51 protein-coding genes (1 of these 51 only partly in view) are annotated in these 56,250 nt (G+C 69.4%); 19 read left to right on the forward strand and 32 right to left on the reverse strand.

Annotated features, from left to right (window positions below):
- The first annotated feature begins 233 nt into the window (after nt 1–233).
- The gene (locus GZ64_RS0110870; RefSeq protein WP_029266530.1) at nt 234–1,673 is read left to right on the forward strand and encodes an aldehyde dehydrogenase family protein; all 1,440 of its coding nucleotides are present in this window, start codon (nt 234–236) and stop codon (nt 1,671–1,673) included.
- Between the two features lie 3 nt (nt 1,674–1,676).
- Nucleotides 1,677–3,140: a GMC family oxidoreductase gene (locus tag GZ64_RS0110875; protein WP_029266532.1), complete on the forward strand. Its 1,464-nt coding sequence runs from the start codon at nt 1,677–1,679 to the stop codon at nt 3,138–3,140.
- 76 nt (nt 3,141–3,216) lie between these two features.
- Here the strand turns inward: GZ64_RS0110875 and GZ64_RS0110880 are convergent, their stop codons facing one another.
- From GZ64_RS0110880 to GZ64_RS0110890, 3 genes are read right to left on the reverse strand one after another with little or no spacing between them, the layout of a single operon-like run.
- The gene (locus GZ64_RS0110880) at nt 3,217–4,860 is read right to left on the reverse strand and encodes an amidohydrolase (protein ID WP_029266534.1); all 1,644 of its coding nucleotides are present in this window, start codon (nt 4,858–4,860) and stop codon (nt 3,217–3,219) included.
- A gap of 1 nt (nt 4,861) precedes the next feature.
- Entirely contained in the window at nt 4,862–5,701 is an 840-nt protein-coding gene (locus GZ64_RS0110885) for a molybdenum cofactor biosynthesis F family protein (protein WP_029266536.1), read from the reverse strand.
- Nucleotides 5,702–5,738: 37 nt separating this feature from the next.
- Nucleotides 5,739–7,193, reverse strand: coding sequence for an APC family permease (locus tag GZ64_RS0110890; protein ID WP_029266538.1), 1,455 nt, complete (start codon nt 7,191–7,193; stop codon nt 5,739–5,741).
- 243 nt (nt 7,194–7,436) lie between these two features.
- Between GZ64_RS0110890 and GZ64_RS0110895 the strand changes: the two genes are divergently transcribed.
- Both GZ64_RS0110895 and GZ64_RS0110900 read left to right on the forward strand, forming a co-directional pair.
- Nucleotides 7,437–8,183, forward strand: coding sequence for an SDR family NAD(P)-dependent oxidoreductase (locus GZ64_RS0110895; RefSeq protein WP_029266541.1), 747 nt, complete (start codon nt 7,437–7,439; stop codon nt 8,181–8,183).
- 55 nt (nt 8,184–8,238) lie between these two features.
- Nucleotides 8,239–9,054, forward strand: coding sequence for an SDR family NAD(P)-dependent oxidoreductase (locus GZ64_RS0110900; protein ID WP_021200037.1), 816 nt, complete (start codon nt 8,239–8,241; stop codon nt 9,052–9,054).
- 19 nt (nt 9,055–9,073) lie between these two features.
- Here GZ64_RS0110900 and GZ64_RS0110905 read toward each other — a convergent pair whose 3' ends face one another.
- The 9 genes from GZ64_RS0110905 to GZ64_RS0110945 form a co-directional block, all read right to left on the reverse strand.
- Nucleotides 9,074–9,766 carry an ABC transporter ATP-binding protein gene (locus GZ64_RS0110905; RefSeq protein WP_029266543.1) on the reverse strand — a complete coding sequence of 231 codons (693 nt, stop codon included), beginning with the start codon at nt 9,764–9,766 and terminating at the stop codon, nt 9,074–9,076.
- Nucleotides 9,763–11,535, reverse strand: coding sequence for a branched-chain amino acid ABC transporter ATP-binding protein/permease (locus GZ64_RS0110910; protein WP_021200353.1), 1,773 nt, complete (start codon nt 11,533–11,535; stop codon nt 9,763–9,765). The genes GZ64_RS0110905 and GZ64_RS0110910 overlap by 4 nt, the downstream gene beginning before the upstream one ends.
- Nucleotides 11,522–12,382 carry a branched-chain amino acid ABC transporter permease gene (locus GZ64_RS0110915; protein ID WP_029260457.1) on the reverse strand — a complete coding sequence of 287 codons (861 nt, stop codon included), beginning with the start codon at nt 12,380–12,382 and terminating at the stop codon, nt 11,522–11,524. The genes GZ64_RS0110910 and GZ64_RS0110915 overlap by 14 nt, the downstream gene beginning before the upstream one ends.
- A gap of 67 nt (nt 12,383–12,449) precedes the next feature.
- Complete coding sequence (locus GZ64_RS0110920; RefSeq protein WP_029260456.1) at nt 12,450–13,622, reverse strand: ABC transporter substrate-binding protein; 1,173 nt, start codon at nt 13,620–13,622, stop codon at nt 12,450–12,452.
- 98 nt (nt 13,623–13,720) lie between these two features.
- Entirely contained in the window at nt 13,721–14,110 is a 390-nt protein-coding gene (locus GZ64_RS0110925; RefSeq protein WP_029260455.1) for a nuclear transport factor 2 family protein, read from the reverse strand.
- Between the two features lie 33 nt (nt 14,111–14,143).
- Complete coding sequence (locus tag GZ64_RS0110930) at nt 14,144–14,932, reverse strand: MoaF C-terminal domain-containing protein (protein ID WP_029266545.1); 789 nt, start codon at nt 14,930–14,932, stop codon at nt 14,144–14,146.
- Between the two features lie 208 nt (nt 14,933–15,140).
- The gene (locus GZ64_RS0110935; protein WP_029260453.1) at nt 15,141–16,097 is read right to left on the reverse strand and encodes a helix-turn-helix domain-containing protein; all 957 of its coding nucleotides are present in this window, start codon (nt 16,095–16,097) and stop codon (nt 15,141–15,143) included.
- Nucleotides 16,098–16,193: 96 nt separating this feature from the next.
- A complete protein-coding gene (locus GZ64_RS0110940; RefSeq protein WP_029266547.1) occupies nt 16,194–18,179 on the reverse strand; it encodes a primary-amine oxidase in 1,986 nt (661 codons plus the stop codon).
- A 117-nt stretch (nt 18,180–18,296) separates the two neighbouring features.
- Nucleotides 18,297–18,881 carry a TetR/AcrR family transcriptional regulator gene (locus GZ64_RS0110945; protein ID WP_029266549.1) on the reverse strand — a complete coding sequence of 195 codons (585 nt, stop codon included), beginning with the start codon at nt 18,879–18,881 and terminating at the stop codon, nt 18,297–18,299.
- 66 nt (nt 18,882–18,947) lie between these two features.
- On the opposite strand from GZ64_RS0110945, the gene GZ64_RS0110950 reads away from it, so the two are divergent.
- Nucleotides 18,948–19,499, forward strand: coding sequence for a hypothetical protein (locus GZ64_RS0110950; protein ID WP_136025401.1), 552 nt, complete (start codon nt 18,948–18,950; stop codon nt 19,497–19,499).
- Between the two features lie 41 nt (nt 19,500–19,540).
- Here the strand turns inward: GZ64_RS0110950 and GZ64_RS0110955 are convergent, their stop codons facing one another.
- Genes GZ64_RS0110955 through GZ64_RS0110980 form a run of 6 tightly spaced genes read right to left on the reverse strand, consistent with a single transcriptional unit; the run spans nt 19,541 to nt 25,628 of the window.
- Nucleotides 19,541–20,761 (reverse strand): multidrug effflux MFS transporter, encoded by a 1,221-nt coding sequence (locus tag GZ64_RS0110955; RefSeq protein ID WP_231479873.1) that lies wholly within the window; start codon nt 20,759–20,761, stop codon nt 19,541–19,543.
- Entirely contained in the window at nt 20,758–21,741 is a 984-nt protein-coding gene (locus GZ64_RS0110960) for an alpha/beta hydrolase (protein WP_029266552.1), read from the reverse strand. Before GZ64_RS0110960 ends, GZ64_RS0110955 begins: the two co-directional genes overlap by 4 nt.
- On the reverse strand, nt 21,738–22,736 hold the full coding sequence (locus tag GZ64_RS0110965; protein WP_029266554.1) for an alpha/beta hydrolase: 999 nt from the start codon (nt 22,734–22,736) through the stop codon (nt 21,738–21,740). Before GZ64_RS0110965 ends, GZ64_RS0110960 begins: the two co-directional genes overlap by 4 nt.
- Nucleotides 22,737–22,766: 30 nt before the next feature.
- Nucleotides 22,767–23,729: an aldo/keto reductase gene (locus tag GZ64_RS0110970; protein WP_029266555.1), complete on the reverse strand. Its 963-nt coding sequence runs from the start codon at nt 23,727–23,729 to the stop codon at nt 22,767–22,769.
- A gap of 7 nt (nt 23,730–23,736) precedes the next feature.
- Complete coding sequence (locus GZ64_RS0110975; RefSeq protein WP_051667984.1) at nt 23,737–24,870, reverse strand: zinc-binding dehydrogenase; 1,134 nt, start codon at nt 24,868–24,870, stop codon at nt 23,737–23,739.
- Between the two features lie 23 nt (nt 24,871–24,893).
- Nucleotides 24,894–25,628, reverse strand: a complete 735-nt coding sequence (locus GZ64_RS0110980) for an SDR family NAD(P)-dependent oxidoreductase (RefSeq protein WP_029266559.1) — start codon at nt 25,626–25,628, stop codon at nt 24,894–24,896.
- 100 nt (nt 25,629–25,728) lie between these two features.
- Here GZ64_RS0110980 and GZ64_RS0110985 point away from each other — a divergent pair, with 100 nt between their 5' ends.
- Complete coding sequence (locus GZ64_RS0110985; RefSeq protein WP_029266561.1) at nt 25,729–26,691, forward strand: aldo/keto reductase; 963 nt, start codon at nt 25,729–25,731, stop codon at nt 26,689–26,691.
- 10 nt (nt 26,692–26,701) lie between these two features.
- Here the strand turns inward: GZ64_RS0110985 and GZ64_RS0110990 are convergent, their stop codons facing one another.
- Together GZ64_RS0110990 and GZ64_RS20190 are read right to left on the reverse strand one after the other, a co-directional pair.
- Nucleotides 26,702–27,082: a hypothetical protein gene (locus GZ64_RS0110990; RefSeq protein ID WP_029260442.1), complete on the reverse strand. Its 381-nt coding sequence runs from the start codon at nt 27,080–27,082 to the stop codon at nt 26,702–26,704.
- A 73-nt stretch (nt 27,083–27,155) separates the two neighbouring features.
- Entirely contained in the window at nt 27,156–27,482 is a 327-nt protein-coding gene (locus tag GZ64_RS20190; RefSeq protein ID WP_231479874.1) for a hypothetical protein, read from the reverse strand.
- A gap of 47 nt (nt 27,483–27,529) precedes the next feature.
- On the opposite strand from GZ64_RS20190, the gene GZ64_RS0111000 reads away from it, so the two are divergent.
- The 8 genes from GZ64_RS0111000 to GZ64_RS0111035 all read left to right on the forward strand — a co-directional run bounded on the left by GZ64_RS0111000 (nt 27,530) and on the right by GZ64_RS0111035 (nt 36,696).
- Nucleotides 27,530–28,870 carry an HNH endonuclease signature motif containing protein gene (locus GZ64_RS0111000; RefSeq protein ID WP_029266563.1) on the forward strand — a complete coding sequence of 447 codons (1,341 nt, stop codon included), beginning with the start codon at nt 27,530–27,532 and terminating at the stop codon, nt 28,868–28,870.
- A gap of 232 nt (nt 28,871–29,102) precedes the next feature.
- Nucleotides 29,103–30,629 carry an ABC transporter substrate-binding protein gene (locus GZ64_RS0111005; RefSeq protein ID WP_231479875.1) on the forward strand — a complete coding sequence of 509 codons (1,527 nt, stop codon included), beginning with the start codon at nt 29,103–29,105 and terminating at the stop codon, nt 30,627–30,629.
- Between the two features lie 76 nt (nt 30,630–30,705).
- Nucleotides 30,706–31,647 (forward strand): ABC transporter permease, encoded by a 942-nt coding sequence (locus tag GZ64_RS0111010; protein WP_021201014.1) that lies wholly within the window; start codon nt 30,706–30,708, stop codon nt 31,645–31,647.
- Nucleotides 31,644–33,434 (forward strand): dipeptide/oligopeptide/nickel ABC transporter permease/ATP-binding protein, encoded by a 1,791-nt coding sequence (locus GZ64_RS0111015; RefSeq protein WP_029260439.1) that lies wholly within the window; start codon nt 31,644–31,646, stop codon nt 33,432–33,434. The genes GZ64_RS0111010 and GZ64_RS0111015 overlap by 4 nt, the downstream gene beginning before the upstream one ends.
- The gene (locus GZ64_RS0111020) at nt 33,431–34,264 is read left to right on the forward strand and encodes an ATP-binding cassette domain-containing protein (protein ID WP_029266567.1); all 834 of its coding nucleotides are present in this window, start codon (nt 33,431–33,433) and stop codon (nt 34,262–34,264) included. Before GZ64_RS0111015 ends, GZ64_RS0111020 begins: the two co-directional genes overlap by 4 nt.
- 47 nt (nt 34,265–34,311) lie before the next feature.
- A complete protein-coding gene (locus GZ64_RS0111025; protein ID WP_021201017.1) occupies nt 34,312–34,899 on the forward strand; it encodes a TetR/AcrR family transcriptional regulator in 588 nt (195 codons plus the stop codon).
- A gap of 34 nt (nt 34,900–34,933) precedes the next feature.
- A complete protein-coding gene (locus tag GZ64_RS0111030) occupies nt 34,934–35,632 on the forward strand; it encodes an alpha/beta fold hydrolase (protein WP_029266569.1) in 699 nt (232 codons plus the stop codon).
- A 74-nt stretch (nt 35,633–35,706) separates the two neighbouring features.
- Entirely contained in the window at nt 35,707–36,696 is a 990-nt protein-coding gene (locus tag GZ64_RS0111035) for a methyltransferase family protein (RefSeq protein WP_029266571.1), read from the forward strand.
- Between the two features lie 112 nt (nt 36,697–36,808).
- On the opposite strand, the gene GZ64_RS0111040 is transcribed toward GZ64_RS0111035, so the two are convergent.
- On the reverse strand, nt 36,809–38,152 hold the full coding sequence (locus tag GZ64_RS0111040; protein ID WP_029266574.1) for an amidohydrolase: 1,344 nt from the start codon (nt 38,150–38,152) through the stop codon (nt 36,809–36,811).
- 160 nt (nt 38,153–38,312) lie between these two features.
- On the opposite strand from GZ64_RS0111040, the gene GZ64_RS0111045 reads away from it, so the two are divergent.
- Entirely contained in the window at nt 38,313–39,761 is a 1,449-nt protein-coding gene (locus tag GZ64_RS0111045) for a glyceraldehyde-3-phosphate dehydrogenase (RefSeq protein ID WP_021201029.1), read from the forward strand.
- A gap of 44 nt (nt 39,762–39,805) precedes the next feature.
- Nucleotides 39,806–40,912, forward strand: a complete 1,107-nt coding sequence (locus tag GZ64_RS0111050; protein ID WP_029266577.1) for a winged helix DNA-binding domain-containing protein — start codon at nt 39,806–39,808, stop codon at nt 40,910–40,912.
- 28 nt (nt 40,913–40,940) lie between these two features.
- Here the strand turns inward: GZ64_RS0111050 and GZ64_RS0111055 are convergent, their stop codons facing one another.
- Nucleotides 40,941–42,383: a helix-turn-helix transcriptional regulator gene (locus GZ64_RS0111055; RefSeq protein WP_021201031.1), complete on the reverse strand. Its 1,443-nt coding sequence runs from the start codon at nt 42,381–42,383 to the stop codon at nt 40,941–40,943.
- Between the two features lie 112 nt (nt 42,384–42,495).
- Here GZ64_RS0111055 and GZ64_RS0111060 point away from each other — a divergent pair, with 112 nt between their 5' ends.
- Nucleotides 42,496–44,358: a phosphoenolpyruvate carboxykinase (GTP) gene (locus GZ64_RS0111060; RefSeq protein ID WP_029266579.1), complete on the forward strand. Its 1,863-nt coding sequence runs from the start codon at nt 42,496–42,498 to the stop codon at nt 44,356–44,358.
- A 136-nt stretch (nt 44,359–44,494) separates the two neighbouring features.
- On the opposite strand, the gene GZ64_RS0111065 is transcribed toward GZ64_RS0111060, so the two are convergent.
- Nucleotides 44,495–46,381, reverse strand: a complete 1,887-nt coding sequence (locus GZ64_RS0111065; protein ID WP_029266581.1) for an ABC transporter ATP-binding protein — start codon at nt 46,379–46,381, stop codon at nt 44,495–44,497.
- An 88-nt stretch (nt 46,382–46,469) separates the two neighbouring features.
- A complete protein-coding gene (locus GZ64_RS0111070; RefSeq protein ID WP_046399014.1) occupies nt 46,470–46,676 on the reverse strand; it encodes a hypothetical protein in 207 nt (68 codons plus the stop codon).
- Nucleotides 46,677–46,750: 74 nt separating this feature from the next.
- Here GZ64_RS0111070 and GZ64_RS0111075 point away from each other — a divergent pair, with 74 nt between their 5' ends.
- Nucleotides 46,751–47,374: an HAD family hydrolase gene (locus GZ64_RS0111075; protein ID WP_231479876.1), complete on the forward strand. Its 624-nt coding sequence runs from the start codon at nt 46,751–46,753 to the stop codon at nt 47,372–47,374.
- 23 nt (nt 47,375–47,397) lie between these two features.
- On the opposite strand, the gene GZ64_RS0111080 is transcribed toward GZ64_RS0111075, so the two are convergent.
- From GZ64_RS0111080 to GZ64_RS0111100, 5 genes are all read right to left on the reverse strand, one after another.
- A complete protein-coding gene (locus GZ64_RS0111080) occupies nt 47,398–48,858 on the reverse strand; it encodes an MFS transporter (protein ID WP_029266585.1) in 1,461 nt (486 codons plus the stop codon).
- Nucleotides 48,859–49,098: 240 nt separating this feature from the next.
- Nucleotides 49,099–50,838, reverse strand: coding sequence for a glycoside hydrolase family 35 protein (locus GZ64_RS0111085; RefSeq protein WP_029266587.1), 1,740 nt, complete (start codon nt 50,836–50,838; stop codon nt 49,099–49,101).
- A gap of 69 nt (nt 50,839–50,907) precedes the next feature.
- Entirely contained in the window at nt 50,908–52,260 is a 1,353-nt protein-coding gene (locus GZ64_RS0111090) for an ABC transporter substrate-binding protein (RefSeq protein ID WP_029266589.1), read from the reverse strand.
- Nucleotides 52,261–52,327: 67 nt separating this feature from the next.
- Nucleotides 52,328–53,218, reverse strand: a complete 891-nt coding sequence (locus GZ64_RS0111095) for a carbohydrate ABC transporter permease (RefSeq protein WP_021201039.1) — start codon at nt 53,216–53,218, stop codon at nt 52,328–52,330.
- A gap of 1 nt (nt 53,219) precedes the next feature.
- Complete coding sequence (locus GZ64_RS0111100) at nt 53,220–54,137, reverse strand: carbohydrate ABC transporter permease (RefSeq protein WP_021201040.1); 918 nt, start codon at nt 54,135–54,137, stop codon at nt 53,220–53,222.
- Between the two features lie 159 nt (nt 54,138–54,296).
- Between GZ64_RS0111100 and GZ64_RS0111105 the strand changes: the two genes are divergently transcribed.
- Nucleotides 54,297–55,283 (forward strand): LacI family DNA-binding transcriptional regulator, encoded by a 987-nt coding sequence (locus GZ64_RS0111105; protein WP_029260426.1) that lies wholly within the window; start codon nt 54,297–54,299, stop codon nt 55,281–55,283.
- A gap of 4 nt (nt 55,284–55,287) precedes the next feature.
- Here the strand turns inward: GZ64_RS0111105 and GZ64_RS0111110 are convergent, their stop codons facing one another.
- The 3 genes in view from GZ64_RS0111110 to GZ64_RS0111120 are tightly spaced (at most 53 nt apart) and all read right to left on the reverse strand, a layout consistent with a single transcriptional unit that may run on beyond the window.
- Complete coding sequence (locus tag GZ64_RS0111110; RefSeq protein WP_029260425.1) at nt 55,288–55,641, reverse strand: hypothetical protein; 354 nt, start codon at nt 55,639–55,641, stop codon at nt 55,288–55,290.
- A gap of 53 nt (nt 55,642–55,694) precedes the next feature.
- Complete coding sequence (gene ribH, locus GZ64_RS0111115; protein WP_021201043.1) at nt 55,695–56,168, reverse strand: 6,7-dimethyl-8-ribityllumazine synthase; 474 nt, start codon at nt 56,166–56,168, stop codon at nt 55,695–55,697.
- Nucleotides 56,165–56,250, reverse strand: partial view of a bifunctional 3,4-dihydroxy-2-butanone-4-phosphate synthase/GTP cyclohydrolase II gene (locus tag GZ64_RS0111120; RefSeq protein ID WP_029260423.1) — the end only. The gene runs 1,183 nt beyond the window's last position; only the last 86 of its 1,269 coding nucleotides appear in the window; its start codon lies beyond the right edge, outside the window — the gene reads right to left on this strand; it ends in the stop codon at nt 56,165–56,167. Before GZ64_RS0111120 ends, ribH begins: the two co-directional genes overlap by 4 nt.

A 56,250-nucleotide genomic window follows, 5' to 3' on the forward strand; every position in this document is an offset into this window, starting at 1 on the left:
GGCTCGGCGGGCGCGCACGCTTCGACATCGCCGCGTGACGGTGTCGCTGCACCATCACGGCGGCTCGGCATCAGGCCGGCGGCTCGGCGTCAGCCCGATCGTGTCATCCTTCACACTCGGACATCTGCGGCGCGCTCCGCGACAAGCGCCGTGAGGAACGCCCGTCGACAATGAGAAGACGACCAGCTTCTCGACTGTCGCTGGCCCGCGCCACGCTCGAAGGAGAGTCCCCGATGTCCGATTCCGCCGCTTCCGCAGCCGCTGCGCTGCTCGACCGCATCCAGGCGCCGGAAGGCGCAGGCCGGGACATCCCGGATGCCGCGACCCGTGAGGTCATCGGGCGCGCCCCCGTGGCGTCGGTCGACGACCTCGACGATGCGATCGCTCGCGCGAAGGCCGCCCAACCGGCCTGGGAGGCGCTCGGCCACGAGAAGCGGAGCGCACTTCTCCTCGCAGCTGCCGATGCCATCGACGCCAACGCCGAAGGCCTCGCCCACCTGCTCTCCCGGGAGCAGGGGAAGCCGCTCAACGGTCCCAACGCCCGCTTCGAGCTCGGCGCGTGTTCCGCCTGGCTGCGCACCAACGCCACCACGGCGATCGAGCCGCAGGTCCTCGTAGACGACGAGACCCTGCACGCCGAGCTCGTCTACAAGGCGGCCGGAGTCGTCGGTGCCATCGGCCCGTGGAACTGGCCGCTCATGATCAGCATCTGGCAGATCGGCCCCTCCCTGCGGATGGGCAACACCGTCGTCGCGAAGCCGAGCGAGTACACGCCCCTGAGCGTGCTCGCGATGATCGCCGTGATGAACGAGGTACTCCCGGCCGACGTCTTGATCGGAGTCTCCGGCGACCGCGAGGTCGGCGCGCGGCTCGCCTCTCACCCGGACATCGCGAAGATCATGTTCACCGGTTCGACCGCCACCGGACGCCGCATCATCGAGAGCTCGGCCGGCAACCTCGCTCGTCTGACGCTCGAGCTCGGCGGCAACGACGCCGGCATCGTGCTGCCCGGCACCGACGTCGCGGCCATCGCCGAAGACCTCTTCTGGGGTGCCTTCATCAACACCGGGCAGACCTGCGCCGCGATGAAGCGCCTGTACGTGCACGACTCCGTGTACGACGAGGTCGTCGACGCACTGGCATCGATCGCCGGCTCCATGCCGATGGGCAACGGACTCGACGAGAACAACGTGCTGGGGCCGCTGCAGAACCGCGCACAGTTCGACATCGTCAGCCGGCTCGTCGACGATGCCAGGCGTCGCGGTGCGCGCATCGTCACCGGCGGAGAGTCGGCCCCCGAACTCGGGGAGCTCTTCTACCGCCCCACCATCGTCGCCGACATCGACAACGACGCGGCGCTCGTGCAGGAAGAGCAGTTCGGTCCCGCACTGCCGGTGATCCGATACAGCGACATCGACGAGGCCTTCGCGCTGGCGAACTCCCTCGACGTGGGGCTGGGCGCCTCGGTCTGGTCGAGCGACCCGGAGGCGGCGCGTGTTGCGGCCTCCCGGATGCAGTCCGGCACCGTGTGGATCAACTCGCACGGCGGACTGCATCCGATGGTGCCGTTCGGCGGCGTGAAGAGTTCGGGCTACGGGCTGGAGTTCGGCGTCGAGGGGCTCAAGTCCGTCGCCGTCACCCAGGTCGTCTCGGGCCCCGGCCGGAAGGCCTGACCCGTGCGCTCTGCCATCGTCGTCGGAGCCGGGACCTCGGGAGCCATCGTCGCGCGTCGTCTCACGGACGCGGGCGTCGCAGTGACCCTCATCGAAGCCGGCGGGTACGACACCAACCCGGCCATCCACGACCCCTCCCGCGCGGGCGAACTCTGGCACTCCGCAGAGGACTGGGACTACTTCACCGTCCCCCAGACGCACGCGGGCGGCCGTCGGCTGCATCTGCCGCGCGGCAAGGTCACCGGGGGATCGCACGCCCTCAACGCCATGATCTGGGTGCGCGGAGCCGCTTCCGACTACGACGCGTGGGAGCGCGCCGGCGCACACGGCTGGGGCTGGGCCGAGGTCGAGCCCGTCTACGAGGCCATCGAGAACGACCTGCTGCCGGTCACTGACGACTACCCGCTCTCGCCGATCCAGGCCTCGATCATCGACGCCGCGGTGCAGGAAGGACTCACGCACAACCCGGACTACAACGCGGGCACACTCGACGGAGTCTCGCAGGAGCAGGTCACCATGCGCGACGGCCGCCGGGTCAACACCTGGACGGCGTACGCGCAGCCCGTCGCGGAGAAGCTGACGATCGTCACCGGACGCGAAGTCCATTCGGTCATCGTGCGCGACGGCCGCGCCGTCGGTGTGCGACTGGGGGAGGGGGAGGAGTCCGAAGAGGTCCTCGCGGACGAGGTCATCCTCTCGGCCGGTGCCATCGGGTCGCCCGTGATCCTGCTGCGCTCCGGCATCGGTCCGGCAGCCGACCTCACCGCGCTCGGCATCCCGGTCGTGCAGGACTCGCCCGGTGTCGGGCAGAACCTCCACGACCACCTCCTGTCGCCGGTGATCTTCACCACGCGGCGCCCGGTCGGGCCTCCGCAACCGGGAGTCTCCGTGACGCAGACGCACCTCTTCTGGCGCAGCCGCGACGACCTCGCCGAGCCCGACACGCAGCCGATCAACTTCTCGGTGCCCATGTGGGGCGAGCTCGAGCCCCGTGGCGACGACGGATTCACCCTCATGGCCGGCCTCGTGACGCCGCACAGCCGCGGCACTCTCCGACTCACCGGCGCGACGCTCGCGGACCTGCCGGCCATCGACCTGGCGGCGCTGGAGGACGACCGTGACGTGGCCTCACTGGCCGCATCCGTGCGGCAGTGCCGTCGGATCGGAGCACGCCCCGCCCTCGGTGAGGAGTGGGGCGCCGTCGAGGTGTACCCGGGCCCCGAGGTCTCCGACTCCGGAGTGGAGGACTGGGTGCGCCGCACCGCGATCACCTACCACCACCAGGTCGGCACCTGCCGCATGGGCACGGATGCGCAGGCCGTGGTCGATCCGCAACTGCGCGTGCGCGGCATCGCAGGGTTGCGAGTGATCGATGCTTCGGTCATGCCGACCGTGCCCACCGGCAACACCAACGCCCCTGCGGCGATGATCGGCGAGCGCGGCGCGCGTTTCGTGCTCGAGGGCTGAGGTAAAAGGGCTGAGGTAAGAGGGCTGAGGGACGAGGGCTGACCCCGGACAGATCCGGTGTCGACGCCTCGTCCTCTCAGTCGCCGTGCACCCGACGTCCGGCGAACCAGGTCGAGATGACCTCGGTGCGCACGATGTCCTCGGCGGGGCCGGCGATCGCGTCACGGGCCAGCACGACGAAGTCCGCCGACTTGCCGGGGGTCAGCGAGCCGGTCTCGTCGCCGAGTCCCATCGCGGTCGCGGCGTTGATCGTGAAGACCTCCAACGCCTCCTCGGCGGTGATGGCCTGCTCGGGCCACAGGGTGCCGGGTGCGCGGCCGAGCGGATCGGCTCTCGTCACGAGACCCTGCAGACCTTCGAGGGTGTTCGGAGAATCGCTCACGGGCCAGTCCGAGCCGCCGGCGACGCGGGCTCCCGCGTCGATCAGTGCCCGGTTCGGCTGGGAATGCTCCGCGCGCTCGCCGAGAACCTCGGCCAGCGCCTGCGGGATCACACCCGGATACCAGATGAACGGCGAGATGTCGGCCGAGACGTCCAGAGCCTGCAGTCGCGGGATGTCCGACTCGGCCAGGAACTGCCCGTGCGCGATCTGGATGGGGGTGGTGAAGCCCTCGTCGCGCAGCTGCGCGGCCGCGTCGAGCACGAGACGTGCCGAGCCGTCGCCCGTGCAGTGCACCTTCGCGCCGAGACCTCGCCGCGCCACGGAGCGGAGCCACCCGATGAGCTCGTCCAGGGTCATGGTGGTCTCGCCGTGGAAGTGCGCGCCGTGCGCGGCGTCCGCGAGATACGGCTCGAGGAACGACGCCGTGCGGGCGGGCGGGACACCGTCGAGGAAGATCTTCACGAAGTCCGGGCGGTGGTGCGCGGTGCGGAACTCCTCGCCGCGGTCGAGCAGCGGCTCGCCGATCGGGTCGAAACCGAAGATCTCGTCGTTGATCAGCAACGACGACACGACCCAGGCATCGAGCTCGTCGGCACGGTCGAGCGCAGCCAGGGCTTCGAGGATCTCGACGGACACGCCCGCATCCTGGAACGTCGTGATCCCGAACGAGTTGAGGATCTCGACGCCGCGGCGCGACGCGGCCGCGTGCTGTGCGGCGGTGAGGCCGCCGCTGCGGTCGTATGCCTCCTGCACCGGGATGCCCGCAGCCTCCAGCAGCACTCCTGTGGGGGTGCCGTCGTCGGGATCGAGCAGCGTGACGCCCGCCTCGGGGATGCTGTCCGCAGTGATCCCCGCGAGCTCCAGCGCCCGGCTGTTCGCCCACCGGTTGTGTCGTGAGTCCTCCATGAGGACCACCGGACGGCCCCCGGCCGCGTCATCGAGCAGCCGTCGGCTCGCGGTGTTCGCGAGCGACGGCAGCAACGTCGTGGCGACCGCTCCGCCCACGATCCACGCATCCGTCGGCAGGGTGGCCGCTTTCTCGCGCACCCGGTCGAGGATCTCGTCGCGCGTGAGCGAGGGTGCCAGCGACAGCTCGAACAGTTCGGTGCGCCCGGCGAGGGCATGGTGATTGTGCACATCGACGAAACCGGGGTACACCGCGGCGTCGCCGACGTCGAGCAGCTGCGTCCGGCGTCCGCGGAACGACTCGAGGTCAGCGCGCGACCCGACCGCGAGGATCCTGCCGTCGCGGACCGCGAAGGCCTCGACGATCGGGTTCGCCCGGTCGGCGGTGCGGATCACCGATCCGGTGACGATGAGGTCGGCGACGTCTTTCATGTCAGCGGTCTCCGAAGGTCGCGGGTTCGAGATCCGGCGTGTGCAGCGTGGTGGAGAGCAGCCGGCCGTGTGCACCGAAGGTGAAGTGCGTGGGCACCTCGCCGCTCTCGTCGAGGCCGAACAGCACGCCGTGCGAGCGGATCGCGTTGACGTCGCGATGATCGGCGATCGTCACCGAGGCGCACGGGATCACCTTCTCGCGCCAGGCGAACACGTAGATACCCGGCCGCACCTCCCAGACGCTGTTCTCGTCGGTGTCGGCGAGGCCGCGCTCGGGCCCGGCGAGGCACTGCCACGAGTACCAGCGCGGCGAGAGGTACACGTGCTCGTAGGCGTGCTCGGTGCTGTAGACCCATTCGACGCGGCGCCCGATGAGCGTCGTCGTCGGTGCAGCCTCGGCACCCGAGACCTCGGCGCCCTCGATCACGCCGGGGGCGAAGTGGTGCTGCACCCGGGTGCGCCCCTTCTCGGGCGCGGCGAGGATCTCGGAGATCACCGCGAGGGCACGACCGTGACGGAGGTCGAGGATCAGCGAGACGGCCTCGTTCGGCAGGTACCGGTGGTGGAACTGCACGAAATACAGGTCCGCATCGACTTCGAAGGCCTCGTAGTCGTCGGTGTCGGATGCCGCCTCGGTCGCGTCCTCTGCGCCCGGCTGGTACTCCCAGGTCACGGCGGCGTCGGTGAACCGGTGGACGATACGGGTGCCGCGGGCGTCGACGACCGTGATCTCGCGGCCGCTGAGGGCGGTGCTGTGCGGAGCCTTGTTGGCGTCGAAACCGGGGGCGAGGCCCTCCAGTGGCAGCCAGGTGGAGGTGTCGGCGGGGTTCAGCGTCGTCATGGTCTTCGTGGTTCCTTCTGTCGGTGGGGGCGGGAGGTCAGCGGTCGCTGAACTTCTCGAGGTCGGTGGCGAGGCCCTCGTACACGGCGGGCCTGGAGCGGCGGAGATAGGCGCCGTAGACGATGCCACCGATGAGGGCGAGCACCAGCAGCAGCGGCATCAGCCGGATCGCGAGCTCTTCGGACCCCGCCACGATGTTGAAGTTCACGATCGCGAGGACCGAGATCGCGGCGATACCGAGGAACCCGATGCCGGGGGCGATGAAGGTGCTCCACCACCGCGGATCCTGGCGGCGGCGGAAGTACACGACGATCGAGATGGCCGCGAGCCCCTGCAGGATCAGCACGCTCAGGGTGCCGAAGCCGAGCATCGCCGGCACGAGGGTGAGGATCGGATCGGCGCCGGCGATCGCGAAGATGATCGCGACGATGCCCGCGAACCCGGCCTGCACGATGCCGGCGAGCTGCGGGGCACCGTTCGCGCGGGTGCGAGCGAGTGCCTGCGGGAGGATCTTCGCGCGCCCCAGCGAGTAGAGGTAGCGGGTCGCCGAGTTGTGGAACGCCAGCATCGCCGCGAACAGGCTCACCAGGAGCAGGATCATCATCAGGGTCGTCAGCGGACCACCCAGGTACTGCTGCGAGATCGAGAAGATCAGGTCACCGGTCGGCAGATGTTCGAGGGCGGTGGCCTGCGCCTGGGAGACACCCGTCGCGCTGACGACCGCCCACGTGGTGACACCGAGGATCACGCCGATCGCGATGATCGAGGTGTAGGTGGCGCGCGGGATCGTGCGCAGCGGCTGCTTCGCCTCCTCGCTGAACAGCGCGGTCGCCTCGAAGCCGAGGAAGCCGGTCGCCGCCAGCAGCAGGCCGATGGGCAGCGACCCGGAGAACACGGCCTCGGGGCTGAAGGCCGCCAGGTCATAGCCGGTCTGCACGAGCACGGAGATGTCGAAGACGACCAGCATGAGCACCTCGAGCACCAGGCAGACGCCCAGAACCTTCGAGCTGAAGTCGACGCCGATCCGAGCGAGGACGAAGCACACCACGATCGACAGCAGTCCCCACACCAGCCAGTTCACGTCGAGACCGGTGAGGTCGCGGATGATCGTCTGCATGAAGAAACCGCTCGTGCCGATCGTGCCGACCACGAAGAAGTTGTAGCCCAGCGTGGCGATCAGACCCGCGATCAGGCCACCGGTGCGCCCGAGGCCCTTCACCACGAAGGCGTAGAAGCCGCCGGCATTGACCAGCTGCTTCGACATCTGCGCGTAGCCGATCGCGAAGAGCAGCAGGATCCCTGCCACCAGGAAGAACGACATGGGTGTGCCGCCGCCGTTGCCGAGGGCGATGGCCAGCGAGGCCACGACCACGATGCCGGTCAACGGTGCGACCGCGGCGAGGACGAGGAAGACGATTCCGGCGACGCCGAGGGCGCCAGGACGGAGGGAGGTGTGGTTCTGCGTCGTGGACGCAGATGTCGGGTCTGCCACGTCGGCTCCTTTGCTGGTGACGGCCGTGCGGACACGGCATCGACGACGAGGGGAATCGTCGATAGAGCGAGTCTGCTCGCGCCGCCGCAGCGGCGCTTGACCCTGAGCGAAGGACGGTGGTGTCACCGTGCACAGCCGCTCGGCGAGCGTTCGCGGTGCCGGTGAGGGGGTGGAGGATGACCGGGACGACACCGCCGTCCTCAGATCGCACCGCCCGGTGCCAGACGGCGTGCGGAGGACGAGATGGATCTGCAGCTGCAGGGGACGACGGCCCTCATCACGGGAGCGGCCGGCGGCATCGGCCGCGCCACCGCCCACGGGCTCGCTGCGGAGGGCGTCCGTGTCGCTCTGCTCGACAGGGACGGTGCGGCGCTGCACGACGTGGCCCGCGACTGCCCGGATGCGGTGGTCCTGGTGGCCGATGTCACGGACGAGGGCCAGGTGCAGGCCGCCGTGCACGCCGGGGTGGCGGCGCTGGGGAGGCTCGACGCGGTCGTCTGCTGCGCCGGTGTGTCCGGCCCGGTGGGGACGCCGATCGAGGAGACCAGTCTCGACATCTGGAATCGGGTGCTCGCCGTCAACGTGACGGGGTCGTTCCTGGTCCTGAAGCACGCCCTGGCGGCGCTGCGCGAAGCGGAGGCCGCCTCCGTGGTGATGCTCGCCAGTGACTCGGCCCTCGTCGCGTCGCCCGGCATGGTGCCGTACTGCACGTCGAAGGCGGCTCTGGTCCAGTTCGCTCGCGCGCTGTCCGTCGACCTCGCCGACACCCGTATCCGGGTGAACACGGTGGCCCCGTCGATCGTCGACACCCCGATGAGTCGGAGCGACCTCGGCGCTGCGGCCTTCGACGATCCGCCGTTCCCGGTGCAGAGCGCAGCGGAGGTCGCTGCCCACGTCGCGTACCTCGTGTCGCCTCGCACCAGGGCCGTCAACGGCACCAGCATCCTCAGCGACTTCGGGTACACCGCCCGTTCGGGATTCCCCGCCTGACGCGACCGCGTCGGGCAGCAACAGCGCACGCGCGCCAGAACACACAGGAGCACACATGGGAGCTGTGGTCGGATCGACCGTCTCGGGACGCGTCGTCGTCATCACCGGAGGAGGAACGGGCATCGGAGCCGCCATCGCCGAACGATACGCGGCCGAAGGTGCGCATGTCGTGGTCGTCGGGCGTCGCCCGGAGCCCCTGCATGAGGTCGAACGCGCGGTCGGGGCCCTGCCGATCATCGCGGATGCGGCCGATACCGCCTCCGCGAAGGCTGCCGTCGCCGACGTGCTCGCGCGGTTCGGGCGCATCGACGTGCTGGTCGCGAACGCGGGCGGCCACGGATTCTCGCCGGTGGGGGAGACCGACGACGAGAGCTGGGATGCGGCGATCCGCGCGAATCTCACCACGGCTTTCACGATGGCGAGGGAGGCACTGCCCGCGCTGATCGAGGCGAAGGGGCAGATCGTGATCGTGTCGTCGCTCGCGGGGCTCTTCGCCGGACCCTCCGTCGCCGGGTACACGGTCGGCAAGCACGCCCTGGTCGGGCTCACGCGCACTCTCGCGCGGGACTACGGCCGGCACGGCGTGCGCGTGAACGCCGTCTGCCCCGGGTGGGTGCAGACGCCGATGGCCGACGAGGAGATGGACGAGTTCGCCACGCACGCCGGTCTCGGCTCCCGCGAGGAGGCCTACGAGAAGGTCACCGCTGACGTGCCGCTGCGCCGTCCCGCCCGACCGGCCGAGATCGCCTCGGTCGTGCGGTTCCTCGGCTCGGGGGAGTCGTCGTACATCACGGGGGCGGTGATCGTCGCCGACGGCGGCTCGCACGTGGTCGACGTGCCGACCATCGCCTTCGATCACGCCGGGATGTGATCCGGCGCGCGGTCCGCGCTCATCCGCCGAGATAGGCGCGGTGCAGGAGGCCGGGGTCGGCTCGCAGGGCATCGGATGCCCCTTGGAACGACACCCGGCCTCCCGCCACGACCACGGCTTCCTGGGCGAGATCGAGGGCGAGCTGCGTGAACTGCTCGACGAGCAGCACGCCCACCCCGGAATCGGCGATCGACTTCACGATCGGCATCAGGCGCAGGAAAACGACGGGGGCGAGGCCCAGCGACATCTCGTCGATGAGCAGGATGCGCGGCTTCGCGGCGAACGCGCGCGCGAGCACCACCATCTGCTGCTCGCCGCCCGACAGCAGGGCTGTCGGCGCATCGATGCGCTTCTCGAGCTCGGGGAACTGCGCGAGGGCGGCGTCCAGCTCTCCGGGGGTGCGTGCGGTGAGGGAGATGTTCTCGCGCACGGTCAGCGAGGGGAAGACGGCGCGTCCCTGCTCGATGTGCACGATCCCGCGGCGGGCTCTCGCGACGCGGGACAGCCGGTCGATCGGCTCGCCGTCGAGGGTCATGCCGCCGGCGGAATGCGGGGTGACGCCGGAGATCGATTCGATCAGGCTCGTCTTGCCCGCGCCGTTCGGGCCCACCAGCGCCAGTACCTCGCCTCCGGTGACCCGCAGCGAGACGTCGGAGATCACGGGACCGGCGCCGCGACTGACGGTGACACCGTCCAGGACGAGTTCGCTCACTTCAACAGCTCCGTCTCTCCCATGTACGCCTTGACGACGTCGGGGTTCGCGAGGACCTCGGCCTGTGGTCCGCTGGCCAGCACGCGGCCGAAGTCCAGCACCGTGAGGGTCGGGCACACGGAGCGGACGAGATCGAGGTCGTGCTCGATGATGATGAGGGCGACGCCGTAGCGCGCAGGCAGCTCCCGCAGCCTCGCGGCGAGGGCGAGATGCTCGTCATGCGAGAGCCCGGCGGCGGGTTCGTCGAGGATCAGCAGACGGGGACGGGAGACGACGTTCGCGGCGACCTCCACGAGCCGGCGTGTGCCGACGTCGACGCTCGACAGGCGTGCACGCGCGGGCGGGCAGCCGAAGAACTCGAGCACCTCGTCGATGTCGGATGCGGCGAGCCGGCGCCGGGCCACGAACCGCACGTATGCGCCGACGGTGAGCGACGGCGGCACCCGGTCCTGCTGGAAGGTCCGGCGCAGACCGAGACGCGCGCGCCGCGTGGGGGAGAGGCCGACGAGGTCGCGGTCTCCCAGGAGCACGCGCCCCGTGTGCTTCGGGAGGAACCCGCTGATCGCATCGACGAACGTCGACTTCCCGGCTCCGTTCGGACCGATGAGTCCCATGATCGACGCGGCGGGAACCTGGAACGAGACGTCGTCGAGGGCCTTCAGGGTGCCGAACTGCACCGTCAGGCCGTCAACGGTGAGCACCGGCGTCCCGGCGAGCGCCGCCTCGTCGACCGTGGCCGTGGTCGTGGTGGTGATCACCGCGGCATCCGCTCCGGCGTCAGGGGGAAGCGCCGTCAGCGCGACGGTGGCGGCCTGGCGATCCGCGCGGCGCCAGATCAGGTTGCGGATGCCCTGGCCGAGGTTCGTGCCGCTGGTGAGCGCCTGCACACCGAGCACGCCGAAGACGACGAAGCCCCAGTCCTGCGGGATGCCCCAGCGTTTGAGGAGCTCGGGGACCAGCACCCACAGCAGGCCCCCGAAGATCGCCATGTCGATCAGGTGCGCGCCCGACATGATCGCGAGCACGTAGAGGGCCAGCGACTGCAGGGGTGTGAAGCTCGAGGCGAACGGGAGTTGCACCTGACCGGCGAGCAGCCCGCCGGAGATGCCGCCGAGGGCGGCCGAGACCGCGAATGCGGTGAGCTTCGCGGTCTGCACGCTCTGTCCGGCGGCGGCCGTGCCGCGCTCGGAGAACGCGACGGCCTTCCAGCTCGATCCCCACCGGCCGCGCTGCAGGAAGAACGCGCCGAGTGCGCAGACGGCGAGCACGACGATGGAGAGGAAGAAGAACTGCCGGTCGTTCGAGAACATCTCGGGACGCTCGATCGCCGTGCCCTGAGCCGAACCGGGGAACTGGATCTGCACGAGCGTCACGTCGGCGGCTGCCGCGAAGCCCAGGGTCACGACGGCGAGGTTCACACCGCGCAGCCGCAGAGCGGGGAGGCCGACGAGAATGCCGACGAGGCCCGCCGCCACCCCGCCGAGGACCAGCCAGACGATGAATCCGCCCGGCGCCTGCATCACGTTCAGCAGGGAGACGATCCAGGCCCCCACGGCGGCGAAGGTGAGTTGGCAGAGCGCGATCATCCCTGCGGAGCCGGTGACGATGCCGAGACCGAGGATGGCGATCGCGGCCGTGACGGCGCTGATCGCGAGGAAGACGAAGTACCCCGGCAGGGAGGCGCTGAGGATCGCACCCGCTCCGATACCGGCGAGAGCGACGGCGAACGGCCAGGTGATCCGGAACCAGGGACGGTCAGCGAGCGGCATCCCACACCTCCTTGCGCTGCGTCCAGAGCAACAGGACGACGATGAACAGGAACGGGAGGAAGTTGCGCACCAGCGCCACTTCGTCGATCTGGGCGACGAGACCACCGAGCACACCCAGGACGATCCCGCCGACGACGGCGAGGTCGAGTCGTCGGAAGCCGCCGAGCAGGGCTGCCGCCGCGGCCGGGACGATGAGCATCGCGAGGCTGGTCGCGTCGTTCGACTGCGAGGGGGCCACGATGATGATGGCCATCGCGCTGATCACACCCGTGACGAACCAGACGGCGATCGACAGCGGGCGCGAGCGGATGCCGAGGAGTTCTGCCGTGGTCGGGCGCTCCGAGAGCGCGCGCAGCTGCGTGCCGACCCTGGTGCGGCGCAGCACGAGGCGGACCACGATGGCGGTGATGATCGCCATCGCGACGGTCGCGACCGTGACCTGGCTGATCACCACGCCGCCGAACGAGAACGCCGGTCCGGCGATGATCGGCGTGAACGGCTGCGGCTTGTTGCCGAAGAGGATGAAAGACAGGGAGATGAGCAGCAGGAGGGGGCCGACGGTCATCGCCGAACGGGTGGTGGTGGAGGCCTCGGACAGCCAGGTCGCGGCGATGAACCCGATCGCTGCCGAGAGCAGCCCGGCCACCAGGACGCCGAGCACCGAGCCGAGCCAGATCGGCAGGTCGAGCTCGCGCACGAGCCACACCGCGGTGAAGGCCCCGAACATCCCGGTCGCGGCCTGGGCGAAGTTCACCACGCGCACGAGTCGGGACATCAGCGTCAGGCACACGCCGAGGACGGCATAGAGGCCGCCGGCGGCGAGACCGGCGATGGCGCCTTGCAGCATGAGGCGTCCTTTCTGTTCCGAGGGGGACCTGCCGCCGGTAATGCGCCCGGCGGCAGGCGAGGGGTGACTACTCGCCGATGCGGAGCCAGTCGTCGGCGACCTTCTCCCAGGCGTTCGTTCCGGACTCGAGGATGATCGGCCAGCCCGCGGTGTTCTGGGTGCCGAACGCGTAGGGCGTTCCGACCATCGGGTTCTCGATCGGCTCCATGCCCTTCAGCGCTTCCGAGACGGTCTCGCGGGTGATGTCGCCGTCCATCCCTTCGAGCACCTCGATGAAGTACGTCGCGGCGAGGTACCCGCCCTGGCTGAACGAGGTGAGCGGGATGTCGTTGGCCTCCATCAGCTCTCGCCAGTCGGCGTTGATCTCGCTGTCGTCGGTGAACGGGTAGAACTCCGCCGGCACGTAGATGCCCGCACCCGCGTCGTCGATCGCCTCGGCGAAGTTCTCGCTGTAGACGCTCGTCAGGTAGAGCCAGGTCACGTCGTCCCAGCCCTGGGCGTTCGCGGCCTTGACCTGTCCGATCGCGTCGGGCTCCACGGGATTGATCGCCAGGGCCTTGCAGCCCTGGTCGCGTGCCTTGACGATGTAGGGGGTGTAGTCGGAGGCGCCGTACGGGACGGTGTCGTCGACGTACTTCGGCTTCTTGCCGGTGATCTCGGTCCACTCGTCGATCGCGGCCTGGTAGGTGGGACGCGTGGAACCGGCGATCTCGAGCAGGATGCAGATGTCGTCGAGGCCGAGCACCTCGGATCCGTACTGCAGCGTGAGCGTCATGTCGTTGAACGGTCCGACGTTCGCGGGGGAGATGTTCTCGCTGTCGAAGCAGCCGGTGTCGACTCCGATGCCCGGCATCGAGAGGATGCCCTCCTGCTCGTAGTACTTGGCGTTGATCTCGCACTCGATGAGGCTGGCGGAGCCGACGAGCGCGACCGCGCCGTCGCTGCCGACAAGCTCGCGTGCGGAGGCGGTGGCCGTGGCCGGGTCGCCCTTGTCGTCCAGCATCTTGTAGTCGATCGTGCGGCCGTCGAGCCCGCCCGCCTCGTTGAAGGCCTCGAACACGGCGGCGGCGGCCTGCGAGGCCTCGGGGAAGGTCGCGGGACCGCTGATGGTGTTGACGGAGCCGACGACGATCGGGTCGCCGCTCCCACCGCCGGTTCCGCCGTCTCCACCGGCGCAGCCGGCGAGGGTGAGGGCTGCCACGGCGAGGAGCGCCGCGGTGCCGGATGCTCGTGTGTTCATGTGCTTCCTGCCTCTCGTGTTCGGGTGGTGCTGTGTTCGGGTGGTGCTGTGTTCGGGTGGTGCTGTGTTCGTCTGGTGCTGTGCGGGGTGTGCGGTGTTCAGGCGCGCATGGCGCGGTTGACGAGCTCCGTGTCGGTGATCTGCTCGAAGGCGACGACCTCGCCGCCGACGACCCGCCACACATGGGCGACGCGGGCGGCGAAGAAGCGCCCGGTCTGCGTGTAGGTGCCCGAGTAGGTGCCGATGGCCACCACGACGTCGCCGCCGTCGACGATCTCGTCGATCGCGACGGTGTAGTCGTCCCATTCCTCCTGGATACGGCGGAACACGTTCCGGGCGACGGCATCCGGGCCGATGTACGTTCCGGCGTACGGGAAGCCGGCAGCCTCGGTCCAGCGGATGTCGGTGGCGAACGGCGCGAGCATCCCGTCGAGGTCGCCGCGGTCGTTGGCGGCGTAGTGCTGGCGGATCAGGTCGGCGTTGCTCATGGGCTCTCCTCGGAGTGGGGGTGCGGCGAACGGTCAGACGGGCTGGGCGTCGGGGTAGGAGACGGCGCCCAGCGGGTAGATGTGGCCGCCGGCCCGCGAGTGCTCGGCGTCGCCCTCTCCGGTGAGTCCGAGGAAGATCCCCGTGGTCATCAACTGGTAGCCGAGGTCGTGCAGCCAGACGCTGGCCACCGCGATACGGAACTCGCGGAAGCAGAACAGGTACAGGCCGTCGGCGAACTTCCACACGGTCGACAGGTCCATGTCGCCGTGGCCGCGCTGCACGCCCTCGAGGCACTGCCAGGCATAGCGCCGGCTGGAGATGTACACGTGCTCGTAGAGGTGGTGCGGGCTGTACCGGTAGAGGTTGCGTTTGCCGATGAGGTCGCGGCTCGGACCGGGGGCGTCGCCGCTGACGGGCCCCGCATCGGTCGTCGCCGCCCAGAAGTCCTGGCCGACCTGAGGGGTGCCGTCGACGGCTTCGGGGGCGATGCGCGAACGGATGACGGTCGCCCGGTTCGTCGTCGTGGAGAACACCACGGTGACGGCCTCGCGCGGACGGCTCCGCATCGGGATGTTGACGAACACGACGTCGTCCCGCACTCGCACCGCGTCGTACGGGTCGGTGCCGGAGGCTCCGAGTCCGCTCCAGACGAGGGCGTCCTCGGAGAACTCCAGGGTCAGGGTCGAGTCGTCGTCGAGGGTGAGGGTGAGGGCGGTGCCGGCGAGGGGCGTGTTCGGCAGGCGGAAGGTGTCGATGCCCGCGGCGAACTCGTCGTACGTGCGCCATTCGTCCAGCGCCGGGTCGGTGGAGGTGTCGGTCATGAGGGTCCTGACGTCGCACGCGGCGGGGCCGCATCGCCCCGGGCACCGCGTCGTCGCGGTGCGCTTGCCTCATGCTGGTGGGGTGTTCCTCATCCCCTCAAGGGGGCGGCGGTCATCGCGCGCCGAGAGTCAACCGGCGTGCCCTCCCGGGCAAGCAACGTGCCGGTGCGCGGCAGACGGAGCGTCAGTTTTCCTGGCAGACGGAGCGTCAGTGCGCGGCGCGATACTCACTGGGTGAGACGCCGAAGGTCGACTTGAACGCGCGGCTGAAATGCGCGGCGTCGACGAAGCCCCAGCGTGCCGCGATGGCCGCGACCGGGCGGTCGGCGAGCATCGGGTCGAGCAGGTCGCGACGGCACTTCTCGAGGCGCCGTGTGCGGATCCAGGTCGACACGGTCACGCCCTGCTCCTGGAAGAGCCCGTGCAGGTGCCTGGTCGAGATGAAGTGCGCGGCGGCGATCGACGCGGGTCCGAGATCGGTCGACGCGAGGTTGCGGTCGATGTACGAGCGGATGCGCTGCACCAGCGCACGGTGCGGGTCGGCGGACACCTGATCGAGTCCGAGCTCGCGTGTGAAGACCGTCGTCACGAGGTCGAGCGCGCTGTGCGCGAGCCGGGCCCCCGTCGTGCCGGCCAGCTGATCGAGATTACCGGCGAGCTGCGTCAGATACGGCACGACCATGCTGCCGAGGCCTTCGTGACCGGAGATGCGCACGGCGGTGAGCTGCCCGACCATCTCGGCCGGGAGGCTGATGAGGTGCTTCGGGAACATCACGACCATCGTGCGGAAGTCGTCGTCGAACACGAGGGAGTACGGGCGGTCGGTGTCGTAGACCGCGAGGTCCCCCGCCTGGAGCACGGCCTCGCGATCGTCCTGGATCAGCAGGCCGGTGCCGGCGATCATCAGGCTGACCTTGAAATACGAACGGTCGCCGCGGGCGATGAGCTCGGGGGTGCGCTCGACGACATGCGACGTAGCGCGCACGTCGTTCACATGCACCTCGTCGACGGAGGCTCCGCGGATGATCCCTCGGAAGTGGTCGGGTCCGGCGGTCGTGACCTGCAGGGGCACGAAGGACTCCGAAACGGCGGCACGGAAGTCGCTGATGTTGCGCGCGACGAGCGTGGAAACCAATTCGGCGGGGGCGGCGGGTGCACCGTTCATGACTGATCACCTCGGGTGGTGGAACGACGACGTTGTATACGATCCGTTCCGTGATGCTATCACCGGGATCGGCCGTGCGGGACGACGTCTCGCAGATCAGTGCTCGCAGGTGCACGCGCCTGCGCCGCAGCAGCCGGTGGACGCGACCGCGTGCGCCTGCGTCGACTCGGGCACATCCATCGCGGGGTTCTGGTCGAGGAAGCCGTAGGGCTTGAACCAGAAGCCGGCGTAGTCGACGGGCATGATGGGCCAGTCCTCCGGGCGCGGGAAATGCGTCAGCCCGAACGTGTGCCACAGCACGATGTCCTCTCCGTCGATCGATCGATCGCCCGCGGTGTACTCCGGCAGGCCGGCGCCGCCCTGGTGGGCGTTGGGATAGCGACCGGCCGGCCAGATCTGCCCCTGTTCGTGCCGGGTGGCCCAGAGGTGCTTCGTGGCGAATGCGGCGCGCGCGGCGACGGAGGATGCGGGATCGGCCATGAGCAGAGCGGTCGGCTCCGGCACCAGGTGGTAGGCGGTCGGGCGCCCGACGCGGTTCGTGCGGGAGGCGCTCTGCACCTCCCAGACGCGGGCGACCGAGCTGTCCGCCTCGCGCTGTGCCTCCGCTTCGGTCGCGAGGGTCGTCTCGGTCCAGCTGAACGCGTTGCCGAAGGGGTTCTCCTGGCCCATCGGCACCCGTTGAGCGTCGACCTCGACCAGGCGGTTGTCCTCGCCATCGATCGCCACGTCGAGGCGTGCGCAGAAGAGGTGCTGGTGCACCGGGGCGAAGACGCCGGGGGCGAGTTCGGTCGCGTGCTTCTGGCGGACGCCCGGCTCGCCGGCCGCGGCGAACACGATGCCGGTCGCCTTCGCGACCACCTCGATCGATCCGTCCAGGGAGAAGTTCCAGTAGAAGCCGTAGTCGTAGTTGCCGATCGTGGAGAAGTACGACACCACGAAGCGGCGCGAGCGACGCACGTCGGCGCGGCCGGCGAGATCGGTGTGCTTCCAGAGGATGCCGTAGTCCTCCTCATGCATGCAGATCACATTCGGGATGCGCACAGGGTGACCGTGGTCGTCGGCGACGTAGCCGTCGAGGTAGCGGATGACGCCGAGGCAGTCGCAGCCGAGCTCGAGGTGGTTGGCGTTCTTTCCGAGCAGGTACTCACCGGCATCGAAGTAGCTGATCCAGAAGCGGCCGGGGGCGGTGTCGCCGTAGGGCACGACCATCTCCGGAACGCTGGCCCGACGGAGCACCGAGCGACCCTGGAAGCAGACGTCGTGCAGCACGAGGCCTTCGCGGGCGTTGAAGTCGACGCGCATCGACCAGCCTTCCCACTCGACGAGCGAGCCGGAGACCGTGAAGCTCGGACCCTCCGGCTGGCTGATCTCGATGGGCTTGAGCGAGGTGCGGGCGTCGCCCTGCGCCTCGGGGTAGTAGTTTCCATGGCCGGCGGGGACGGGCACGTCGCCATGGTCTTCGACGCGGATGACGCTGTTCGCCGTGAGGTCGATGTGCACGATGAGTCCCTCGACCGGGTGTGCCCACGGCGAGTCGTGTTCGTCGTAGCGGAGGAACGTGAGGGAGCGGATCACCCGACGCCCGACCTCATCGGCGCGTCCGGTGTAACCAGGGGCGAGCGGCCCGCAGAACGCGAGGTCCATGTGCGCGGCGAGGCCGCGGCGCGTCATCGCCGCCTGCCATTCGGGGGAGGCCTTCGCGATCGCTTCGGCGCGCTCGTACTCCTCGAACAGGTACTGCGGCTGGCCGTATGGCGGGGCGTCGTTCGGCACGCGCGCGGTGCGCAGGACCTCGCCTCGTGTGATCGACACGATGGCCTCGGTCGCGACGCCGGTCGCGGTGTCGAGCAGGGTCACATCGACGCGGCGATCGATCGGGGCGCCGGGCTGCCACGCGGCGAGCTCCTCCTTCGTGATCTCGTCGGGAAGCAGCATCGGCACGCGGGTGCTCTCCGTCAGGAGTCCTGCCGCATCGAGGACCGCGCGGGCGGCGGCGATCTCGTCGCCCGTCAGCGGATCATGCGGGTGCGCTGCGGCGATCTTCTCGATCGAGACGGGCTGCGGTGCGTGGTGGGACATCATCGACCTCACTATTTTCGAGCAACTGCTCAATAAACGGGTTGCGACGATGATACGACGGGTCGTCGGCGGTCCACAACCACCGATTCCCGGGGCGTCGAGAGCGGGGCTGGCGCGGGTTCAGGCGCGCCAGGGCGCGAGGATGCTGTCGAGCACGGCGAGGTGCGCGGCCGCGGGCTGGGGCTCGGTGACCTCGACGATCTGCTGCCCGTAGGTGATCGAGCGCAGCAGTGACAGCACGGCGTCCGTGGGGGTGCCGGTGCGCAGCTCGCGGTCGTGGACGGCCTCGTCGAGAGCGAGTCGGATGCTGCTCTGCCAGGTCGCGAGTGTGGGGGCTCCGGCGTCAGGGGTGGGGGCGAGGGTCGCCAGTCGTCCCCAGAAGCCGACGACCACGTGCGCCTCGGTGCGGGTGGTCTCATCGATCGGCAGCACTTCACGCATCAGCGCGTGGAGTCTCGCCAGTCCCCGCAGCCCCTCGGTGGCTGCGGCGATGCGGGCGTCAGTGCGGCGGGTGACCTCGGCGGCCGCGGCGCGCACGACCTCGTCGAAGCCCTCGAAGTAGTGCCAGAGTGACCCGGTGGCGACGCCGAGCTCCTTGGCGACGGCGCGTGAGGAGACGCTCTCGTGCCCGTCGCGGGCGGCCACGGCGAGCAGCGCCTCGGCGATCTGCCGGCGGCGCTCATCGTGGTCGACGATGCGGGGCACGTGCCCATCCTCTCGCATCATGACGAGGTCTAGCTATATTGAGCGATTGCTCAATATACTTCCCGGGTGGAACACCTCCTTCCCGCAGCACCGTGGCTGATGGCCGCAGCGGCGATCGTCTCGGCGGTCGCCTGCATCGCGGCGTGGCGCGTCGTGCCGTGGCAGGGACGGCAGGCGGCCCTCGTGATGGCCGCGGTGATGCTGTTCCTCGCCGTCACGGACGGCGACACCCTCACGGGGCTGATCCTCGGCGCCGTCCTCCTGCTTTCGGCGATGCTCGGCACCATGGGGGTGCGGGGCACGCCGTCGGCGGCCACGTGCTGCCACCGCGCCCTCGTGTCGCTCGTGATGGCCGCGTGCGCCTTCGAGAGCGCGTCGACGAACGCCACGGGAGCGACCGGCGCGTCGATGCAGGCGGCGGATGCGGGGCACGGCGGTCATGCACTGGACGGCGTCCTGTCGGTTCTGGTGCTGGTCGGGGTGGTGGGGGTCGTGGTGTGGACCGTCGTCGCCGAGTGGTTCGTGGCGCCGGTGCATCACGGCAGGACCGCACGACTGCTCACGACCGAGTCGTGGGCCATGGCCGTCGGTGTCGCTGCGATGTGCCTCGGGTTCTGATCGGCGAGGCCCGTCTCCGCTGGCCGGTGGCCGACGGGCTGCTACCGAGGCTCTGCGGCGGGGCGCACGAACACCCAGGCCGCGACGGCTGCCACGGCGGCGGCGATCGTCATGGTGACGGCCATGGTGAGGGCATTCGTGCCGCCGAGGCCCGCGGCGAGGGGCGCGAGCACCGGACCGAACAGGAACGTCGCCATGCCGAGCAGGGCCGAGGCCGTGCCGGCGCGTGCGCCGTGGTGGGCGAGTGCGAGCGTCTGGCCGTTGGGGCCACCCAGTCCGGAGCACAGCATGAATCCGATGAGCGCCCCGATGACTCCGGAGACCCCGGTGCCGGTCGAGGTCAGCACGAGCAGCAGGACGGTGGCGAGCAGCGTCGCCGTGATACCGCCGAGATACACGCGCAGGGGTCCCCAGCGGCGCACCACGAGCCGGCTGGTCTGGCTGCCGACGATGCTGGCCAGCGCCCCCGCCGCGAACGCGAGGCTGAAGGCCTGCGGGCTGAGGCCGAACTGATCCTGCAGCACGAACGACGACATCGACAGGTAGGTGAAGAACGCGACACCGCCTCCTGCCGCGGCGCACAGCACCGCCACGAAGAGGCGATCGCGCACGACGGCTGCGGTGTGCGACCGGAGCGCCACGGGGCCGGCGCCGTGCCGCCTCGACGGGGGCAGCGTCTCGGGCAGGGCGAACACCACGACGACGAGCAGGACGACCCCGACCGCGCTGAGCACGCCGAAGATGCCGCGCCAGTCCATGATCAGGGCCAGCTGGCCGCCGACGACCGGCGCGATGATCGGCGCCGTGCCGGACACGAGGAACAGCAGTGACAGCATCCGCGACAGCTCGGCACCCTCGAACTGGTCGCGGGCGATGGCCAGGCAGATCACGATGCCGGCCGAGCCCGCGAGCCCCTGCAGGAAACGGGAGATCAGCAGGAGCTCGATGTTCGGAGCGACGGCGCACACGAGGGAGAGCACCGCGAAAGCCGCTACTCCGACCATCAACGGCAGTCGTCGGCCGAGTCGATCGCTCAGCGGCCCTGCCACGAGCTGGCCGAGTCCGAGGCCGATCATGCACGCCGACATCGTCACCTGCGCGAGAGCCTCCGTCGTGCCGAGCGACGCGGCGAGCTGCGGCAGCTGCGGAAGGTACAGGTCCATCGACAGGGGCCCGAAGGCCTCCAGCATCCCCAGCACCAGCATCGCCCGCAGGGTGCTCATGCGCGGGCGGGCGGGCTCCTCAGAGGCGGGGAGGCTCATCCGCCGAGGCGCAGGATGCGGCGCAGCCAGCTCTCGCGGGCGGCGACGGCGGCCTTCGAGACCTCGGCATCGGGGGAGAACCCGGCGAACCCGTGATATCCGCCGGCCCATACGTGCAGTTCGGCTCGTCCCCCGGTCGCCCAGATGCGGAGAGCGTAGTCGACGGCCTCGTCGCGGAACGTCTCCGCGGCGCCCACCTCGATGAACGCGGGGGCGAGCCCTGAGAGGTCAGCGGCGCGCGCGGGCGCGGTGTACGGCGAGACGCGGTCGGTGAAGCGGTCCTCTCCGGCGATGGCGTCCCACGCGGTGTCGTTGTTGTTCCGATCCCACGCGCCGAAACCGTCGTACTGACGGCTGGATGCGGTCTCGTTGCGATCGTCGAGCATCGGACACCCGAGCAGCTGACCGGCCAGGCGTGGCCCGCCCCGATCCCGAGTGATCAGAGCGACCGCGGCCGAGAGGCCGCCACCGGCGGACATCCCCGAGGCGATGATGCGGTCGGGGTCGATGCCGAGTTCCTCGGCGTGCGCGGCCATCCACTCGAGCGCGGCGTAGCAGTCCTCCGCCTGGGCGGGGCCGGGGTGCTCGGGCGCCAGGCGATACTCGACGGCCACCCCGACGACGCCGTGCCGCTCGGCGAGGTCGATGAGCTCCGCCGTGCCGAAGAACCGGGTGCCCAGCACCATGCCACCACCGTGGATCGACAGCACGGCGGGGGCGGGGGCGGGCGCCGGCCGGGCGGGCCGTACGATCGTGATCTCGATGGCGGGAGCCCCGATGGGCCCGGGGATGGTCCGGTCCTCCCACGTGATCGCGCGGCCATCGGACTGCATGGCCATGGACGGGATGATCGTCGCGAAGTGGTCGCGGTTCGCGTGGATCGTGTCGGCACGCAGCGGGATGATCTCGACCATCTCGACGAACGCATCGAGTCCGGCGACGAGCTCCGAGTCGTAGGGGACAGGCAGCGGCGCGGTCATCGCGCGGCCCGCCAGATGCGACGCAGCCACGATGCGCGGGCCGCGAGAGCGGCGCGCGAGATCTCGGCGTCGGGCATGTACATGTCGAAGCCGTGCGCGCCACCTCCCCACACATGCAGCTCGGCCTGACCGCCGGTCGCCCAGATGCGCAGCGCGTACTCGGTGTCCTCATCGCGGAACGCCTCGGCCTCGCCGACCTCGATGAAGGCGGGTGGGAGTCCCGCCACATCGACGGCGCGGCTGGGGGCGGCGTAGGCGGGAGCATCCGGATGGAAGGCGAGGTCGTCGCCCAGCACGCACGACCACGCGAGCAGATTCATCTCGCGCTGCCAGGTTCCGATGCCGTCGTACTGAAGACTGGCGACCGTGGTGTTGGTGTTGTCGATCATCGGGCACAGCAGCAGCTGTCCGGCCATGACCGGACCCTGCCGGTCGCGGGCCAGGAGAGCCACGGCCGCCGTGAGACCTCCGCCCGCGCTGCCGCCGCCGACGACGATGCGCTCCGGATCGATGCCGAGCCCGGCAGCGTTCGCGTGCACCCAGACGAAGGCGGCATAGCAGTCCTCGACTCCGGCGGGGTAGGGGTTCTCGGGAGCGAGGCGGTACTCGACGTTGACCGCGACCACGCGGTGTTCGTCGACGATGTCGACCACGCGCCCCGTCTCCCACGAGCGGTGACCGACGATCATGCCCCCGCCGTGGATGTTCACGAAGGCGGGAAGCACCTCGTCGCGGGTGTCGGCCGGACGGAACACCGTGATCTCGATCTCGGGCGCTCCGGGAGGACCGGGGATGACGCGGTCCTCCCACTCGATGTCGCGCCCGGCGATGACCGAGTCGTTGTCCGGGAACATCCGGTCGACACCGTCGCGCGGAAGGGTGTCGCGAGTGAGGGGCGGCTGCGGATTCTTCGCGAGCTCATCGAGCACGGCCTGCACCTCGGGGTCGAAGGGCACGGGGGCGACGGTCGGGTGTCCGGCGGCGGTGGCGGTCATGGTTCTCCTGGAAGCGATGGGGGAGGCGGGTCAGGGGCCTTCGGGGTCGACGACCCCGCGGTCGGCCCAGAACGGCTCGACGAGGCGGCGCAGCTCCTCGATGCCGATGCGGTCGACCAGGGCTGCGGCGTCGAGATTCGCGCGCAGCTGGTCGATGCTCGATGCGCCGAACAGCGTGGTCGTGAGTGCCGGATGGGTGAGCGTGAACGCGATCCCGAGCTGCGCGGGTGAGACGTCGAGCGACGAGGCCAGGGCGGAGAAGGCGGGTACATCCGCGATGATCCGTTCCCGGATATCGCCGGGGTCGCGGCCGATCTGCCTGTCCCCGTTGATCTTGCCTGCGAGCACACCGCCCTCCAGGCAGTCGGAGGCCTGGAGCGTCAGCCCCTGATCCCACAGGCGTGCGAAGGGCGCGCCGTCGGGGATCGAGCGCCGGGAGACGCTGTATTTGAGCTGCGCGATCTGCGGCCCGGAGACGCCCTCCGCGGCGGCGATGTCGATCAGGGTCTGGATGCTCGACGCCGACCAGTTGTTCACACCCCAGGCGCGGATGAGTCCGGCCCCCTCGAGACGGGCGAGGTCGAGGACGAGGTCGCGCAGGGCGAGGTCGTCGCGGCGCAGGTCGCCGAGGATCACCAGGTCGGCGTGCTCGACGCCGACCCGCATCAGCGCGTTCTCGAGCTGCGGGCGGAACCCGTCATCGCCGAACGCCTCGAGCCACAGCTTCGACGAGAGCAGCCACTCGTCGCGCCGGAGCCCTGCGGCGCGCACCATCGCCGAGAAGATCACGTCGGTGAAGACGGGCGGCGCTCCCGGTGCGGAGTACACGCCGACGTCGAACAGGTTCACGCCGCGGTCGACGGCCTCCCGGAGCATCGTGACCGCGTCGCCGAAGTCCATCCGGTCATAGGTGTGCCAGGAGCCGAGGGAGAACAGCGAGGCGTCGATGCCGCTGCGGCCGATCTCGCGGCGGGGCAGGAGGGGAGTGGTCACGGGGTCCTCACCGTCTCGGGTCGATGACGGCCTTGACCTCATCGAGCTGGTGCATGTGGGCGATCTTCGCGGAGGCGTCGGCCAGGCCGACCGGGGCGCTGAACAGGTCGTCCCAGGGGAAGCGGTCGCCGAACGCGGTGAAGAAGTCGATCGCGCGGGAGTAGTCCGAGATGTCGCCGTTGAGCGAGCCGACCACGGTGAGCTCCTTGCCCATGATCGTGCTGAGCGGGAAGCCGTCGCCTGCGGGACCGGTGGACCCGACGATGGCGACCGTGCCGCGCTGTGCCGCCATCGCGATCGCGTCGGGTCCGACGCTCGGCGCGCCGGCGAAATCGAACACGTGGTCGGCTCCGCGGCCTCCGGTGAGCGCCATGACCTGTTCGACGACCGGGCCGTCGCGGAAGTCGACGACCGCGTCGGCGCCGAAGCGTCCGGCGAGTTCCAGGCGCGACGCGGGGGCGCCGATCGTGATGACCTGGCCGGCTCCCGAGATCTTCGCGACGGCCGTGGCGAAGATGCCGAGCGCGCCGGCGCCCTGCACGACCACGCGTGAGCCGGGCCGGATGCGCCCGGCCCGTTCGAAGGCCCGCAGCACGGTCTTGGCCGCGCACCCGGCCATCGACGCCCAGGTGTCCTTCACCGACGCCGGGAGCAGCAGTTTCGCCGCCCCCGGGGTCACGTAGGCATACTCCGAGAGTCCAGCGGTGGCGAAGGGATGCACGTCGGCCCGCTGCAGGAACCCGTAGCCGCGGCGGGAGCACGCGACGGGTTCGCGCAGCACCACGCATCCGTGGCACTCGCCGCAGGTCGACTCGGACCAGCCGATGCGGTCGCCGGGGGAGAGCGGGCGTCCCAGGGCGTCCTTCGTGTCGGGCCCCGTAGCGACGATCTCGCCGACCATCTCGTGTCCGAGCACCATCGGGAGCATGCCGGGGAAGCTCATCCGGCCCTCCCAGATCTCGATGTCGGTGCCGCACAGCGTGGTGCACGAGATGCGCACGAGGGCGGCGCCGGGCTCGATCTCGGCGGGGAGGGGAAGGTTCTGCAGAGTGAGCGGTTCGCCGTGCGCGGTGAGCACGGCGGCGCGGGTCGAAGTCGGAAGCCCGGGGGCGGGCGGCAGGTCGAGCGTGGGGAGGGACATGGTTCTCCAGACGGCGGTGTCGGTCAGACCAGGAGCTGTCCGCCGTCGACGGCGACGGAGACTCCGGTGATGTGGCTGGCGGCGTCGCTCGCGAGGAACAGCACGAGCGGCGTGATCTGGGAGACCTCGGCGATCGAGCCGAGGGGGATGCGCGACTCCCAGGCCGCGCGCGCCTGCGGGTTCGACGCGAAGTCGGCGGTCAGGGGCGTGAGCACAGGCCCGGGGGCGACCGCGTTCACGCGCACGCCCGCCGCGGCGAGCTCGATCGCGGACGTGCGGGTGAGGGCGTCGACCGCGGCCTTGGTCGCCTCGTAGTGGCCGAGGCCGGGGGTGGGCTGGCGGGCGCCGATCGAGGAGATGTTGACGATCGACCCGCGTCCCGCCTCGGCGAGCAGACCGCCGAAGACGCGGAGCATGAGGAAGGTGCCGCGCACGTTGACCCGCAGGGCCGCATCGACGACGTCGACCGGGACCTCCTGGAGGGTGCCGCCGCCGGCGACGATGCCCGCGTTGTTGACCAGGACGTCGAGTCCGCCGTCGGCGACGACCCGCTCGGCCGCGGCGCGCACGGAGGTCTCGTCGCTGATATCGAGCGTGAGGGCCGTCGCGCCGATCTCAGCAGCGACGGCGGCCGCGGCATCCGTGTTCACATCGCCGATGAAGACCTCGTCTCCGGCGTCCCGGAAGGCGGCGGCGATGCCGCGGCCGAGCCCGGATGCGCCTCCGGTGACCAGGATCCGGCGGGGAGATGCGGTCATGTTCGTCCTCACTGACGGCTGTTCTGACGGGATGTCTCCTTTATATTCTACAAACATAGAAAAACACAACCCCGTGTCTCGAGAAGGCGAAGGAGCCTCCATGCCCGAAACGACATATCCCCGGAAACGCCTGGACCGCGTAGGCGTGCCCGTGCCTCCGCTGGCGCTCGGATCGTGGAACACCTGGGACCGGATGGGGCCCGACGAGGCGGTCGCCATGATCCGCCGGGCGGTGGAGCTGGACGCCGGGTTCTTCGACGTCGCGTACTACAACATGGGCCCGCACGCCGAGAACTCGAAGACCGACGTCCTGTTCGGGCAGGCGCTGCGAGCCAGTGGCGTCGATCGTGCCGACATCGTGCTGTGCGGCAAGCTCTGGCTGTGGGACTGGCCGAACCAGGGATTCCGCGCGCAGCTCGAGGAGTCGCTGGAGCGAGCGGGACTCGACCGCTTCGACACCCTCGTGGTGGGCGACTACCTCGACGCCCCCGATATGCCGCGCCTCGTCGCCGACGTGAACGAGCTCATCGCCGAAGGGCTCGTCGACTCCTGGGGCATCAACAACTGGCGGATCGAGCACACGCGGGAGGCGCTCGCCGAGGCCGCGGAGCAGAGCGTGGCAGGTCCGGTGTTCGCGCAGTTGAAGTACGGCATCGCTCGGAGGGCGATGGCGGAGGGCGATGCCTACGGCCCGCTGTTCGCCGACGGCACGCTCGCCCTGCAGGCGTCCGATGTGTTCGAGGGCGGCATCCTGGCCACGGGGCGTGTGCCCGAGCGGAAGATCGGCGCCGACGTCGGAGGCGTCCGTGAGCAGATCGTCGCCGTGTATCCCGAGGTCGCGCGCGTCGCCGCCGGGTTCGGGGTCACACCGGCCGCACTCGGCATCGCCTTCTGCCTGTCGAACCCCGCCGCCGCGAATGTGCTGTTCGGCGCCTCTCGTCTCCCGCAGCTGGAGGAGAACCACGCGGCGCTCGCGCTCGCCCGGGATCACGGAGCCGAGGTGCGTGCCGCGCTCGCCGGATGCCGGGTCGACCGCGAGGTGCGGGCCGACGGCGCGTGGTGAGGGGGGGCGCCTACGCCTCGCGCTCGCGGGCGACGGTCAGAGCGCGCTCGAACGTCGAGACGATGACCTGCCGCCGGTCGACGCGGTAGTCCTCATCGGGTTCGAGCTCATCGATGTACTCGTCCCACACGCGGACGTAGCGATCCCGCCAGGCTTCGAGCGTGCTGCTCGGCGGGAAAGTCGCCCCCACGCGGCCGGCGGATCCGATGTCGGTGAGGATCTCCAGCCAGGCGGGCGCCATCGATCCGCCCCACTCGTCCGGCTGCAGCTCGGTGTCATCGTCCTCGTCGGCGAACACCTCGGCGATCTTCGCGATGAGATCGTCCGTGATCTCGCTCAGTCCGTCGGCGACGGTGTCGTCGTCGAAGTTCCCCGGTCCCCACGTGCCCACGGCGCCCTCTTCCTCTCGGCCGTTGCGATCGGATCCAGTGAACCACGGAGTGGCTGCGGTCTGCGTGCTCGCGTCAGTGCGCGCCGCCGAACTCGATCATCGCCACACCGGCCGCGATGAGCACGACGCCGATCGCCATCCCGCGATCGAGCGCGACCGACAGCAGCCCCAGTGAGCCGGTGTAGCCGATCACGACGACGATGAGCCAGAGCGGATGCGTGAAGCCCTCGGCCGCAGAGGGGTCGCGCTGACCTCCAGGGCGATCGCGATCAGAAGAGGTGGCCAGGCCGACGGCCGCGGGCGGTCTGTCGTCGAGTGCCTTTCGTGGACCGCACGGGAGGGAAGGGGTTTCCGCGCGCAGCGCTCGACCGGGAACGACCGTCAGAATACCGGCATCCATTCGAAGATATGTTCGAAACTCGCGACCTGCTTCGGTAGAATCGAGTCATGTCGAAGTTGGCCGTACTGCACGAGGCGATGTCCCGCCTCGACGCGGCGTGGGCTGGCGCCGACGAGTCGGGCGAGTTGTCGCGCGAGCAGCTGATCGCGGTGAGTGCATCCCTCGGGGAGCTGCAGAGACGGTTGGATGCGGTGCACGTCGAGGTGGCCGCGTGCATCTCCCGCGAGTCCCGTCCGGAGTTGGGCGCGGAGAGCCTCGCGAAGCAGCAGGGCTTCCGGAACCCGGCGACGTTGATCGCGGCGACCGTGGGTGTGTCGCGGGGTGACGCGACGCGGCTCGTGAAGGTCGGGGAAGCCGTGGCGCCCCGCGCAGACCTCTTGGGTGCGCCCCTGCCTGCGAAGTATCCGGTGGTGCGCGAGGCGCTCGGTGCGGGGGTGTTGAGTGCCCAGGCGGCGGCGGTGATCATCGCGCTGTTGGATCGGTGCCGACTGCCGGCGGGAGCGGTGCGTGTCGCCGAGGCGGAGCGGGTGCTCGTGGAGAAGGCGGCGGGGCTCGCTCTCGACGACGTGCGCAAGCTGGTGGTTCGCGCAGAAGCGTGGCTCGATCCGGATGGTGTGGAGCCGCGGCTCGAGGAGCAGCGTTCCCGCCGATCGCTCACCATTCATGAGCGCGACGGGATGCTGCATCTGAACGCGATCCTCGACGCCGAGACCGCAGCCCCCGTCGTCACGGCGATCCGCGGGTACGTGACCGCCGCATTCGCCGCTCGGAAGGATGCGACGGACGCCGATGCGCCGGACGCCGACCGCCGCACGGTGCCGATGATTCAGGCTGATGCGCTCGCCGTGTTCGCCGCGCACGTGCTCGGATGTGCGACCAGGGTGCCGCTGGCGGGTGCCACGATCGTCGTGAGGGTGGGCCTCGACGACCTCGAGGCCGGCACCGGCTCCGCCGAGATCGACGGGATCGAGCAGCCGGTGAGCATCGGAGCTGCGAGGCGCATGGCCGCCGGCGGCGGAGTGATCCCGTGCGTGCTCGGAGCCGCGAGTGAAGTGCTCGACTGGGGGCGCGAGAAGCGCCTGTTCACACGGGCACAGCGGTTGGCGTTGGCGGAACGGGATGGCGGCTGCGCCATGTGCGGGCTGCCGCCCGAGATGACGAAGGCGCATCACATCCGGTGGTGGAGACGCGACCGCGGACCGACGGATCTCTCGAACGGCGTGCTGCTGTGCGAGACCTGTCACCACCGCATCCATGACAACGGATGGGATGTCCGCATCGACGGTGGCGGCGGGTGCGCGAGGGCGTGGTTCCTCCCGCCGGCCTCGGTCGACCCCGCCCGCACACCTCGTCCGGGTGGCAGAGCGCGCTTCGACATCGCCGCCTGAGCGCTGCGATCCGAGGGCAGGATGCGCCACGCCCGGCCATGCCTGCGCGCACGGACAAGGCCGGTGCGCCCCGAGGCATGAGTCGGCGCTCTCCGCGGAGGAAACGCTCTTGCGCTCTTTTTCCACGCATGTAGACTAAACAGCACGACACATCGAAGTGACGTCGGATCCGGCCTCCGGTCAGCGGCACCTCACCCCTTCTTCACCACCCCTGCACCCGAGAGAAGGAACCATGAAACGAATGCCCCTCGCGCTCGTCGCGGCCGTCGCCGCGACCCTCGCGCTCACCAGCTGCAGCGGCTCGACACCCTCGCCGTCCGGCGGCAGCGATGTCGAGAGTCCCGATGCTCTCAACATCGGGAACTTCCTCGACATCACCTCCTGGGATCCCTCGCTCGCCGATATCGGCTTCGACGGCCCGTACCTCTCCGCGGTGTACGACGCCCTGATCGCCCTCGACGCCGACGGCAACCCGATCCCGTCGCTCGCCACCGAGTGGAAGGTCGCCGACGACGACCTCAGCATCGACCTCGACATCCGCACCGACGCCGTGTTCAGCGACGGCACCCCGGTCGATGCCGACGCCGTGATCACGAGCCTCGAATACCTCAAGGCCGGTGCTCGTTCGGGGGAGGCCTACGTCAATGCCGCCTCCTTCGAGAAGGTCGACGACGACACCGTCCGTATCGGCCTCACCCAGCGCGACGACACGATCCTGTACCTCATGGGACTCGGCCGCAGCTACATCGCCTCCCCGGCGTCGATCGAAGCGGGCACGCTCGGCAGTGAGCCGATCGGCTCCGGGCCCTACGTCCTCGACAGCGCGACGAGCGTGGCCGGCGCCGAATATCACTTCACCAAGGCCGCCGATCACTGGGATGCCGAGACCTATCCGTTCTCCGAGCTGGCGATCTTCCCGATCACCGACGCCACCGCACGCCACAACGCCATGCTCAGCGGTCAGATCAACGTGCAGTACGGCGACGTCGCGAACCTCGAGCAGGCGAAGCAGCAGGGCTGGAACACTGCCGAGCGCGTCTCCGGCTGGGCGGGGCTCGTGATCACCGACCACACCGGCGCCAAGAGCGAGCCTCTCGGCAAGCTCGAGGTGCGGCAGGCGCTCAACTACGCCTTCGACGGAGCCGCCGTCCTCGCTGCCGTCGGCAGCGCAGCCGGGGTCGCCACGAACCAGGTGTTCCCCGACGGTGGGCCGATCAACGACCCGTCGCTGAACGAGACGTACGCCTACGACATGACCAAGGCCAAGGAGCTGTTGGCCGACGCCGGCTACCCGGACGGGTTCGCGATCTCGATGCCGATGTCGCCCATCTTCGAGATGTGGAAGCCGTCGGCCGAGCAGGCGCTCAACGAGCTCGGCGTGAAGGTCACGTGGGACAACATGCAGATGCCGGACTACCAGTTGAACGCGCCGAACTACCCGATGTTCATCTCGTTCCTCGCGATGGACGGCAACGACGTGGCCACCGTCTCCCGTCAGGTGACCAGCGTGCAGTGGTTCAACCCCGAGCCCGACTACGCGCAGAACGAGGTCATCGCTCCGCTCGTCGAGAAGGTGCAGACAGAGCGCGGCGACGCGCAGACCGACGCCGTCAAGGAGCTCAACAAGGCCCTCGTCGACCAGGCGTGGTGGTCGGTCTGGTACCAGGCGAACAACATCTACTACACGGCGCCCGGCATCCAGCTGCAGCCGGTGGTGGGGATGATGTTCCCGACGCTGCGCTACATCACTCAGGGCTGACGCCCGTCGGGGCGGCCGCGACGCCGGCCGCCCCGACACCCTTCCCCCTCCGACCCCCACCTTCCGAGAGGTCCCCATGCTCCTGTTCACGGCGAAGCGGTTGCTGTCCGGCATCCTTCTGCTCGTCGCGGTCTCGATCGGCACCTTCTTCCTGGCGCACCTCGCCATCAGCGACCCGACCGCTTCGCTCCTGGGGACCACGGCGAGTCCCGCCCAGCAAGCGGCCCTGGCCGAGAAGATCGGTCTGGACCGTCCGCTCCTGGTGCAGTTCTGGGACTGGCTCTCGCATGCCGCGCTGCTCGACTTCGGCGTCTCCTGGCGCAACTTCCAGCCTGTCAGCGCACAGCTCGCGATCAAGGTGCCCGTGACGCTGTCGGTCGTGACGTTTGCGACGCTGATCACCGCTGTCATCGGCATCGCCTTCGGGATGATCACGGGGTTGCGGCCGGGAACCTGGTTCGACCGGATCATCAAGGGCATCTCCGTCGTCCTGTTCGCGCTCCCCGGCTTCTGGGTGAGCCTCGTGCTCGTCATGTGGCTCGCGGTGCAGCTGAAGTGGTTCCCCGCCGTCGGCTACGTGCCGCCCACGCAGTCGGTGGACGGATGGCTGCGTTCCATCACCCTCCCGGCGATCTCGCTCGCCCTCGGCGGCATCGTCGCCGTCTCCGAGCAGTTGCGCAATGCCGTCATCACCCAGAGCCGCCAGGACTGGGTGCGCACTCTCCGCAGCCGCGGTCTCTCGGCGACCAGGGTCAACCTGCACATCCTCCGCAACGCCTCACCGGCCGCCCTCACCGTCATCGCCCTGATGTTCGTGGGGTTGCTCTCCGGAGCCATCGTGGTCGAGCAGATCTTCAGCCTCCCCGGCCTCGGACAGCTCACCAACCAGTCCTCGCAGAACGGCGACATCCCGATGCTCCTCGGCATCACGGTCGTCTCCATCGTCTTCGTCGTCCTCATCAACCTCCTGCTCGATCTCGTGCTCGGCTGGATCAACCCGAAGGTGCGCGTCGCATGACCACCACAGACATCCGGGTCGCCTTCGACCGGGCGGCGCAGAAGCGACGTTCCAGCCTGTTCCGTCGCTTCCTCCGGCACCCCGGCGGGTACATCCCGCTGGCGATCTTCGTCCTCATCGTGCTCGTGGGGGTTTTCGCGCCGCTGCTCGCGCCGATGGACCCCAACTTCGTCGACCTCGCCGCAGCCAAGGCGCCTCCGGGGCCCGAACACCTCCTCGGCGGCGACTCGACCGGCCGTGACATCCTGAGTCGTCTCATCTACGGCACCCGCACGACCCTGTGGGGCGCGCTCATCACGATCGTCACCGCGCTCGTGATCGGCGTGCCGTCCGGCGTCGCGGCCGGCTACTTCGGGGGCACGTTCGACCGGGTCGCCACCTGGATCAGCGACGCACTCCAGTCGATCCCCGGCATGATCATCCTGCTCGTGGTGGCCGCGGGCAGCCGCAACAACTTCGAGCTGCTGATGGCGACGGTCGGCGTGTTCATGGTGCCCGGCTACTTCCGCATCGCGCGGTCGCAGACGCTCGCCGTCCGCAACGAGCCCTACATCGACGCGGCCCGTGTCTCCGGGCTGTCGGACGGGCGCATCATCTTCCGGCACGTCATCAGGGCCGTCTACCCGCCGGTCATCATCCAGACGGCGCTCACGGCGGGCATCGCGATGGGCATGCAGGCCGGACTCCAGTTCCTCGGCATCGGCGACTCCAACGTTCCCAGCTGGGGGGCGATGATGCTCGAGGGCTTCCGTCTCATGCTCACCTATCCGCTCATGCTGCTGTGGCCTTCGGCGGCCCTCGGGCTCACGATCGCGGTGCTCGCGATCATGGGATCCACGCTCGCCGAACTCGTGCAGGTGCGCACGCCGCGGGTCTCCCGACGGCGTGCCGACGCCGAGGCCACCCCGACGGCACCGCGGCACGCCGCCACCGGTCACGCACAGCACGCGCCAGAGGATTCGGCGCTGCGGGTCGAGAACCTCCGGGTCGTGCACGCCACGCCGACCGGTGAGACCGAGGTCGTGCACGGCGTCACCCTCGACGTGGCCCCCGGCGAGGTCGTCGGCATCGTGGGAGAGTCGGGCTCCGGCAAATCGCAGACCGTGTTCTCGGTGCTCGACCTGCTGCCCGCCACCGGGCGGGCGGTCGCCGATGCCATCTGGGTGCGCGGAACCGACGTGACGAAGGCGACGCCGAAGCAGCGACAGGCGCTGCTCGGCCGCGAGATCGGCTACGTGCCGCAGGAGCCGATGAGCAATCTCGACCCCTCGTACACGATCGGCAGCCAGCTCGTCGAGCCGCTGCGGCGCACCCACGGTCTCCGCAGGTCGGAGGCCGAGGCGCAGGCACGGGCGATGCTCGTGCGTGTCGGCCTCACCGACCCCGATCGGGTGATGCGCAGCTACCCGCACCAGGTGTCGGGCGGCATGGCGCAGCGGGTGCTCATCGCCGGCGCGATCGCGGGCAAGCCGTCGCTGCTCGTGGCCGACGAGCCCACCACGGCGCTCGACGTGACCGTGCAGGCCGAGGTGCTCGAGCTCCTGCGCGAACTCCAGGCCGAGTACGGCATGGCGCTGCTCATCGTCACCCACAACTTCGGCGTCGTCGCCGACATCTGCGACCGCGTGATAGTGATGCGCGGCGGCGACATCGTGGAATCGGGACCGGTCGATTCGCTGTTCGCCGCGCCGACCGAGGAGTACACGCGCCAACTGATCGCCGCCTCGCTCGACGACGCCGAAGGTCGCGCCGCGCTCGACCGCACCAGGATCGAGGCGAACGCATGAGTGCGCTGCTCGAAGTGAGCGATCTGGTCGTGGAATACGGCCGAGGGCGGACCTCCTTCCGTGCCCTGCACGGTGTCTCCCTCGACATCGCGCCGGGCGAATGTCTCGGCCTGGTCGGCGAATCCGGCTCGGGCAAGTCGACGCTCGGCAAGGCGATCCTCGGCCTCGCGCCCGTGACCGACGGGAGCATCCGCTTCGACGGGAAGGAGATCAGCAGACTCGGCGGCCGTGCCCGACGCTCTCTCGCGGATGATGTCCAGGTCGTCTTCCAGGACCCGTACGGCTCGCTGAACCCGGCCATGACGATCGGCGACATCCTCGCCGAACCGCTGCTCACCAGCGGCATCGGGACGAGGTCTGCCGAGACGAAGGTGCGCGAGATGCTCGACCGCGTCCGTCTGCCCGAATCGGCCATGGACCGCCACCCGAGCGAGTTCTCCGGAGGGCAGCGTCAGCGCATCGCGATCGCCCGTGCCCTCGTGCGCGGACCGCGGCTCATCGTGTGCGACGAGCCCGTCAGCGCCCTCGACCTGACCACGCAGGCGACGATCCTCGATCTGTTCATCGAGCTGCAGCGAGACACCGGGGTGGCGTACCTCTTCGTCTCGCACGACCTGGGCGTCGTCCGCCGCGTCTGCCACCGCGTCGCTGTCATGTACCGCGGCGAACTCGTCGAGGTCGGCGAGGGTGAGCAGGTCACCCGAGCCCCGGAGCATCCGTACTCCGAGCGGCTGCGCCTGGCCTCGCCCGTCGCCGACCCCGTCGCGCAGCGGGAGCGGCGTGCACAGTGGCTCGCTCTGCGGGAGGTGCGCGATGCGGCGGTACGGTAGCTCCAGGCCCGATCACTCCACGCACCGGAATCGGCCGGAAGGACCTCATGCCGAAGATCATCGATCACGACCAGCGTCGACGGGACATCGTCGAGGTGGCCAAGAGCATCATCCTGAAGGGGGGCTTCGAGGCGGCGACGATGCGCAGCATCGCGGCGGAGGCCGGCTTCGCGAACGGCGCACTGAAGCACTACTTCCCCGGCAAGGAGAGCATCGTCGCGGCGACGTTCGAGACGATCCTGCAGCAGATGTCCGAAGGGGTGCAGGCAGCGGGCGAGGAGCCGGCGTCGGCGGACGCCGCGTTGCGGGGGTTCCTGCGGGCGACGATTCCTCGCGACCAGGAGCAGATCGCGGCGGGGCGGGTGCTGCTCGCGCTGTGGGAGTACGCGATGGCCAACGAGGCCCTCGCCGAGCTGTATCGCGGGCACCTGGCGTCCTGGCGCACCTCGCTCATCGAGCGGATGGAGGCGGCGCGCGACGAGGGGTCGATCCGCGACCAGGACTACGGGCCCCTCGCGAACGAGTACATCTCGGCGGCGGTCGGCGCGACGGTGATCAACCTCATGTATCCCGATGGCGAGCGGATCGCCGACTACGAGACCTATATCGACCAGTTCCTGGCGCGGCTCCGCTGACCGCGACGCGCCTGATCCGAGAGGACGGCGCGTCATGACCTCACCCCTTTTCGTCGAGCGGCACCCGGGTACCGGGCGTCCGGTGGTGTTCCTGCACGGCCTCGCCTCGCAGGGCGCGCAGGACTGGCCGGAAGCCGAGTGGGGCGGATCCTTCGGCGACCGTCCCCGCGTCGTGGTCGATCTCCCGGCACACGGAGCGAGTCCGACGCTCGGCACGGCCCCGACCTCGGTGGTGCTCGACGCGCTCGCGGACGCCGTCGGTGCGGATGAGATCGACCTGGTGGGGTACTCGCTGGGGGCCCGGCTCGCCTGGGACCTGGTGCGGCATCCCGCGGTCGCGGTGCGCCGGGCAGTGCTCGGCGGACTCAGCGCGGGGGAGCCCTTCACCCTGGTCGACCTCCCGGCCGCGCGCGCGGCCGTCTCCGGCGGCGCCGCCCCGGCGGATCCACTCACGGGAATGATCGTGCACATGGCCTCACTGCCCGGCAACAGACCGGGCGACGTGATCGACCTCATCGAGGGCCTGGCCGCGGAGCCGTTCGCCCCGCGGTCCGATGGGCTCACGCTGCCCGTACTGCTGATCGGCGGCACGGACGATGCGATGGCTGCCGGGATCGACGAGCTCGCACAGCTGCTCCCGGCGGCGCGCGCCCACCGCGTCCCCGGTGATCACCTCTCCGCGCTGCACACGGCGGAGTTCCGCACCGCTGTGCAGGACTTCCTGGCGGACTGACCCGGTTGGCCGTCCATCGGTCTCCTCATGCCCTTTAATTCCAACATTCGTAGATAAACATCGAAAGGCCACTCATGACCGACACTCCCACCGCGGACGCGGCCCGGATCCTCGACATCGCCACCGGATACATGGCATCGAAGCAGCTCTTCCACGCCCGTCGCATCGGCCTCTTCGCTGCCGTCGACGGCGGAGCCGACACGGTGCCGGCGATCGCCGAGAGATGCGGGGTGAGTGAGCGCATCGCGCACCTGCTCGCCGACGCGATGGCGGCCCAGGGGCTGCTGGTCCGCACGGACGGCAACTACGTCGTGGCCCCGGATGCGGCCGCCTACCTCACCGGTGCCGATGCGGCGATCGACCTCGGCCCGTTCCTCACGTTCCTCGACGAGATCAGCTACCCGCACTGGCTGCAGTTCGCCCATACGGTCGACACCACCGAACCGGGTGACCTGCAGATGGACGACGCCCGCTGGGCGACCTTCATGGCCGGCGTCATGACGTACAACCGCCTGCACGCCCAGGAGTTCGGCCGACACATCGACCTCGCCGGTGCCACGAAAGCCCTCGATTTCGGCGGGCTCTCGGCGGATTTCGCGCTGTCGGTCATGGCGCAGAACCCGGCGTTGCACACCACGTTCGTATACGCTCCCGGCTTCGAGGACGGCATCGCCGAAGCCGTGGCGGCGGCGGGCGTCGCCGACCGTGTCGTCGTCGAGATCGCCGACACCGCGACTGCTGCACCCGAGGGGGCATACGACGCCGTCTTCGCTAATCACGTCATCCATCGCTTCACCGCCGAGGAGAACGCCCGGATCTTCCGAAACCTGCGGGCGGCAGCGACTCCGGGAGCGACCCTGACCGTGCTCGACTTCTTCCTCGACGACGACGCGGAGCAGCGCGGGATCGACGCCCGGCACGCCGGGGAGTACCTCGTCATCGACGGGACCGTCGTGTATCCGGAATCTCAGGTGCGCGGCTGGCTGAACGATGCGGGCTGGGAGGTGCGGGATAAGGTCGCCCTGCCCGGAAGCCCGCGGGTGCTGGTCGCGACGGCGGTGTGAGACTTCCCCGGCGTCGGGTGCCCGACGCCGGGGGCGCGGACTGGTCCGAGGGGGATCAGAGGCGGGCGGCATGCGTGAACATGCCGCCCGCCGTTTTCGTGCGCGGGCGGGCTCAGTCGCGGGAGAAGACCGTACGGCCGTCGACGATCGTGCGCACCACCTCGAGCGAGGAGAACGGGCGGACGGGCGTCAGCGGGTCCTCGTCGAGGATCGTCAGGTCGGCGACGTGCCCGACCTCGAGCGACCCCTTCCAGTCCGATGCGCCGTCCTGTCGCGCGGCATCCACGGTCATCGATCGCAGGAGCAGGTGGCGGGTCGCTGCGTCGTCGATGAAGCCCGCGTCGGTGAGCAGGGCGAGCGCGGCGTCGAGCCCGAGCCGCCAATCCGGACTCGCGATCGGCGCGTCGCTGGTCACGGTCGTGAGGGCGCCGGAGCCGAGCATCGCGGCCAGCGGCCAGGCCGTGGCGATGCGCGCCTCGCCGAGCTGCGCCGCCGCCCAGGAATGGGTGTGCGCAGCGATCAGGGGCTGCACGGCGAATCCGGCATCGACCCGTCGCATGCGCGCGATCTGCTCGGGCGTGGCCAGGTCTCCGTGGACGACGTAGTGCGGAGCGGCCGGTGCGGGCGCATCGGAGAGGCGCTCCAGGACCGCGAGGAACTCGGCGATCGACCGGTCGCCGGTCGCATGCACGGCGATCTGCATCCCGCGGGATGCGGCCAGTTCGACCATCTGCTGGAATGCGGAAAGCGGGTCGCTCCCTCCTCGGGTGAGCAGTGCTCCGGTGGTGCCGTCCGCATACGGCTCCTCGACCCAGGCGGTCGCCATCGGGGGGATGCCGTCGGCGAAGATCTTCACTCCGGGGATCGCAAGCCATCGCGGGTCGTGGGTGGGTGGCGGGGTGCGGATGCCGTGCGCGAAGTCCTCGAGCGTGCTCTCGCCGTCGATCGTGCCGAAGAGCCGCAGCAGAGTCACCCGCGATGTCTGGGCGCCTTCGCGGTGCAGTTCGCCGTAGGTGTCGAGCATGTCGGCGCCGAAGCATCCGGTCTCCCCGGCGTCCTCTCCCGGACCGATGCCCGGTTCGGTGTAGCTCGTGATGCCGTGTTCGGCGAGGAGGCGCCACGCGCGGCGCAGGGCGGATCGCCGCTCGCTCGCGGTCGACACGAGTCTTCCGGACGGCTGCTCCTCCGGGGGAGTGTCCGAGAAGAACAGGTGCGGCCAGCGCGCACCGAGCCATGCGGCATGCAGGTGTGAATCGTTGATGCCGGGGACCGCGGTGCGTCCGTCGAGTTCGAGGACGTTCCGTGCGTGGAGTCGGGTGGCGGCGGCATCGGTGGCGACGATCACGCCGTCGCGAACGGCGAGGGCGTGAGCGATATCGCCCGTCCCGTCGAAGGTGTGGATACGGCCGCCGCGGATGATCAGGTCGGCGTCGTCGCCGGGAAATGTCTGGCTCATTATTCCACCAGTGTAGACGTAAAACCCGGCCGAATGCGGGGCGGGGACGCACCGATTCGGCGCGCGGTTCTGCGGCTTGTACGCTGGAGACATCCCCCGATTCACCCGGCAACTCGCGCGCCGGCGACCTCGGCGCGCGCTCACACATGCAAGGACGCAGATGAACGATTCCGCGGCACACCGCGACGACTGGACTGAGAGCGAAGAGCTGGCGGAGCGGATGATCCCGCTCATCGGGGCGCTCCGACGCGAACACGACGTCGTCACCTCGCTCCACGGGCACCGCCTGCTCGGTCTGTCGGCGACCGGCCTCGTCGAGGTGCACGAGCGCGTCGCGCAGCTCGGGCACGAGAGGCTCCCCATCGAGGACAGCCTGGCCGTGCTGGAGGCGATCCATGCGCTCGCCCCCGGTGCATCCTCCCTCGATGTCGCCCGCCTCGTCGCCGGCCATGCCGAGAGCGGTCAGCCGCTGGAGACGTACCTCGCAGACGTGCTCGCCCCTGCGATGGGAGCCGTCGCCGCCGAACCCACCGACGTCGTGCTCTACGGCTTCGGGCGCATCGGCCGCCTGCTCGCCCGCATCCTCATCGCCCACACCGGGGGAGGAAGCGGACTGCGCCTGCGCGCCATCGTCGTCCGCCGCGGCGCCGAGAACGACCTCGTCAAGCGCGCATCCCTGCTCCTGCGCGACTCCGTGCACGGCCGCTTCGCCGGCTCGGTCACCGTCGACGAAGACGCCGAGCAGATCATCGCCAACGGCACCCGCATCCAGGTGATCTACTCCGACGACCCGGCGACCATCGACTACACCGCCTACGGCATCCACGACGCGATCGTCGTCGACAACACCGGGCGCTGGCGCGACGAGGCCGGTCTGTCGCAGCACCTGCGCTCGACCGGCGTCGCCCGGGTGCTGCTGACCGCGCCGGGGAAGAGTCCGCTCAAGAACATCGTCCACGGCATCAACGACGACACGATCGTCGAGACCGACCGCATCCTCTCGGCCGCCTCCTGCACGACCAACGCCATCACGCCCGTGCTCGCGGCGATCGACGAGGCCTACGGCGTCGTCAAGGGGCACGTCGAGACCGTGCACTCGTTCACGAACGACCAGAACCTGATCGACAACTTCCACAAGGGCGATCGACGCGGACGCTCGGCGGTGCTCAACATGGTCATCACCGAGACCGGTGCCGCCAAGGCCGTCGCCAAGGCGCTGCCGCAGTTGGAGGGCAAGCTCACGGGCAGCTCGATCCGCGTGCCCACCCCCGACGTCTCGCTCGCGGTGCTGCACCTGACGATCGAGCGGCCCGCGACGAAGGATCAGGTCAACGACTACCTGCGCCGGGTCTCGCTGCACTCGAAGCTGCGCCAGCAGATCGACTACGTGGAGAGCCCGGACGTCGTCTCCACCGACTTCGTCGGGTCGCACCGTGCCGGCATCGTCGACGGTCTCGCCACGATCGCCGATGAGGACACCCTCATCCTGTACGTCTGGTACGACAACGAGTTCGGCTACTCGTGCCAGGTGATCCGCGTGCTCGAGGTCATGGCGGGTTCCCACCCGATCGTGCTCCCCGAGCGCCGAGAGGTGACGCTGCAGAGCTGAGGTTCCTCGTGCGCCGTGTCGGCGGCACCCGGCATGATGAGGTCATGAAGACCGCGACTCTGCGTGCCGAGCGCCTCCGATCGCACCGCCTCCGATCGCAGCGTCTCCAATCGCACCGCCTCCAATCGCACCGCCTCATCTCGCCGGCTCCCACGGTGACGGATGCGGCGCACCACATGCTCGCGGTGCAGAGCCAGGACTTCACCGCGGGTCGGTGGGCGCTGGCCGTCCGCACCCGAGGGGAGACCACGGTGCGCGACGTCGACCGCGCCTTCGACCGCGGTGACATCGTGCGCGGGTGGACCATGCGCGGCACCCTGCACACCGTCCTGGCGCGCGACCTCGGCTGGATGCTGCAGGTCACCGCGGGGCGGCAGCGACAGCAGGCGGCCTCGCGCCACCGCGATCTCGGCATCGATGACGACATGGTCGCCGCGAGCGTCCGGGCGCTGACGCCGGCGCTGCGCGACGGCGGGTGCACCCGGGCCGAGGTGTTCGAGATCCTCCAGGGCGTCGGCATCGACCCCTCGGGCCAGCGCGGCATCCATCTGCTGTTCACCCTCACGATCGACGGTCTGATCTGCCAGGGGCCGGTCGTCGCCAGGGCCGGCTTCGCCCGCGAGCAGCGCTTCGTGCTCGTGGAAGATCACATCCGCGAGCACGTCACGCCCGATGACCCGCTCGCCGAGCTGTTCGTCCGCTACATCGACGGACACGGCCCCGCCGGTATCGCCGATTTCGCCTGGTGGGCGGGCCTCACCCTCGGTCAGGCGCGCGAGGCGGCCGAGCGGGCGGGAGCGGGAACGGACGGTGGCAGGGTCGACGAGATCGACGAGGGTCTCTTCGCCGCGCGCCGACGTCCGCGAAGAGCATCGGGTGCGGCCTCCGTCCACGCCCTCGGCGCGTTCGACGAGTACTACATCTCCTACGCCGATCGCACGACCGTCTGCGCCCCGGAGCATCTCGCGGCCGTCGGCCCCGGAAAGAACGGCATGGTGCGTCCGACCCTCGTCGAGCAGGGGCGCGTGATCGGGACCTGGTCCCACGCGACCGCGACCAGGGGTACGCCGCCTGAGCTGTTCGAGGAGCCGGAGGATCCCGCCGCCGTGGCTGCGGCCCTCGCCCGGTTCGCCCGGTTCGCCGACGATTGAGCCGCAGGGATCACCGGCCCCGCCGCGACTACTCGCTCGCGTGGCGCGCGAGGAAGTTGTAGACCTCGTTGTCGTCGACCCCGGGGAATGCACCGCGGGGGAGCGGCGAGAACATGTGCGTGTGCACCCGCGCGCTCGGCCACGCCCGTCCGCTCCAGCGATCGCTCAGCTCGGCGGAGGGGCGACGGCAGCACGACTCGTCGGGGCAGGTCGACACCGCTCTGTCGTTGGTCTCGCGTCCGCGCCACCAGCGGGCGTCGTCGAACGGCACGCCGACCGTCACCGAGAACTCGCCGTCGCTCGACGATCCGGTCTGGGTCGAGCACCAGAACGTGCCAGAGGGGGTGTCGGTGTACTGGTGGTGCTCCACCGTGCGGTTCTGCTGCGTGAACGCCGCGCGTGCCTGGAACTTGCGGCACACCCGCTGTCCCTCGACCGCGCCGGTCACGTCCATCGGCAGCGGCAGGTCGTCGTTCTCGTACACGCGGGTGATCGCGCCGGTGGAATCCACGCGCAGGAAGTGCAGCGCCATGCCGAGGTGCTGCGTCAACAGGTTCGTCATGCGCATGCCGGCGGCTTCGTGCGTCACGCCGAAGCCGTCGCGGAAGTCCTCGACCGCGAGGTTGCGGTCCTTCTTCGCCTGCTGCAGGAACGCGACCGATGCGGTCTCCGGCATCAGGCAGCACGCGGCGAAGTAGTTGATCTCCAGGCGCTGCTGCAGGAAGTCGGCGTAATCGGTCGGCGGTGTGTGCCCGAGCAGTCGGTGCGCCATCGCCTGCAGTGCCATCGAGCGCAGACCGTGGCCACCCGGGATCGACGCCGGCGGCAGGTAGATGCGTCCGTTCTCGAGGTCGGTGACCGAGCGGGTCGAGTGGGGAAGGTCGTTGACGTAGATCAGCTCGAAGCCGAGCTTCTCCGCCATGATGCTCACCGTGCGGTGGGTGAGCGCGCCCTGCACGTGCCCCGCCGCCTTGAGGTGCTTCTCGGCGAGCTTCTCGATCTCGGGGAGGTAGTTGTTCTGCGCGCGCATCCGCAACCGCAGCTCGGTGTTCGCACGCCGCGCCTCCTCGGGCGTCGCGATGGCTTCGCGTTCACGCCGCTCCAGCTCGCGGTGCAGCCCCAGGACCGACTCGATCGTCTCGTCGCTCATGCCCTTGGTCACGCGCACGGGCGCGACGCCGAGCTGCCGGAAGACCGGGCTCTCCTGCGCGCGCTCCAGGGCGATCTCGAGGGCGGCCCGACGGTTCGGCGGTTCACCGGAGATCAGGTCGGTCACCTCGGTCTTCGTCGCCTGAGCGATCGCCTGCAGCAGCGAGAGCTTGGGCTCGCGCTTGCCGTTCTCGATCAGGCTCAGCTGAGAGCCGGCCACGCCGACCAGGGCACCGAGCTCGTCGAGCGTGAACCCGTTCTCCAATCGGTGGTGACGGATGCGGTGGCCGAGAGTCGTGAGGTGGATGCCGGAGGACGCCATTCCTTGAGTCTAGCGAAAGAATTGAAGTTCTTATCACTCGAATTGGCCGAAAGTCGCGCTCGAACCGGAAGAAGATAGGTGCAACGCCCCACACTTCAAAGGAGCACACGTCATGGCTATCGCCGAAGTCTTCACCCCCCGCACGTCTCCCGTCGCACCGACGCGTACGTTCGGCGCGGCTCCGACGTATGACACCCCCGCCATGGCGGAGCTGGCCGCGTGGGTCGAGGAGATCCGCGCTCTCACCCAGCCCGACGCCGTGCACTGGGTCGACGGCTCGCGCGCCGAGAACGACTGGCTGCTGCGCGGACTCGTCGATGAGGGCAAGCTCATCAAGCTCAACCCCGAATGGCGTCCCGGTTCGTACCTCGCACGCTCGCACCCCAGCGACGTGGCCCGCACCGAGGGGCGCACGTTCATCGCCTCCGAGCGCGAGGAGGACGCCGGCCCCACGAACAACTGGGCGGCACCTGCCGAGATGCACGCCAAGATGGACGAGATCTTCGAGGGCTCGATGCGCGGCCGCACGATGTACGTCGTGCCGTTCTCGATGGGCCGGGTCGGCGGTCCGCTCTCGCACATCGGCGTGCAGATCACCGACAGCGCCTACGCGGTCGCCTCGATCGGCATCATGACCCGTGTCGGCGATGCCGTCACACGGCAGATCGCCGAGGGCGCGCCGTGGGTCAAGACCGTGCACACGGTCGGTGCCCCGCTCGCCCCGGGGGAGCAGGACGTCGAGTGGCCCTGCAACGACGACAAGTACATCGTGCACTTCCCCGAGACGCTCGAGGTCTACTCGTACGGTTCGGGCTACGGCGGCAACGCGATCCTCGCCAAGAAGTGCTTCGCGCTGCGCATCGCCTCGGTGATCGCCCGCGATGAGGGCTGGCTCGCCGAGCACATGCTGCTCATCCGCGTGATCGACCCGCAGGGCAAGGCGTACCACGTGGCCGCGGCGTTCCCCTCTGCCTGCGGCAAGACGAACCTCGCGATGCTGCGTCCGACCATCCCCGGATGGCGGGTGGAGACCCTCGGCGACGACATCGCCTGGATCCGTCCCGGCGAAGACGGCCGCATGTGGGCGATCAACCCGGAGGCGGGCTTCTTCGGCGTCGCACCCGGAACCGGCGAATCGACCAACGTCACGGCGGTCGAGACGCTGTGGGGCAACACCATCTTCACGAATGTCGCTCTCCGTCCGGACGGCGACGTGTGGTGGGAGGGTCTGACCGATGAGGCGCCCGCGAACCTGATCGACTGGGAGGGCAACGACTGGACTCCCGAGTCGGGACGGCCGGCAGCGCACCCCAACTCCCGCTTCACGGTGTCGGCGGCGCAGTGCCCGCAGATCTCCGAGGACTGGGAAGAGGCCGTTCCGCTCGACGTCATCCTGTTCGGTGGACGCCGCGCCAGCAACGTCCCGCTCGTGGTCGAGGCCACCGACTGGACGCACGGCGTCTTCCTGGGCTCGAACATCTCGTCAGAGCGCACGGCTGCCGCCGAGGGCACGGTCGGGGAGCTGCGCCGCGACCCGTTCGCGATGCTGCCGTTCTGCGGCTACAACATGGCCGACTACTTCGGGCACTGGCTCAAGGTCGGGCGCGGTCTGCGCTTCGACAGGGCGCCGCGCATCTTCCAGGTGAACTGGTTCCGACGTGGCGACGACGGCCGGTTCCTGTGGCCGGGCTTCGGCGACAACTCGCGTGTGGTCGACTGGATCATCCGCCGCATCGCGGGTGACGTTCCTGCGGTCGACAGCCCGATCGGTCGCCTGCCGCGCGTGGAGGACCTGAACCTCGACGGGCTCGACATTCCCGCTGCCGACCTCGACGAGTTGTTCTCGGTCGATGCCGAGGCATGGAAGACCGAGGCCGACCTGACCGAGGAGTTCTACGACACCTTCGGCGACAAGGTCCCCGCAGCGCTGCGCGCCGAGCTGGCGTCGCTGCGCTACCGCCTCGACAAGGCGTAGTTCCCCCAGACCGGTGCCGGTTCGGGGGAGCCGGCACCCTCGGGGCTTCGTGCCCCGCAAACCCGCGAAGGCGGGACATCAGAGACGAACCCATGGCTGAGTGGTCTCCGACGTCCCGCCTTCGTGTTGTCGTGCGTCAGGTGAGCAGCTGGTGTCGCGCGAGGTCGCGGTACAGCGGCGTCGACTCCACGAGCTCGGCGTGCGTGCCCTGGCCGACGACGACGCCGTCCTGCAGCACCACGATGAGATCGCTGTCGACGACCGTCGAGAGGCGGTGCGCGATCACGATGAGCGTGCGGTCGGTCGACACGGCATCGATGGCTTCCCGCATGCGCTGCTCGTTCACTCCGTCGAGCGATGACGTCGACTCGTCGAGCAGCAGGATCGGGGCGTCCGTGAGCAGGGCGCGCGCGATCGCGAGACGCTGACGCTCACCGCCCGACAGCATCACGCCGTCTTCGCCGACGGGGGCATCGATGCCGAGCGGATCGCGCTCGAGCACGTCGCCGAGGTTCACGGCGCGCAGCACCCGTTCGCAGTCGGTGTCCGTCGCTTCGGGAGAGGCGAGCCGCAGGTTCTCGGCGAGCGTGCCGGCCAGCGTCGGCGCATCCTGCTCGACGTAACCGAAGTGGGCGCGCAGCTCGTCGCGCGGGTAGGTGCGCGCGTCGTGGCCGTGCAGGCGGATCGAGCCGCCGGTCGGGTCGTAGAAGCGCTCGATCAGCGAGAGGATCGTGCTCTTCCCCGCGCCGCTGGGGCCCACCAGGGCGACGCGGGAGCCCTGCGGCACGGCGAACGACACGCCGCGGAGCACCTCGTGGTCCTGCACGGCGGGGGCGGCGTCCTCCGCGGATTCCAGGTGCGCATCGGCGAGCAGCGTGCGTGCCTCCTTGGCCGCGGCCTGACGGGCGGCGACGACGTTCGCAGGGTAGTGGAAGCGCACGTCGCGGAACTCGATGGCCGGTGCGTCCGCCGCAGCGGTCTCGCGCGGCAGCGAGGCCGCGATCTTCTCGTCGTCCTGCGACTCGGTGGGCAGGTCGAGAACCTCCTGGATGCGGCCGAGCGCACCGAGAGCCTGGTTGACCGAGGTGATCGCGCCGAACGTCGTGGCCAGCGGCATCACGAGCAGGAACAGGAACATGATGAACGAGATCAGCGAGGCGATCGTGATCGCTCCCGCGGCCACCCGGAATCCGCCCACCCCGAGCACCACGAGCAGCGACAGCTGCAGGGCGATGCCGGAGACGGGAACGACCATCGAGGAGATCTTGGCGATGCGCACGCCGATGCCGTAGGCGTCGGAGGCGAGGCCCGACACGGCGGTGGTCTCCCGTTCGGTGGCTCCCGAGGCGCGGATGGTGCGGATCGAGCCGACCGCGCGCTCCACGCCGGAAGCCAGCTCGCCGACCTTCTCCTGCTGCGCGGTCGACGCGGTGCGGATGCGTCCGCTCAGCAGCACGACGACGGCGACCGAGATGCCGATCACCACGACGATGAGCAGCAGCAGGATCGGGTCGATCACGAGCATCGCGATGAGCGCGCCGAGGAAGAGCACGGCGCTGCCGACAGCATCGGCGAGGCCCTGGGTGAGCACGGCGTAGAGCAGCGTCGTGTCGGTGCCGACGCGGGAGACGAGGTCGCCGGTGCGGCGGGCATCGAACTCCGAGGTCGGCAGGTGCAGGATGCGGTCGATCAGCTTGCGGCGGCTCGAGTACACGACCGCGGTGCCGGTGCGCTGGAGCAGGTAGTGCTGGAAGCCGGAGATGACCGACGACACGATCACGAAGCCGACGAGCAGCCACACCAGGATCCCGATACCGGTGTCGGACTGCACGGCCTCGATGACCTGGCCCACGAGCAACGGCTGCACGAGCGAGGTCGCGGCGCCGATGACGCTGAGCACCGCGACCACGATGAGGGTGCGCTTGTGTTCAAAGAGGAAGGGGAGGAGCTGGCGGAAGGTGGCGCGGGGGCCTTCAGGCTGTGCGCCACGTCCGCGGCGGCGTGCTGTCGCCGAACCGGACATGCGGGACCTCTATCTGGAGATGGTACTTCGACGGTACTTCGTTCGCGGTCGAATCCTATGGAGCGGCTGTATGCGGCACATCGCGGGCTCAGGACCGGCCGAATCGCCGATGAGCCGCCTGCTTGCTCACGCCGAGGGCGCTGGCTATCGCCTGCCAGGAGTACCCGAGGTTCCGCGCGCGACGCACGTTCGCCTCCTCGGCACGGGCCACCTCCTTGCGCACCTCGGCGAGCCGGTGCAGCGCGGCCAGGGGCTCGCTGCCGTCGTCCTGTGCGATCGCGGTCGGCATTGTCATGATGGACCTCCTGCGTCAATCATCGTTGACGTGTCCGCGAGTGTCAATACATGTTGACGTGGCAGTCTGGGGGGATGCCGACGAAGAAGTGGATCCTGTTCGACATCGGGGGAGTGCTGGAGGTCGTCGACGACGATGCCTGGCAGCAGCAGTGGTGGGAGCGCTGGCGTGCGGTGGTCGGTCTCGAACCCTCCGTCTTCGAGGCGCGCATCGCAGAGGCCGATCTTCCGCCGATCGATGTCACCGTCGGCACAGAACCCTCTTTCTGGGCGGCGGTGGGCACGGCACTCGGTCTCGACGAGGTCCAGCGCGGCGCGATGCGCGAGGACTTCTGGGATGCCTACTGCGGCACCGGCAACCACGACCTGATCGCGTACGCGCGCACGCTCTCGGCGCGGGCGGGAACAGCGATCCTCTCCAACTCCGCCGATGGCGCGCGCGAGGAGGAGGAGCGCCGCTTCGGCTTCTCCGAGGTGTTCGACCCGATCTGCTGCAGCCACGAGCAGGGCGTGAACAAGCCGGATCCCGAGGCCTACCGACGAGCACTCCAGCGCATGGGCGCCGACCCGGGCGACGTGCTGTTCATCGACGACCATCAGGTATCGGTCGACGGTGCCGAGGCGGTGGGGATCCGCGCCGTGCGACACCTCGACAACGCGACCACCATCGCCGCGATCGAGGAGTTCCTGCGGCCGTGACGTGAATCGTCACGGCCGCAGGATCACAGCTCGACGGCCGCCGCGACGCCGAGGTCGTCGTCGTAGTCGTGGTCCTTGGTCTCGGGGGAGAGGATCAGCGCGATGAACGTGAGCACACCCATCGCGGACAGGTACAGACCCACCAGCCACGGAGCGCCGCCGGCCACCTCCCACAGCTTCAGCGCGATGAGCGGGGCCACCGCGGCGCCGAGGATCGACGAGACGTTGTAGGCGATCGCCGACCCCGTGTAGCGCACGTTGGTCGGGAACAGCTCGGGAAGCAGAGCGCCCATCGGGCCGAACGTCGCGCCCATCAGCATGAACCCGAACACGAGGAACGCCTGGGTGAGCGCACCCGTGAACTTCGGGTCGACCGCGGGCAGGAGGAAGGCGTCGAACGTGAGACCGAACACGATGATGGTCCCGGTGACCCACAGCAGCAGCTTCCGTCGGCCGACCGCATCGGCGATCGGACCGGAGAGCAGCGTGAAGATGCCGAAGAACACCACGCCGATGATCTGCATCAGCACGAAGTCGGTGTAGCCGAAGCCGAGACCGGGATAGAACTGGGCCGCGAACTTGATCGGGTCGAACGGGGCGCCGGTCGCCTCGGCGGCGGCCTTCGCGGCGGCGGTGGCGGTCTCGAGCGAGGCGGCCTTGGTTCCGTAGGCGAGGGTGAAGTTCGTCATCAGGTAGAACAGCACGTACGTCGCCAGCATGATGAACGTGCCGAGGATGAGCTGCTTCCAGTGGTGACGGAACACGGTCGCGAGCGGGAGCTTGCGGATCACGCCCTTCGTCTCCGCCTTCTTGAAGGTGTCGGACTCGACGAGCTTGAGCCGCACCCACAGGCCGATGATGACCATCACTGCGGAGAACAGGAACGGGATGCGCCAGCCCCAGGAGAGAAACGCCTCGGACTTCAGGACCGGGTTCTCGGCGTGCGGCAGCAGCCAGTTGATCGCGAGGAAGAGGAAGTTGGCGATGATGAAGCCCAGCGGCGCGCCCAGCTGCGGGAAGGTGCCGTACCAGGCGCGCTTGCCCTTCGGCGCATTCTCGGTGGCGACCAGTGCCGCGCCCGACCACTCGCCGCCGAGCGCGAAGCCCTGAGCGAGTCGCAGGATCAGCAGCAGCAGGGCGGCCCACCACCCGATGTCCTGGTAGGTCGGCAACAGGCCGATCACGAAGGTCGCGATGCCCATCGTCAGCAGTGATGCCACGAGCGTGGCCTTACGCCCGAACTTGTCGCCGAAGTGGCCGAAGACCACCGCGCCGATCGGACGCGCGACCATCGCCGCACCGAACACCGCGAACGAGGAGAGGAGCGAGGTGGTGTCGTCGCCGGTGGGGAAGAACAGCACCGGGAACACGAGCACGGCCGCCGTCGCGTACGCGTAGAAGTCGTAGAACTCGATCGTGGTGCCGACCAGGCTCGCGGTGATGACGCGCGAGCGAGGATTCGCGGGCGCAGTGGCAGTACTCATGAAGCTCCTCCGATCGAGTCCCCGGTATACCGGGGGACCCGGGCGAGTTTACGCCTTCCTGAGTGTTTGCTGTGCGCGTGTTTCGCGTGTCATCTCGCAGCGAGACCCAACCCCGGGTCTCCCACGGATCGGCGACGGCAGCCCGTCTGCACGATGATGCGGGTCGGGATCGAGGGGACGATGGCGGACGCGACACCGGTGCCGCTGACGTGAGCGGTCCGCCCGCCTCCCGCGCGGGGACTATTCCTCCGTGTCGCCGAGCGCGGGGGCTCCGACGAAGACGGCGCGCGGCTGCAGCACGTCTTCGAGCTCCAGCACGACGAGGTGATTGGCGCCCGCTCGGGTGACGGGTGCGGGCACGGCGAGCGTGCGCTGCGGGCCGTTGCGCCAATATCGACCGAGGAAGAATCCGTTCACGAACGCGTAGCCCTTGCTCCACGATGCGGTGTCGACGAAGAGATCCGCAGGGGCATCCAGGGAGAACTCGGCCGTCCACGCGGTGGGACCGACCTCCCGGCCGCGCTCGCGGCCGCCGTCCGCATCGATCTCCGCGGCGATCTCCGCGACATCCAGGGTCGTCGCTCGCCAGCCCGTCACGGGCGCACCGTCGAGGGTGATCTCGCCGATCAGCCCCTTCTCCTCGCCCAGGCGACGGTCGTAGTTCACGCGCCCCTGATCCTCGACGAGGATGCGGAGGCTACGGCCATCCGGGATCCGGATCGCGCGGTCGTGCCGAGTGCGGGCGAGTGTGCCGACGGGGTGACCGTCGACGCTCACCCAAGCCAGGTCGCGCACGTCGTCGACGACGAGGAGCCCTCCCGCTCCCGCCGGCAGCTCGGTGTCGTAACGTACGAGGGCGCTCAGATGTCCGAGCTCGTCGAAGGTCTGCGGCAGGGCGGTGGTCGGCGCGGCCGCTGCGACATCGGTCCACGGTCCCGCCGCTCGAAGCGGAACCTCGAACGCGGGGGAGGCCTCGGCCGCCGCGGGCACCTCGTCGGGCACCGGCGCGTAGCGGGCGATCACCTCGCGGAAGGCGAAGAACTTCTCTGTCGGGTTCCCCGTCTCATCGAGCGGGGCGTCGTAGTCGTAGGAGGTCACCAGGGGCAGGTAGCGCCCCTTGTCGTTCGCGCCGTTGGTCAGCCCGAAGTTGGTGCCGCCGTGGAACATGTAGATGTTGACCGAGGCGCCGGCCGCCAGCAGCTCGTCGAGGTCGGCGGCGGCCGCGGCGACATCGGTCGTGTGATGCACGCCGCCCCACCAGTCGAACCATCCGTCCCAGAACTCCGCGCACATCAGCGGACCCGTGGGCTGGTGGCGGCGCAGGGTGGCGAGCCGTTCGGTGCTCCGGGAGCCGAAGGATCCGGTCCTGTGCAGCCCGGGGAGGCTTCCGTCGCTCAGCATCCGATCGACGGGCTGATCGACGGTCGTCAGCGGAACGGTGATCCCGGCATCGCGAGTCGTGGTCACCAGTGACTCGAGATAGGCGCGGTCGGCGCCGTAGGCGCCGTACTCGTTCTCGATCTGCACCAGGATCACCGGCCCACCGTGGTCGATCTGCCGCGGTGCGACGATGTCGTACACGCGGCGCAGGTAGGCGGTCACCTCGGCGAGGAAGGCCGGAGCGGAGGAGCGCAGTCCTTCGACGCTGCCCGTGAGCCACACCGGCAGTCCGCCGTTGTGCCACTCGGCGCAGATGTAGGGGCCGGGCCGCACGATCGCGTCGAGGCCCTCGGCGTGAACCAGGTCGAGGAAGCGCCCCAGATCGTTCCATCCACTCGCGTCCCACTCTCCGCGCCGAGGTTCGTGCGCGTTCCAGGCGACGTAGGTCTCGATCGTGTTCAGTCCCATCAGTCGGGCTTTGCGGATGCGGTCGCGCCACTGGTCGGGGTGCACGCGGAAGTAGTGGATGGCGCCGGAGATCACCTGGTGCGGCTGTCCGTCGCGGAGGAAGTCGGTGTCGCCGAGGGAGAAGGAGGTCACGTATCGTGGTGCTTTCGATGAGGCGGGCGGAGCCGGCCCGGCGGGGACCGGGCCGGCTCAGCCGCGGGGTCACTTGTTGACGCTGAAGCCCTGGGAGTTGCCGTACTCGACCAGCGCGTCCTGCCAGGCGGTGAGGCCCTCGTTCAGGTCGGTGCCGTTCTGGTACGACTGGCCGACGGTGTCGCCGAAGATGCTGTTCCCGTACACCTGGTAGGGCAGGTAGCTCCAGCCCTCGACCACGTCATCGGCCGCGGCCGCGAGGACCTCGTTGATCTTCTGGCCGCCGAAGTACTCCGGCGCCTCGGCGAGGAACTCCGTGCTGGACAGCTCCGCGGTCGTCGACGGGAATCCGCCGGACTCGAGGGCGATCGAGATGCTCTCCTCGGAGTTGTTCAGCCACCACAGGAAGCCCGCCGCCAGCTCCGGGTTCTTGCTCTGCTTCGTGACGGCCTGCCCGCCCCCGCCGTTCTCCGCGCTCGCCGGGGAACCGTCGTACGTCGGCATCGGCGCGACGCGCCAGTCTCCGGCGCCGTCAGGGGCACCGGAGATGAGGTTCGCGGGCATCCACGCGCCGATCACGAGGCTCGCCAGGCTGCCGTCGCCGAGGGCGCGGAACCATTCGTCGCTCCAGCTGCCGTACGGGGCCAGCAGGTCCTCCTCGACGAGGCGGTTCCAGTTCTCGGTCCACTTCTTCGAGCCGGTGTCCTGCAGGTCGATCGTGACGTCGGTGCCGGAGGTCTCGAACGGCTTTCCCCCGGCCTGCCAGATCATCGAGGTCGCGAAGCCCGCATCTCCCGTGTCGTTGGTGATGTACGCGTCGGGGTTCGCCGCGTGGATCGCCTTGGCGGCCTCGTAGTACTCGTCCCAGGTGGTGGGGACGGCGACACCGGCCGCATCGAACACGGTCTTGTTGTAGAACAGGGCCATGGGGCCGGAATCCTGCGGCAGACCGTAGATCGCGTCGCCGTCGGTGACGGAGTTCCAGGTGGAGGCGGTGTAGTCGTCCTCGAAGTCGGCGAACCCGTACTGCGACAAGTCGGTGAAGGCGTCCGTCAGCGCGAACTGCGGGAACGCGTAGTACTCGATCTGCACGACGTCCGGAGCGCCGGAGCCCGCCTTGATGGCGTTCTGCAGCTTGGTGTACTCCTCGTTGTTGGTGCCGGCGTTCACCAGCTTGACCTTGACGTTCGGGTACTCCTTCTGGAAGGCCTCGACCTGGGCCTCGGCCGACGGTGTCCACGACCAGTACGTGATCTCACCGCCCTTCTCGAGCGCCGCCTCGACGGAGTCGAACGAGCCGGAACCCGTGTTGCCGGAGCCGGCGTCGCCGCCGGTGCTGCATCCGGCCAGCGCCAGCGCTGCCACGGTTCCTGCGGCGAGCACCGCGAGGGTGCGCCGCGTCGGGGAGGGAAGGTGCTTCATTGCTGTGTCCTTTCGGGAGGTGCGATCCAGCGTCGGATCGCAGAGGTGATGCAGGGGGTACGGGGAGCTACTGCTTGACGCTTCCCGCGGTGAGACCTGACTGCCAGAAGCGCTGCAGCAGCAGGAAGGCGATGACGATCGGCACGATCGTGAGCAGCGAGCCCATGATCACGAGGTTGTAGATGGGCTGGGACCCCGCGCCGATGGCCTGGGCGCTCCACTGGTTCAAGCCGACCGTGAGCGGATACCAGGCGGGGTCCGAGAGCATGATCAGGGGCAGGAAGTAGTTGTTCCAGGTGGCGACCACCGTGAACAGCGCGACCGTCACGATGCCGGGCGCGAGCAGCCGCATCGAGATCGTGAAGAACGTGCGGAACTCTCCTGCGCCGTCGATGCGGGCCGCCTCGAGCAGCTCGGTCGGCACCGACTCCGACGCGAACACCCAGATCAGGTACAGACCGAAGGGACTGATGAGGGACGGGATGATCACCGCCCACGGCGTGTTCGTCAGTCCGAGCTCGCTGAACAGCAGGAAGGTCGGGACCGCGAGGGCGGTGCCGGGCACCGCCACGGCGCCCAGGACCACGGCGAACACCGCACGGCGTCCGGGGAAGCGGAACTTCGCGAGTCCGTAGCCGGCCATGGTGGCGAGCAGCGTCGCGCCCCCGGCGCCGACCACGACGTACAGGAGGGTGTTCCCGAGCCAGCGCAGGAAGATGCCGTCGCGATACGAGAACGTGGCGACCAGGTTGTCGAAGAATGCGAAGTCGTCGGCGAACCAGAGTCCGAACGAGCTGAAGAGTCCCGCCTGCGTCTTGGTCGAACTGAACAGCAGCCACACCAGGGGCACGAGCGTATACAGCGCGTAGAGGATCATGACGATCAGCAGGGTGTTCGACGTGCGCGGCTTCAGCGGATCGTGGCGCCGGTGCGCGGGGCGGGCGAGGGGGAGTGCCATGTCAGCGCACCTCCGACTTCGAGCCGCGCAGCTGCACGACGTAGGCGATGACCGCGGTGATGACGCCCATGATGATGGCGATCGTCGCGGCGTAGTTGAACTGCTGCCCCGCGAACGACAGGTTGTACGCGTACATGTTCGGCGTGAAGAACGTCGTGATCACGTTCGGGGCCAGGGGGCGCAGGATGTTGGGCTCGTTGAAGAGCTGGAAGCTGCCGATGATCGAGAAGATCGTCGCGATCACGAGCGCTCCTCGCACGGACGGGATCTTGATCGAGAAGATCGTGCGCCACGCCCCGGCGCCGTCGAGGGAGGCCGCCTCGTACATGTCGGTCGGGATGGTCTTGAGCGACGAGTAGAAGATCAGCATGTTGTAGCCGACGAACTCCCAGGTGACGATGTTGCCGATCGAGACCAGCATCCACTCCTTGGCGAACGGCGTGATCGCATCGACGCCGAGGATGTCGTTGATGTTGCTCGTGAGGCCGAACTGGTCGCCGTAGATGTAGCCCCACATCAGCACCGCCACCACGGCCGGCACCGCGTAGGGCAGGAAGATCAGGATGCGGAAGAACGACGCTCCGCGCAGGCGGGCGCTGTCGAGGGCGAGGGCGGCGCCGAGGGCCAGGATCAGCATGATCGGCACCTGCACGACGAGGAAGACCAGTACGCGGCCGAACGCCTCCCAGAACTGCGGGTCGCTCAGGGCGCGGACGTAGTTGTCGAGCCCCACGAACGCGGTGCCGCCGATGAGCTTCTCCTGGAAGAAGCTCAGGTACAGCGCATAGGCGAGCGGCGTCAGGAACACCAGGGCGAACACGACCATGAACGGGCCGACGAAGGCCCATCCCCTCCAGTCGCGCTTGTCGCGGCGCCGGATGCCGGGGGCACCCGGGGCTGCGGGGATTTCAGTCGTCATCGACGAGTCCTTCTTACGTTTCGGGCGCACCGTGCGCCGTGTGTCAACGTCAACATATTGGACCGACTGGTAGTGTGTCAACGTCAACATATGAGGGGATGGGTGATCGTGACCCCGGAGCATCCGACAGAGACGTCGACGCGTCGACGTGAGCCCTCGATGGAAGACGTGGCCCGCGAGGCCGGCGTCTCCGGCCAGACCGTGTCGCGCGTCGTCAATGCCAGGGGCTACGTCGGCGCCGCCACGCGCGAGCGCGTCGAGGCTGCCATGCACAGTCTGGGGTACCGGCCGAACAGCGCCGCCCGCGCACTCCGGTCAGGGCGATTCCGCACGATCGGCGTCGTGATGTTCTCGTTCAGCTCTTACGGGAACCAGCGCACGCTCGATGCGATCGCCGTGCGCGCCGCCCAGCTCGGCTACGCGCTCACCCTCATCCCCGTCGAGTCGAGCGCGGGCGAGACCGTGGCCGGTGCGTTCCGTCGGCTGGAGGAGCACGCGGTCGACGGCATCATCATCGTGATCGAGGCGCATCAGCTCGACGAGGCCGACATCGAGATCCCCGAGGCGCTTCCCGTCGTATTCGTCGACTCGAACCGCACGGCGACGCATCCGTTCGTCGACACCGATCAGGCGCAGGGCGCTCGGCTCGCGACCGAGCACCTGCTCGAACTCGGTCACGACACCGTGTGGCACGTCACCGGCCCCGCGCGCTCCTACTCCGCCGAGCGCCGCCGTGAAGCGTGGCGGGAGACGCTCGAGACGCACGGGCGTACGGTCCCGGAGCCGCTGGCGGGGGACTGGACCGCGTCGTCCGGCTACGCAGCCGGTCTCGAACTGCGTGCGATCGACGGTGTCACCGCGGTGTTCGTGGCGAACGACCAGATGGCGATCGGCGTGCTGCGTGCGTTCCGAGAGATCGGGCTCGACGTGCCGCGAGACGTGAGCATCGTCGGGTTCGACGGACTGCCCGATGCGGCACAGCTCTGGCCGCCGCTGACGACCGTGCAGCAGCACCCGGAGCGCGTGGGCGCGCTCGCGGTGGACGCGCTGCTCGCCGAGCTCGACGGTGTCGAGCGTCAGCAGACCCCGCTCGTCGGTACCGAACTCATCGTGCGGGCGAGCACGGCGGCGCCGCGGACGCGCTGACGGCTCAGCGCCAGATCGCGGCGATCGCGGCGTTGACGGCGGTGAGGATGCCGACCAGCCAGAACACCGCCGGCGGGATGGCCGCACCGCGGCGCTGACGACCCAGGCCGATTCCGAGCAGGGCGCCGATGATGAGCAGGATCACGAGCTTGACGCCGATCTTGACGTAGTTGAGCTCGTAGGAGATGCCCCACGGCGCCGCGAGCGCGAGGCCCGCGACCGCGGCGATCGCCATGCCGATGTTCATCAGACGCGTGAACTCACGCTTTCCGCCGAACGCCTGCGCGGCCCAGGAGCCGAAGAGCACGGCGAATCCGATGAGGTGGACGAACAGCACGATATGACGGAGAGTCTCCATGCCCTCACCGTACGAGTGAGGCGAGGTCCAGCGCTAGCAAGGGCAGGCTGACCTCAGCCGCGCAGCTCCCGTGTCACGAGGGCTGTGCGCAGGGCGGCGTCCGCTGCTTCGGCGCCCTTGTCCTCCTTGGAGCCCTCCAGGCCCGCACGGTCGAGACCCTGCTGCTCGTCGTCGAGGGTGAGCACGCCGAAGCCGACGGGCTTGCCGGCGTCGAGGGCGACGCGGGTGAGGCCATCGGTGGTCGCTGCCGACACGTACTCGAAGTGCGGTGTGCCCCCGCGGATGATCACGCCGAGTGCGACGACGGCATCCGCCCCGCCGGCGAAGGCCGCCTGGGCGGCGATCGCGAGTTCGAACGAGCCGGGCACGCGCACCAGTCGGTGCGTGGCCCGGGCCGCGTCCAGCACGCGCTCCGCACCGGCGATCAAGCCGTTCGAGATCGTCTCGTGCCAGGTTCCGGCCACGATGACGACGTTCAGACCGCGTCCGTCGATGGTGCCGATCTCGGGTGCTCCTGCGCCGCTCATTTGTCGTCCTCTCCGTGGGCGAGCGCCTCTGCGAGTTCCGCTTCGCCGATGATGTGACCCATCCGGTCACGCTTGGTCTCCA

The sequence above is a fragment of the Microbacterium sp. Cr-K32 genome (assembly GCF_000708345.1).
GTDB classification, from domain to species: domain Bacteria; phylum Actinomycetota; class Actinomycetes; order Actinomycetales; family Microbacteriaceae; genus Microbacterium; species Microbacterium maritypicum_A.

Excerpts from the sequence above, each read along its gene's own strand:
- GZ64_RS0110870 (WP_029266530.1), top strand. The coding sequence starts at position 234 with ATGTCCGATTCCGCCGCTTCCGCAGCCGCTGCGCTGCTCGACCGCATC.
- GZ64_RS0110880 (WP_029266534.1), bottom strand. The coding sequence starts at position 4,860 with ATGAAAGACGTCGCCGACCTCATCGTCACCGGATCGGTGATCCGCACC.
- GZ64_RS0110885 (WP_029266536.1), bottom strand. The coding sequence starts at position 5,701 with ATGACGACGCTGAACCCCGCCGACACCTCCACCTGGCTGCCACTGGAG.
- GZ64_RS0110895 (WP_029266541.1), top strand. The coding sequence starts at position 7,437 with ATGGATCTGCAGCTGCAGGGGACGACGGCCCTCATCACGGGAGCGGCC.
- GZ64_RS0110900 (WP_021200037.1), top strand. The coding sequence starts at position 8,239 with ATGGGAGCTGTGGTCGGATCGACCGTCTCGGGACGCGTCGTCGTCATC.
- GZ64_RS0110910 (WP_021200353.1), bottom strand. The coding sequence starts at position 11,535 with ATGCCGCTCGCTGACCGTCCCTGGTTCCGGATCACCTGGCCGTTCGCC.
- GZ64_RS0110915 (WP_029260457.1), bottom strand. The coding sequence starts at position 12,382 with ATGCTGCAAGGCGCCATCGCCGGTCTCGCCGCCGGCGGCCTCTATGCC.
- GZ64_RS0110920 (WP_029260456.1), bottom strand. The coding sequence starts at position 13,622 with ATGAACACACGAGCATCCGGCACCGCGGCGCTCCTCGCCGTGGCAGCC.
- GZ64_RS0110925 (WP_029260455.1), bottom strand. The coding sequence starts at position 14,110 with ATGAGCAACGCCGACCTGATCCGCCAGCACTACGCCGCCAACGACCGC.
- GZ64_RS0110930 (WP_029266545.1), bottom strand. The coding sequence starts at position 14,932 with ATGACCGACACCTCCACCGACCCGGCGCTGGACGAATGGCGCACGTAC.
- GZ64_RS0110935 (WP_029260453.1), bottom strand. The coding sequence starts at position 16,097 with ATGAACGGTGCACCCGCCGCCCCCGCCGAATTGGTTTCCACGCTCGTC.
- GZ64_RS0110940 (WP_029266547.1), bottom strand. The coding sequence starts at position 18,179 with ATGATGTCCCACCACGCACCGCAGCCCGTCTCGATCGAGAAGATCGCC.
- GZ64_RS0110955 (WP_231479873.1), bottom strand. The coding sequence starts at position 20,761 with ATGAGCCTCCCCGCCTCTGAGGAGCCCGCCCGCCCGCGCATGAGCACC.
- GZ64_RS0110960 (WP_029266552.1), bottom strand. The coding sequence starts at position 21,741 with ATGACCGCGCCGCTGCCTGTCCCCTACGACTCGGAGCTCGTCGCCGGA.
- GZ64_RS0110965 (WP_029266554.1), bottom strand. The coding sequence starts at position 22,736 with ATGACCGCCACCGCCGCCGGACACCCGACCGTCGCCCCCGTGCCCTTC.
- GZ64_RS0110975 (WP_051667984.1), bottom strand. The coding sequence starts at position 24,870 with ATGTCCCTCCCCACGCTCGACCTGCCGCCCGCCCCCGGGCTTCCGACT.
- GZ64_RS0110980 (WP_029266559.1), bottom strand. The coding sequence starts at position 25,628 with ATGACCGCATCTCCCCGCCGGATCCTGGTCACCGGAGGCGCATCCGGG.
- GZ64_RS0110985 (WP_029266561.1), top strand. The coding sequence starts at position 25,729 with ATGCCCGAAACGACATATCCCCGGAAACGCCTGGACCGCGTAGGCGTG.
- GZ64_RS20190 (WP_231479874.1), bottom strand. The coding sequence starts at position 27,482 with ATGGATGCCGGTATTCTGACGGTCGTTCCCGGTCGAGCGCTGCGCGCG.
- GZ64_RS0111000 (WP_029266563.1), top strand. The coding sequence starts at position 27,530 with ATGTCGAAGTTGGCCGTACTGCACGAGGCGATGTCCCGCCTCGACGCG.
- GZ64_RS0111005 (WP_231479875.1), top strand. The coding sequence starts at position 29,103 with ATGAAACGAATGCCCCTCGCGCTCGTCGCGGCCGTCGCCGCGACCCTC.
- GZ64_RS0111010 (WP_021201014.1), top strand. The coding sequence starts at position 30,706 with ATGCTCCTGTTCACGGCGAAGCGGTTGCTGTCCGGCATCCTTCTGCTC.
- GZ64_RS0111015 (WP_029260439.1), top strand. The coding sequence starts at position 31,644 with ATGACCACCACAGACATCCGGGTCGCCTTCGACCGGGCGGCGCAGAAG.
- GZ64_RS0111020 (WP_029266567.1), top strand. The coding sequence starts at position 33,431 with ATGAGTGCGCTGCTCGAAGTGAGCGATCTGGTCGTGGAATACGGCCGA.
- GZ64_RS0111025 (WP_021201017.1), top strand. The coding sequence starts at position 34,312 with ATGCCGAAGATCATCGATCACGACCAGCGTCGACGGGACATCGTCGAG.
- GZ64_RS0111030 (WP_029266569.1), top strand. The coding sequence starts at position 34,934 with ATGACCTCACCCCTTTTCGTCGAGCGGCACCCGGGTACCGGGCGTCCG.
- GZ64_RS0111035 (WP_029266571.1), top strand. The coding sequence starts at position 35,707 with ATGACCGACACTCCCACCGCGGACGCGGCCCGGATCCTCGACATCGCC.
- GZ64_RS0111040 (WP_029266574.1), bottom strand. The coding sequence starts at position 38,152 with ATGAGCCAGACATTTCCCGGCGACGACGCCGACCTGATCATCCGCGGC.
- GZ64_RS0111045 (WP_021201029.1), top strand. The coding sequence starts at position 38,313 with ATGAACGATTCCGCGGCACACCGCGACGACTGGACTGAGAGCGAAGAG.
- GZ64_RS0111050 (WP_029266577.1), top strand. The coding sequence starts at position 39,806 with ATGAAGACCGCGACTCTGCGTGCCGAGCGCCTCCGATCGCACCGCCTC.
- GZ64_RS0111055 (WP_021201031.1), bottom strand. The coding sequence starts at position 42,383 with ATGGCGTCCTCCGGCATCCACCTCACGACTCTCGGCCACCGCATCCGT.
- GZ64_RS0111060 (WP_029266579.1), top strand. The coding sequence starts at position 42,496 with ATGGCTATCGCCGAAGTCTTCACCCCCCGCACGTCTCCCGTCGCACCG.
- GZ64_RS0111065 (WP_029266581.1), bottom strand. The coding sequence starts at position 46,381 with ATGTCCGGTTCGGCGACAGCACGCCGCCGCGGACGTGGCGCACAGCCT.
- GZ64_RS0111070 (WP_046399014.1), bottom strand. The coding sequence starts at position 46,676 with ATGACAATGCCGACCGCGATCGCACAGGACGACGGCAGCGAGCCCCTG.
- GZ64_RS0111075 (WP_231479876.1), top strand. The coding sequence starts at position 46,751 with ATGCCGACGAAGAAGTGGATCCTGTTCGACATCGGGGGAGTGCTGGAG.
- GZ64_RS0111080 (WP_029266585.1), bottom strand. The coding sequence starts at position 48,858 with ATGAGTACTGCCACTGCGCCCGCGAATCCTCGCTCGCGCGTCATCACC.
- GZ64_RS0111090 (WP_029266589.1), bottom strand. The coding sequence starts at position 52,260 with ATGAAGCACCTTCCCTCCCCGACGCGGCGCACCCTCGCGGTGCTCGCC.
- GZ64_RS0111095 (WP_021201039.1), bottom strand. The coding sequence starts at position 53,218 with ATGGCACTCCCCCTCGCCCGCCCCGCGCACCGGCGCCACGATCCGCTG.
- GZ64_RS0111100 (WP_021201040.1), bottom strand. The coding sequence starts at position 54,137 with ATGACGACTGAAATCCCCGCAGCCCCGGGTGCCCCCGGCATCCGGCGC.
- GZ64_RS0111105 (WP_029260426.1), top strand. The coding sequence starts at position 54,297 with ATGGAAGACGTGGCCCGCGAGGCCGGCGTCTCCGGCCAGACCGTGTCG.
- GZ64_RS0111110 (WP_029260425.1), bottom strand. The coding sequence starts at position 55,641 with ATGGAGACTCTCCGTCATATCGTGCTGTTCGTCCACCTCATCGGATTC.
- ribH (WP_021201043.1), bottom strand. The coding sequence starts at position 56,168 with ATGAGCGGCGCAGGAGCACCCGAGATCGGCACCATCGACGGACGCGGT.